Genomic DNA, 52,105 nt, shown 5'->3' with positions numbered 1-52,105 from the left:
CTGATTTACCCACGATCTTCCACGATAAGGATATGAAAAAAGTCACGGTTAACGTGGGCACGCTAAAAGCGGGTGACGCGAAAACGTATCAAGTCAGTCGGAAAACTGATGGCACGGTCACGACAACACCATTGCCAACGACAGGCAACTTACCAACAACAGGTGCTACTAACACAGCAACAAAAACTAGCACACCATTACCGTCAACTGGTGAAAAAATGACCCCAGTTTTGATGGTGCTTGGTCTGGGCGTATTAGCAGCAGTGCTTATTATCGCCATCAAACATCGTAAAGCCACTAAAAATGTACTGGCATTAGTCTTGCTTATCGTAGGACTGGGCAGCGCCACAACTGTCAATGCGGCAGAAGAGACCTATCATCATCGTGATGAAGTACGTAATCATGCGGTTGAGCTGGCTGGTACAACCCATGTGTTCCACTTAGCCGCCGAGGGTGATTTTGAGGGCGACAAAGGTGAGCCAGGTGTCTCTAACAACTTCACGATTACTTATTATATCAATGATAAAGAAGTCAAAGGTGAGAAGTATAAGCCAGATGGCTACATTGCAGGTGTCAAAACGACTTACTTACCAATTCCAACAGACGTGACTGAAATCTTCTCAGGCTGGTATGACAATAAGGATTGTACAGGTGATGTCATCACAAGTATCGCCAAAGATGACAAAGGTGACAAAACCTTTTATGGTAAAACAACGCCTAAAACATACACTGTGACATTTGAAAGTAATGGCGGTTCAGATGTACCATCAGCAACAGTGAATCATGGTGACACGGTTTCAAAACCATCTGATCCAGCAAAAGATGATGCCACACCAAACGTCACAGCTGCTGGGGATGCATCAGCACATGATTTTATTTTGAAAGGTTGGTATACAGATGAGGCATTGACAACGCCTTTCGATTTTGACACCCCAATTACAGCAGATATCACGCTCTATGCGAAATGGGGCTTACCGATTGTAGAGTTAGCAGGCCATGACGATGGGACGCTTGGCACACAATTTGATAGGGTCTGGCTTTCTAATAGCTGGTGGCGCATTCTAAAAGCAGATATGGATACAGATGCTACTAATGACAATCAAACACTCATCATCAAAGAACAAGCCCTAACTGACCAAGAAACTGGTGATGGCAGTATTGATGTACAGTTTGACACCACAGCAACAAATAGTACTAGTCCATATTTCCACGATGATTCGACCTCAACAGGTTATGGTGAAAGTCATCTCAAAGCCGTGATTGACAGCTACTATAACACGGCTATCTCGCCAATTAACAGCAATTACGTCCTCCCCGTTGATTTAGATTTACCGAATTGGTCACGTTATCAGAATGCTGGCCTTGGCCCAAATAGCGGTACCTCACTAGCTTACAATAACTGGTACTGGCAAGATTGGCAGCCTTACTGTACAGATAATCGTTTTCCAACTTCTTTGACACCTTTAACAACTCTAAAACAACAAGCCTTTGCTTTAAGCTTTGGCGATATCCAAAGTCTGGATAAAAGCACGTTTAGCGCCACAGGGGATTACAGTACTTTGTTAGACTTTACAGCTATTGATGCCAACTACCCTTACTTTTGGCTTCGGTCGGCCGGTGGCAACTGTTATGATGTGGGTGCGGTCTTTGATGGCAGCATAGACTTTGCTGGTGTGTACGTCAGCCAGCCGGTTCGTCCCGCTTTAGCCATCCAATTAGATTGACAATCTAGTAAGATTACCTAGGCTAGTCACAACAATGTACTAAAATTCAATTTAAAAGCAAGTGACCTCACCTGAGGTTGCTTGCTTTTTTGTACGAGTTATCACTAAAAATTAAAAAAGGGAATAGGCCATTTCAGTCCACAAAAAAACGCCAAATGAGGCGGTTTTAATAACTTTAATTGACAAGTTTACTCTCCAAAGTCATAAAGGAAAGTAGAGAGATAGCGTTCCCCATTGTCAGGGGCGACAGCTAGCACTTTTTTACCTTTGCCGAGTTTCTTGGCGACTTGTTTGGCTGCGTGAACAGCTGCACCGCCTGAAATGCCGAGCAAGAAGCCTTCTTGTCCGCCAATGACACGACCAGCAGCAATGGCATCGTCAGAGGTTACACGGATAATTTCATCGTAAGATTTGGTATCCAGTGTGCCAGGGATGAAACCTGGTGAGATGCCTTGAATTTTATGTGGTCCCGGTTTCTCACCAGAAAAGACCGCTGATTCATCAGCTTCTACGACATAGATCCCGATATTCGGATTAGCTTTTTTGAGGATATGTGACACACCTGATATAGTGCCGCCAGTGCCAGCACCTGCCACAAAGGCATCTAAACCATTTTCGCCAAAGGCGGCGATGATTTCAGGGCCGGTTGTTTCTTCGTGAATGCGTGGATTGGCTGGGTTTTCAAATTGTAAGGGTAAGAAGTAGCCGTTATCTTCAGCCAGTTCTTTGGCTTTGGCAATGGCAGCGCCCATGCCACCAGCAGCAGGGGTTAAGACGAGTTCTGCGCCGTAAGCTTGGATGAGGCGACGGCGTTCGATTGAGAAGGTTTCAGGGAGGACGATGATGACCTTGTAGCCAAGTGCTGCGCCAACGAAAGCGAGTCCAATCCCAGTGTTCCCAGAAGTTGGTTCTACGATGGTGCCGCCAGGTTTGAGGGAACCATCAGCCTCAGCGGCACGAATCATGTTCAAGGCGATACGGTCTTTGACAGATCCGCCAGGATTAAAGGCCTCTAACTTGAGATAAACATCAGCCGAGTCGTCGTCGACATGATGCAATTTGACGATGGGTGTATCGCCAATTAAATCTGTAATATTGTCGTAAATTTTTGACATGTCAGTGTCCTCCAAAATGTTAGGAAATAGTTTATAATACTATTATACAGCTTAAAAAAATTTTCGGCTTATCAAAAAACGAAAACGGGTATAAAAAAATTTTATGAAGATTAAACATATCACGCCTATGGGCTATTGTTACGGTGTTATCGACGCTATGGTTATTGCCAAGAATGTTGCGAAAAGTCCAGATTTACCGCGCCCTATTTATATTTTAGGCATGATTGTGCACAACCACCATGTGACGGAAAGTTTCGAAAAAATCGGGGTGCAGACGATAGACGGTGAAAACCGCCTAGCGATTTTAGAGACTATTGACCATGGGACGGTGATTTTTACAGCACATGGTATTTCTGACGCCGTGAGACAGCGAGCCGCTGAAAAAGGCTTAACGGTAGTCGATGCGAGTTGTCCTGATGTTTTGATTACGCATGAAATTGTCAAGAAACGCTTGGCAGATGGTTATGAGGTCATCTACATTGGCAAGAAAGGACATCCGGAACCAGAAGGCGTATTAGGGATTGATCCAGACCGTATTCATCTCTTGTCTAATTTACAAGATTTAGAAGCGCTCGAGCTAACGGGTAAAGTTTTCATGACTAATCAGACGACAATGAGCATGTGGGATGTGTCGGATATCATGGCAGCGGTGCATGAGAAATTTCCGCAAGTCGTGGCACATAGTGATATTTGTCAAGCAACATCTGAACGTCAAGAGGCTGTTGCTGAGCAGGCGGTCGGGTGTGATTTAACAATCGTCGTTGGTGACCCACGTTCGAATAATACAAATCGCCTAGCAGAAGTCTCTCGAAATCAAGCAGGTGTGCCTGCTCACCGTGTGGCAGATGTATCGGAGATTAAGCCAGAATGGCTAACACAGTTGCCAGAAGATGCGACAGTCGCGGTAACTGCTGGTGCCTCAACACCAACTGCCATTGTACGGGAGGTCATGGATTATTTGAAACAGTTTGATGGACAGAGCGCTGAAAGTCAGGTTTCTTATGAAGATATTATCCCACGTGGTGCCGTTCGTGATTTGACAAAAAAACGGGAAAATCGCTTGCAAAAATTGCGGGAACAGGCATTTAAGGGTGAAGATTGATACAGGGGATAGACATGTCGTGTAGCACATAGCACATGGGAAATATAAGTAATAGAAGAGACAGGGCTATTGTATCCCTGCCTCTTATTTCATTAACAAGTGTGATTTTACCGATTTCGTATTATTTTGAAAAAATAAAGCTATCATTCAAAGATAGAGAATGCATCGTCTAGAAAACTATTGGGACAGAAGTCGTTAATTTAAAAGTTTATTATTTTCAGAAAATTCAGTTGACAAATTCTGTGAAATATTTTACAATAGCTACTAATACCGAAAAATAAACAGTGTTTAGATGCCGTTTTGTTTTAGAGGTAAGTACAAAGGAGAAGTTATGAGTGAAATTACAAATTATAAGTATTATGTTGGTGGCCAATTTGTCCAGTCTACTTCCGGTAATTTGATTGAGATTATCTGTCCATATGACCAAAGTGTTATTGGTCGTGTTCAAGCTATTTCAAAAGAAGAGGCTGATGTAGCTATCGCTGCCACAAAAGCAGCGCAAAAAGTTTGGGCAGATACTGATTTATTTAAACGGGCAGACCTTTTAAATAAATGGGCGGATCAACTAGAAATAGATGCAGAAGAGATTGCTCAGATGATTATGCGGGAAGTCGGTAAAACCTGGAATGATGCGGTGAAAGAAGTGACAAGAACGGCCGAATTCATCCGTTATACCGTACAAGAATTCATTCATACTAATGATGCTGCGATGTCAGGTGCCAACTACCCAGGAGGCTCTAAAAATAAATTCGCCATCATCAAAAGGATTCCTCTTGGGACGGTGCTTGCGATTTCTCCTTTTAACTATCCGGTTAATTTATCCGTTGCGAAACTCGCACCCGCATTAATCGCCGGTAACGCCGTTGTCTTTAAACCAGCGACACAAGGTGCAATTTCTGCAGTGAAACTCATTGAGTCTTTCGACAAAGTTGGTTTTCCAGCGGATATTTTGCAGTTAATCACTGGTAAGGGCTCAGACATTGGCGATTACGTTAGCGAACATGATGGGATTGACATGATTTCATTTACTGGTGGTGCGACGACTGGGCGTCATTTGTCGAGCTTTTCAACCATGAAACCGATGGTTCTTGAGTTGGGTGGTAAGGATCCAGCTATCGTCTGTGAGGATGCGGATATTGATAAGACCGTATCTGAAATCATGAGTGGCGCTTTTAGCTACTCAGGTCAGAGATGTACAGCGATTAAGCGCGTTTTGGTCCATGCTACTGTGGCTGATGAACTTTCTGAAAAATTGAAAGTGGAAGTAGAAAAACTCTCAGTCGGCATGCCGATAGATAACCCTGTTATTGTACCATTGATTAACGAAGGGGCGGCTGATTACGTCCAAGGTCTCATTACAGATACCATTGCTGCAGGTGCTGAGTTACTTGTTGGCAATAAGCGTGAAGATAATTTGATTTATCCGACCCTCTTTGATCATGTGACGACAGATATGCGTTTGGCTTGGGAAGAACCTTTCGGTCCAGTGTTGCCGATTATTCGTGTGGCATCAGACGACGAAGCCATTGAGATTGCCAATGCCTCTGAATATGGCTTGCAGGCATCAGTCTTTACACAAAACTTTTCACGTGCTGTTGCCATTGCTGAAAAAATTGAGGCGGGTTCTGTCCAAATTAACGGCCGGACAGAACGTGGCCCTGACCATTTTCCATTCTTAGGTGTTAAAAATTCAGGCATGGGCGTGCATGGCATTTCTCGAACGATTGAATCAATGACGCGTGAGAAATTACTGATTATTAATGTTTAAAATAAAAACGCTGCTTTCAGCGTTTTTTTTCTAGGGGTCAAACGGACTTTGTATCGGAAAAAAAGGATGACTTTTGCTATAATAAGGAAAGCATAACGCAGGTACGGCATGCGGTCTAAATCTTTGACCATTTTTGACCAATGCGCTATAATAGAATTCATAATAAAGAAAATAAAGGAGTTAATCACATGGCACTCATTCCTACAGTCATTGAACAATCAAGCCGCGGTGAACGCGCGTATGATATCTACTCACGTCTTTTGAAAGACAGAATCATTATGTTGACAGGTGAAGTAGAAGACAATATGGCTAATGCAGTCATTGCGCAACTTTTATTCCTAGATGCACAAGATTCAACTAAAGACATTTATCTCTATATCAATTCACCTGGTGGGTCAGTCTCTGCAGGTCTTGCGATTGTAGATACGATGAATTTCATCAAATCAGATGTTCAGACAATTGTCATGGGCGTTGCTGCGTCTATGGGAACAATTATCGCATCTTCAGGGGCTAAAGGTAAACGGTTCATGTTGCCGAATGCTGAATACTTGATTCACCAACCAATGGGTGGTACTGGTGGCGGTACGCAACAAACAGATATGCAAATCGTTGCTGACCACTTGTCAAGAACTCGTAAAACATTGGAAAGAATTTTGGCTGAAAATTCTGGTCAAACGATTAGTAAAATCCATAAAGATGCTGAACGTGATCGTTGGATGTCAGCAGAAGAAACTTTAGAATACGGTTTTATTGATGAAATCATGAATCGTAATGATTTAAAATAAGAGATATGAAGAGATGCTGGGATAAAAGGCCTCAGTCATTAAAAGAGAAAAGTAACCTTGCTTGGTTACTTTTCTCTTTTTGTGTATTATTCGCTGAAAAAACACGAGTTTATCACGACAACAACTTATTTTTACCGATGATGTATTGTTTTCAATGAATCATCAGGTTGTTTGACAAGTTTTGTCTCAAACTCTTTTGATGGTTGGTCAGAATCACCAATTTTTGATATAATGAAACTAATGTTGATAATTGATGAAAAAATAATAGAATTAGATGAGCTGGCGGATAGGGTGTCAGATGCCTTCATAAAATTGACTGTAGTGGCTGATTTTAAGGCTCGAAAGCTAGCCTTTGAATCAGATGCTGCGCTACAACAAAAATTACAGACCTTAGAAGAAAACAGAGCTTACATCACCTACCGACCAGAAATTCGCGCTTTGCAGCAGGAAATCTTGATGACTGATACCATTTACCAGTATAAAATAGCAGAAAATGATGTGCAGATGTCGCTTTCTGATTTAGCTAAGGCGATTTCGGGTGTGATTTCTGATGCAATTGTTGTTGACGAAAATCTTCCCTTAAAGAAAGGAGGTCACCATGGCCATCACCACTGAGTTTGAAAAGACGGCGATTCCTCCGCTTGATATTGTAGGTAGGACTGCCATTTATGTTTTTTACAGTAGTTATAAATATGTGCGTCAGCTAAGTCGATTTGGAGATTTGAGTTATAGCAGTAAAAAAGCTCGTTACGCACTTTTGTATATCGATACGGCAATGCTTGACGAGGTTGTACCTAAATTGATGGATTTGCATTTTGTAAAAGCTGTTAAGGTTTCTGAATTTGATCAGTTGAATCGAGATTTTTCAAGTGCTTTTCAAGAAACGATAAAAGAAGTTAAAAATGAAGAGATAAAAAAAGCAGTTGAACTTTAAAGTTCAACTGCTTTTTGATCTAAATAATCAAAAATTTGACTTTGCGGGCGTTGCTCGATTTTGATGGCATCGTCTTTAAAGTAAATGAAAGTTGTCGGTAGCGTGCTTAGTTTTTCTGAATGGAAATTACGTTGATTACGTACTAGGCTTGCCCTAGCGTAGGGAAAATGTTTGACAAAATCGGAGATGCTGAAGTCGATTTGATGTAGGATTTTGAAAAGCACTTGATTATTATAATCAAGTGGGGTTTTGCCAACCATTTCAGCTTGAAGTGCGAGAAGGAAACGACGTCCTGTATGTCGCCCAGCAAAACTGACAGTCAGAAAATCTAAAGTAGCCTTATAAACTCGGTCAAGGACGGCATTATAAGTCGTGACATCTTTAGTTAATTGGTAGGTGTCACGAATTTTTCTTATCGTTTTTGGTGTAACAACGGGGTTTAGGAACCAGTCGTGTAGCTCTGTTTCAAAATAGCTGAAATCGTCATTAAATAGTGTAAAGTAGTGTTGGATTTCACTTGTCATGATCATACCTGAATTTCTTAATAGTCTGTCATCTGAAAAAGTATAAAATTCCAATAAAATGTTTAAGCTAGTTATACTCGTTTAACTGAAAAAAGTCGAAAGTGTATTACTTTTTTGGTTAAACGAGTATATCAATAAGGCAGATGAACCATGTCACTGCCCTAAGATATAGCGTGTCAAAGAGAAGGGAATAGAAAAAAAGTTTTTCGATGTATATACTACTATTATTTTACCAGAATATCGGCTAATACTAAAGTAATTTGATATGGAAATAAGTGAGAAAACGATCGCAACGCTTCTGTTAAAGGGGTTAGGGAAGGAAAGGTGTTATTTTGATGTTATTTATAAATTTAAGACATTTTACCGATAGATTCTAAAAATCTGACCACTTTGCTACGGGCGTAACGATATTCAATCTGATTGTCTTTTAAAAAATGATTGAAGTTTTTTTCGCCACTTAGTGCATCGGCGACTTCTAATTCCAATTCGTAATCCAATCTACCTGAATATTCATTTTTGTCTAGTGCCATGAGACCAATATTGGTCTTATATTCGCGTCGCGTTGTTGTGAGCGAGCCTAGAACATGAATATCAGAGAGATTAATCTCGTAGCTTTTTAAAATCTCAAGGATGCTTTGGATATTGACACAGTTCTGAGGGAGTGTTTTGGTCGCTAAAATCGCCATAGCCTCTTCTGAGGTCAAAGCGATATTATGCTCTAAATTACCAACTTTTTGTGGGATTTTGAGCGTCATTTCAGCTGCATTATCAAAAGTGCGAATGCGTAAGGATAATTTATTGCCTCGTAATCCAAGCTCAGGTGTATCAAAGTAATGATTGGTTTGGCGGACGGGGGCAATGTGGCTAAACCGTTTACCTAGCTGATCAAACTCGGATAAGCTGAGTAATGTTTTATATTCAATTTCAAGATTAGTTTGCATGGCACTCCTCTTTTTTATGGTTTAGGGTTGAATTGGGTATTATCTAAAAAAACCGATAAATAGTAGTTTAGAGCTATTTTAAAATTTGTTAGCTTTTTTGTCAACTACCATTATAGCTTGTATCAGGTAAACTGACGCATTGCGCGAACTGTAGGGTGTATCGGGCTCCTTTCAAATTCAAGCTTAAGCCTTAATTGTCTTAGTTAATTCGTTAGATTGTCTGCGCTTGAAAGGGTACTCCGGCGTTGGCGCTTGTATTTATTTTATGGTAAAATAAGTAAGAAATATTGAATTTATTGTACTAAAAAAGGAGAGATAGCAAGTTTTACCACTAGGATATGGGGGAATTTAGAGCTAGTCATTTGTGATTGAAGGACACAGACAGCGTCTGTATCTATCTAGCTGTTTCACAAGTCATGTCATGAGTTCAGAATAGCTTGATAAGAAATGTCAGCAATCAAGTCATATCTAGTAAAAATGCGCTATCCAGACCACATTATGACAGAAAAATTTAACTGGGAAGCCTTTCTTGATCCGTATATTCAAGCGGTCGGAGAACTTAAAATTAAACTACGTGGCGCGCGTAAACAATATCAAAAGCAAAATCGTCATTCGCCGATTGAATTTGTGACGGGTCGTGTCAAACCTGCTGAATCTATCAAGAACAAGGCACGTTTGCGCGGATTTAAACCTGAGAATATTGCAGAAATGCAAGATATTGCAGGTGTGCGCGTGATGGTGCAATTTGTAGAAGATGTAGAAGAAGTATTAAATTTGTTGCGCCAGCGTAAAGATTTTAAAATTGTTCAAGAACGTGATTATATCAATAATCAAAAGGAATCGGGCTATCGCAGTTATCATGTGATTATTGAGTATCCAGTTGAAATGGTTGACGGTCGAAAACATATATTGGCAGAAATTCAGATTAGGACCTTGGCTATGAATTTTTGGGCGACAATTGAACATTCGCTTAATTATAAATATCAAGGTGCTTTTCCTGATGAACTTCGGAAACGTTTAGCTGTCTCAGCTAAAATTGCTTATGCTTTAGACGAAGAAATGAGTACCATTCGAGAAGAAATTCAAGAAGCTCAGCTTTTGTTTAATCCATCACGGCGTAAAGTTGATGATGGTGTAGAAAATCGGGATGATTTTGATGAAGAACACAACTGGTAAAAAGATTTGGATTGTTAAGAATGCTTATAAAAAAACCCAGGCCATTGCATCAGCATTGGAAGCTTTATGCCTAGAAGCCGGGTTTATTTTTGATGAAGAAAATCCAGAGATTATTATCTCTGTCGGTGGCGATGGCACGCTACTTGCAGCACTTCATTATTATGAATCAAAATTAGAAACAGTCCGATTTATTGGTGTTCACACCGGCCACCTAGGCTTTTATGCAGACTTTCAAGAGCATGAATTGGAACAGGTCGTTGCAGCAATTCAAAATGAAAAACCAGAAGAAGCCTTCAAATACCAACTCTTGAAGGTACAAATTCATTTTACTGATGGTCGTCTCAAGACGCATTTAGCCTTGAACGAATCAGTTATTAAGCGAGCTTCCAAGACCTTGGTCGCGGATGTCAAGATTTCAGATTTTCTTTTTGAAAAATTCCGCGGTGACGGTTTGTCTGTCTCAACGCCGACAGGTTCAACAGCTTATAACAAGTCAATTGGTGGCGCGGTCATGCATCCTCGGGTTCACGCCTTTCAAGTGACGGAGGTTGCCTCTCTGAATAATCTGGTCTACCGCACACTGGGGGCACCGATGATTATTGCTGAAAAAGATACAGTCACGATTGAGCTTGAAAATGCTGATGATTATTTATTAACGGTGGATCAGCTAGAATATTTTTATGATCAAATCGCTTCTGTGACATATAGTCTGGACGGCGGCGAGATTTCCTTTGTCAATGGGAGGCATACTGGTTTCTGGCACCGTGTCAAAAATTCCTTCATTGGTGAAGTCAAATGAGATTCGATTTCACAGTCAATGCGATGCAAGACGGTATCTTATTAAAAACTTTGCTCAAACAACACGGTATTTCTAAAAATTTATTAGCTAAAATCAAGTTTGACGGTGGTGATTTATGGGTCAATGGTGTCAAACAAAACGCTATTTATAGCGTATCTGAGGGCGAAGTCATAAGTATCCATATTCCTGCTGAAACAGCCACAGTGACCTTGAAACAGCAAGAAATGCCCTTGACTATTGTCTATGAAGATGACCATTTTCTTGTACTTGATAAGCCCGCAGGGGTTGCTAGTGTCACTGGGGTGAATTATCCAGATAGTACGATGAGTAATTATGTTGCCGGCTATTTAAAAGCACAAGATTATGAAAACCAAAAAGTACACGTGGTTACAAGACTAGATAAAGATACATCGGGTCTCATGCTTTTTGCTAAACACGGTTATGCTCACAGTTTGCTAGATAAGATGTTACAGAAAAAAAGCGTGACGAAGCGCTATTTTGCTTTAGTCCATACATCGGAGAAACTTGAACAATCTGCTGAAATTCAACTGCCAATTGGTCGTAAAGAGGGGTCAATTATTGAGCGTGCAGTAGTAGATGTCGAACATCCAACTGCTAAATTCGCACATACATCTTACGAGATTGTTCGCTCACAGCCACATTTTACTCTAGTAGATATTCAACTACATACAGGTCGGACGCACCAAATTCGGGTTCATTTCGCGCATTTGGGTGCGCCTTTATTGGGAGACGATTTATATGGGGGCAAGCGTGATAAGATGTCACGTCAAGCTTTGCATTGTCACTTTCTTAGTTTTAAACATCCATTTACAGATGAAATGATTGTGTTAGAATCATCATTACCGCGGGATATGCGGTTACTTTTAGAATAGACTTAAAAGAATGTTAATCACCAAAAGGACTTCTCGTCATTGTAAGCGAGAGTTTTTTTGTCTATGTGAATCCATTTTTATGGTGTCGACAGTTTTAGATAATCACTTCACTTAGATTATCATTTAGAGAATCCTTTTTCACAAAAAATGATGTTTGATATTTTTGATTGCGGTAGTGTTGTTAGGAGGTCTCAAACTAATTTCTTTTAGGAAGTGGCAGTGAGATGATGCTTGTGGATCAGTAGTTAAATTAAGTTTTTTTGAAAATAGCCCTTATTTTTAAACTTGATAAAACAAGGGTTAGTAAAGAGGTGAGAATGCGAATACTGTCATGATATTTCAAGGGATGACAAATGCTCTGAACGGTAGCCAAACATATTCTATTTCAGTAAAAAATGAATTTTCTCATGTAAATATCTAGCCAAGCAGAATGGAAAGTGATACAATAAAAAGGTATCTAGGTAGTCAGATAAGACACAAAGGTCTATGTATTAGACCTAATACCTAAAATGCATGAGTTGCCCATTTTTTCAGAGTATAGTTAACTATACTTTGTTTCAAATACAATCATTGTTAGATGAGGCTCCTATACTGGAAATATGCTACAGCCGCGAAATGTCGAGAGACGCCAAGCAGGTTAAACAGATGTGATCGGGAAGGTCAATGTCAATGTAGCTAGAATTTTTCTTACGCCGTATAGTGCTAAAGTTCAACGATAGGCCAATGTACAAAGTAATTAAAACTGTACATCAACTTATGGTTGATGTACAGTTTTAATTTGTTTAATTGGTAATACAACTAACAAATAGGAAAGACTTTGAGCGGACCAAAGTTCGTGATTGACCTCGTTTGGTAAGAGCGCTAGCGTGGGTCGAGTTTCAAGATATCACAAGAAGTGAAATCGTAGAAAGGGGTCCTTAATATAAATGAATAATGAAGATTTGATGACACAAGATGTTTTCGAAAATTTACAAGAACTCCTAGAGCATAATGAAATTAGGGAGTTCCGAGAAGCTTTTCTGGATCACCATATTTATGATCAGACGCAATTTTATCTGGATTTTGCAGATGACGAGCGTATAGAGCTTTATAGTATTTTGTCACCTCAGGAATTGTCAGAGATTTTTGAGAATATTGATTTTGATGAAGTTGATATTAAACCTTATCTCAAGGAAATTTCACCTGAATATTTATCAGCGATGTTTGATGACATGTCGTCAGATAATGCAGCAGATATCTTAACCAATCTGACTAAACGAGAACGCAGAGCTATCTTTTCACAGATGACCCCAGAAAATGTGACTGAGATTCGTAACCTCATGCATTATGATGAGGAAACTGCCGGTTCATTGATGACAACGGAGTTCGTTGCTGTTGTGGCCAATCAAACTGTTAGCTCTGCCATGACGGTTATCAAAGCAACAGCTGAAGATGCGGAAACGATTTATTATGTCTATGTGTTGGATAATGGCAAACAACTCCTGGGGGTGATTTCTTTACGGAGTCTCTTGATTTCTCATGATGACACATTGATTTCAGATATTGTCAATGAACATATTATTAAAGTTGATGTTGAAGAGCCACAAGAACGAGTCGCTCGCTATTTTAGGGATTATGACCTGCTTGCATTACCAGTTGTTAGCCATGATAATATCATGTTGGGAATTGTTACTGTCGATGACATCATCGACGTTATTGATGATGAAGCGCAAAGTGACTACTCAGGTTTGGCAGGTGTTAATACAGATAATGTCAATCAAAATCCAGTTCAGTCTGCCGCAAAACGCTTACCTTGGCTTGTCGCACTCTTATTTTTGGGAATGGGAACGGCAAGTCTGATTGACCACTTTGATGGCTTGGTGAGCAAGGCCTCTGTTCTGGCAATTTTTATCAGTTTGATTACCGGAACAGCCGGGAATGCTGGGACGCAGTCCCTCGCAGTCTCTGTTCGTAGAATATCACTCAATGATGAGGGTAATCGGTCCTTCTTTAGTTTGATTTTGGCAGAAATTGCGACGGGGTTAGTGACTGGAGCAGTGACCGGTCTGACAGTTTTTCTCGTGGTCAGTCTATGGAAAGGCAATATGATTCTTGGCCTCGCGGTTGGTGTTGCCATGTTCTGTGCGATTACCGTTGCAAATTTAGCAGGCTCTTTGATTCCCGTTGCTATGGATCGGTTAGGGTTCGACCCTGCTGTTGCTTCGGGACCTTTTATTTCAACCATGTCAGATTTAACCAGTGTTTTTATCTATTTTTCTATCGCTGGGATTTTTATTCATTTCTTTTGAATGAGTAAGTGAAATTAAAAATGACAGGTTAGCGGATAGCTAACCTGTCATTTTAATTTTGAAACGTCGGGGATCTTATTTTTTAGAAATGATTTCGACAACGAATTCAAGTGGGCCAGATGTTTCAGCTGATGGTGCTTGGTTACCGTAAGCCATATCTGCTGGGATTGTCAATTTGTAGATACCGCCCACTTTTTTACCAGACAAGCCTTTTGTCCAACCAGGAATAACACCTGTTAATGGAAACTCGATCGGCGCAAGTGGTGCATCTGCAGATTTTTTAGTTGAGTCAAAGATGACACCCTTAGCGTTCCAACCAGTGTAGTTAGCTTTAATCGTGTCAGTTTCAGCAACCACATCGCCGTTTCCAGCTTTAAGTTCTTCAACTTTCAATTCTTTTACTTTCGTAGCATCAAATTTCTTAGCTTTGGCGAGTTTAGTGAAGACTTGCATACCGTTTGTTGCTTGAGCAGCAGGTTTATCTGCCGTTGAGCTTTTACTAGGTTTGTTTGCGACAAAGACCAGTCCCACAGTGATAGCTGTAAAAGCTATCACTAGGAGGACAAGCCATAAAGAATTATTTTTAGTTTTCATACTCATTATTTTACCATATTTCCTCTGTTTTTTCTAAAGAAAAGCTATTTTAGGATAAATAAGAAAATCTGTCACAATTTTCAGAAATCATGATATAATTGAATATATTACAAAATGGAGAGAATATGTCCTATATCACAGAAATTTTACCACAATTATTGGATGGGCTGAAATTAACGGTTCTAGTCTTTATTTTAACGCTTATCCTATCAATTCCCCTAGGCATGGTCTTGGCTTTCCTACTTAGGATTCCAATCGTCAAATGGTTTGTTAACCTTTACGTTTGGATCATGCGCGGCACACCGCTCTTGGTACAACTCATTATCATCTTCTACGCCCTCCCCATGGTTGGCCCAACTTTGCCACGCTTTCCAGCAGCTCTACTTGCCTTTACTTTGAATTACGCCGCTTATTTTGCTGAGATATTCCGAGGGGGTATTAAGGCTGTTCCCAATGGTCAATTAGAGGCAGCAAAAGTGTTGAAACTGAGCAAGTGGCAGACGATTCGATACATTCAAATGCCACAAGTGGTGAAAATTGTTTTACCGTCAGTCTTTAATGAAATCATCACCCTTGTCAAAGACTCATCTTTGATTTATGTTGTCGGACTTGGTGACTTATTGCGGGCAGGTAAAATTGCCATGAGTCGAGATGTATCACTTGTACCGATTATGATGGCAGCTTTGATTTATTTGATTTTTATTGGTATTTTGACCATTCTATCGAAGAAAATCGAACAACGTTTTGATTACTATAAATAGGAGGTCAGATGCTAGAATTAAAAAATATTACTAAAAAATTTGGTGATAAAGTGATTTTTGATGGTTTTGATTTGACTATCACAAGTGGTGAAGTTGTCGCCATTGCTGGCCCCTCAGGTGGCGGTAAGACAACCTTGCTGAGAATGCTTGCAGGTCTTGAAACGATAGATGCCGGACAAGTGATTTTTGACGGTGAGGTAGTTGAGTTAGACGCACTGATTACTCGCAATCTATTAGGCTTTGTTTTCCAAGATTTCCAGCTTTTTCCGCATATGACGGTATTAGAGAATCTTATTCTCTCACCTATGAAAACCATGCAAGTCTCAAAAGAGGTAGCAATTGCTAAAGCTGAGGAACTTTTGAGTAATTTAGAGGTTATTGAGCAAAAAAATGCCTATCCTTTTAGCTTATCGGGTGGACAAAAACAACGGGTCGCACTGGCTCGTGCCATGATGATTGATCCTAAAATTATTGGTTATGATGAACCAACCTCAGCGCTTGACCCCGCCTTGCGAGATCAAGTCGCCAATCTTATTTTGGAAAATAAAAAATTGGGCATGACGCAAATCGTCGTGACTCATGATATGGACTTTGCCGAGAAAATCGCGGATACTATCATCAAGGTTAATGCTAAATTAGATTGATTTTAGTTAAATAATATTAGGAGAAATGACGTAAATGAAATTGAAAAAATTTTTAGGGATGATGGCTGTTTTAACAGCTTGTGTCACATTAGCAGCTTGTGGTCAAAAGACTGAAAAAGACAGTTGGCCTGAGATTCAGAAGAAAAAAGAAGTCGTGATTGGCTTTGATAATACCTTTGTTCCGATGGGATTTAAAGATGAGAACGGGAAAAATATTGGTTTTGATATTGATCTCGCCAATGCTGTCTTTAAAAAATATGATGTCAAAGTGAAGATGCAGCCGATTGATTGGGATATGAAAGAAACTGAGCTAAAAAATAGGTCAATTGATCTTATTTGGAATGGTTATTCCGTGACGCAAGAACGGGAGAAAAAAGTGCTGTTTACCAATCCCTATATGAAAAATGAACAAGTACTCGTGACTAAAAAATCAAGTAAAATTGAGGATGTTGCAGGTATGAAAAACAAGGCTCTAGGTGCTCAGCAAGGGTCTTCAGGCTATGATGCCTTTACCAAACAGCCCAAGATTCTTATGGATATCGTCAAAGACAATGATGCGACGTTATACGATGATTTTAACTCAGCTTTACTAGACTTAAAGGCTGACCGCATTGACGGCTTGTTGATTGATAATGTTTACGCCAATTATTATCTGACTAAAAATGGTGAGATTAAGGACTACAATATCCTGACAACTGGGTATGATTCTGAAAATTTTGCAGTTGGTGCACGCAAATCAGACAAAACATTGGTTGACAATATTAACAAAGCATTTAAAGAACTGCATACTGCGGGTGAATTCCAGAAAATCTCTGAAAAATGGTTCTCTGAGGATGTTTATCCAGGAAAATAAAAATAATGAAAGCAAACTCCTCTCAATTAACGTATAAAGTTAATAAGAGGAGTTTTTTTATTGTTGCGTTTATCATGAGAAATTGTTAAACTTTAGGTAATCATAGTCATGTTATCGCTGTGTCAAAAGCTATAAGTGAGTTACAAATCAAAAAAAGAAAATCAAAAAAGGAACGAATTATGAAGAAAATATTAGTGCTGTTGACGATGTTAGTCATGATTTTTGGTGTGACAGTTGCTCATGCTGAGGCAAACTATGTCAAAGATGATGCGAAAGTTTTAAACCAGTCACAAGTTCAAAATTTAAATGAGATGTTGCGTGAGCTTGCGAACAGCCAGACTAAATCGGGTGAAATGGCTCACCTGGAATATGCGATCATGACGGTTAAATCACTTAATGGGGATGATGTTGAAGATTATGCGCGCGATGTTTTCAATAAAAAACAAATAGGTGATAGTCAGCATAACTTAGGGGTCTTGTTTCTCATTTCGATTAAAGACCATGAGTATCGCATTCAATTAGGTGATGGCTGGGAAAAGACTAAGTATGTCAATGAAAACAACATTAAAAAGTGGGTTTATACGGACAATGTGACAAGGATGCTACGCGCAGAGAATTATGGTGGGGCAATTGAGACGATAACAGAGAATATGATAGCGCTTGTGGGTCAAGATGTTGTGTTACCGCAGTCACAAGCGGCATTTGCTAAGTCATTAGGTGTTCGAATTGCCAAGTCAGAGGCAGCGCATGCTAAGCGCTTAGCAAATTTGAAAACGTTTGGCCTAGGAACAGTTATCGTTTTATTAGGGGGTGGCATCAGTTTTTTTAGTGTAAACAGTTGGCGAAAATTTGCCAAAAAACGCTATCTCAACAAAAATCGTGCCTTAGTCCTATCAATTTTAGAGCTGGAACTTGGCTTTTACGCTGAAAAAGAACGCTTATCTATTTCAGATGAAAGTTTAGCAGATGCCTTTAATGAAACAAAATTACCACCAACGATTGAAAATGTTCAGATGTTCCTTGACAATTTTAAATGGCATAACGCTTTAGTCAAGCAAGGTGATGCACAATACAAGGAAGATCGTCAACCTCGGGAACAAGAGGAGATGGCGCTTAGAATTACGAAAAAGAAACCTAGCAGACGCTATCATGATTTTAATGACATGAATGATAACTTCAGACACGATAGATTCTGGCGCGGATATTACTATGGCACATTGCTCTACCCAGTAGCTGCACCTCAAACGGCTTTTGCTGATCATGATAGCTCTGATTCAAATTCTGGTAATGACACTTGGACTGGATTTGGTGGTGGAGGTGGGTTTTCATCAGGTGGTGGTGCTTCTGGCAGTTGGTAAGGCAATCGAAATAAGTTGGAAATTATCTAACAATTCAAAAATTTTCTGCTTTTTTCTTGACAAGTGTCATATAAAACGATAGAATATAATAAAAATAAGAAAGGTTCTACGGTTGATCGAATGAAAACGTCAAACACAAACTTGCGATTGTTGGTGAAGGGCACACGCTAAGAGATGACTCTTACTGTTGTGTCCTGTTTGGCGTTCATTCATCAAGTAGGACAGGTTCAGCGTCTTGCTTAATAAGTGAGACGCTTTTCTTTTATCAACTATTATTAGACAATTTAAGGAGAATATCATGCGTAAAATAGAGTTTTTAGACACTAGCCTTCGGGATGGGGAACAAACACCAGGCGTCAACTTTTCAATCAAAGAAAAAGTCGCCATTGCCAAGCAACTTGAAAAATGGGGCATCTCAGCTATTGAAGCGGGTTTTCCTGCAGCTAGTCCTGATTCATTTGAAGCAGTTAAGCAAATTGCGGAGACGCTCACGAAAACGTCAGTTACGGGTCTTGCACGGGCTGTCAAATCAGATATTGATGCAGCTTATGATGCCCTGAAAAATGCCAAATATCCACAGATCCATGTCTTTATTGCGACAAGTCCGGTACATATGAAGTACAAGCTTAAAAAGACACCAGATGAAGTTATTGCCTCAATCACGGAACATGTAACTTATGCTAAAAGTCTCGTTGATATTGTTGAGTTTTCACCAGAAGATGCGACGCGGACTGAGAAAGGTTTCCTCCTCAAAGCAGTTCAGACGGCGGTGGATGCGGGGGCAACCTACATCAATATCCCAGACACAGTCGGCTATACAACGCCGACAGAATACTATGAGACCTTCAAATTCTTGATTGAAAATGTCACATCTGACCGAGACATCATTTTCAGCCCTCATTGTCACGATGACCTTGGAATGGCGACTGCAAATACTTTGGCGGCAATTAAAGGTGGTGCGGGACGTGTCGAGGGGACGATCAATGGAATCGGCGAGCGAGCGGGTAATGTGGCACTAGAAGAAGTTGCGGTGGCGCTTAAAATTCGTGAAGAATACTACCAAGCGACGTCGGATATCGTACTTAATGAAACCTTCGCAACATCTGAGCTTGTTTCACGCTTCTCAGGGATTCCGGTTCCTAAAAATAAGGCTGTTATTGGTGGTAACGCCTTTGCGCATGAGTCTGGGATTCATCAAGATGGTGTGCTTAAAAATCCTGAAACCTATGAAATCATCACACCAGAACTAGTTGGGGTTCAGAAAAACTCTCTGCCACTGGGTAAACTGTCGGGTCGTCATGCTTTTGTGACAAAACTTCAGGATCTTGGCTTCGACGAGGTGATAGAAGATGACATGAAAGAGCTTTTCTCTAAATTTAAGGTTCTGGCTGACAAGAAACATGAAATTACAGATACTGATATTCGTGCATTAGTCGCTGGAACGACAGTTGAAAATCCTGAAGGCTTTCAATTTGATAATCTTGCGATTACGTCTAATGAAGATGGTACGCAAACAGTTACGATTAGCTTAAAAAATGAAGGCGAGGAAATTATCGAAACGATTGCTAATGGTAGTGGCTCGGTAGAGGCAACCTTCAATGCCATTGACCAATTCTTCAATCAGTCTGTTAAACTCGATAGTTATAACATTATCGCAGTAACTGAAGGAATTGATGCTCAGGCAGAAGTACACGTTACGGTTGAAAACAATGATACGGGTACAATCTTTAATGCCAATGGTCTTGACTTTGACGTACTACGGGCGAGTGCGATTGCGTATGCTAATGCCAATACCTTGGTTCAACGTGAAAATGCTGGCATCATTACCAAGAAAATTTCTGAAAAAGCAAATCCAGAAGACTAATTGAGGCAAATCAAACCAAGTTAGCTGACATAGAATGGCAAACGGTCGTAACAAGTATTTTCAAATTTAGAAAGATTAAATTAAAACATGACGAAAAAAATTGTAACTTTAGCAGGTGATGGCATTGGCCCAGAAATCATGGCAGCGGGGCTTGAAGTTTTAGCAGCTGTTGCATCGAAAATTAATTTTGATTATACAGTAGAGGCGCATCCCTTTGGTGGTGCTGCTATTGACGAAACTGGTCATCCACTGCCAGAAAAAACTCTGACAGCTGCTAAAGAGGCAGATGCCATTCTTTTAGCAGCTATTGGTGGACCGCAATATAACGATGCAACCGTTCGACCAGAACAAGGTTTGCTAGCCTTGCGAAAAGCGCTAGGGTTGTTTGCCAATATCCGGCCTGTACAAATTTTCGATGCGCTCAAACACTTGTCACCTCTTAAACCTGAAATCATTGAAGGGGTTGACTTTGTGGTTGTCCGTGAATTGACTGGCGGCATCTACTTTGGCGAACATACTTTGAATGACCGTAGTGCGCGTGACATTAACGACTACACATACGAAGAAATTGAGCGTATTATCAAGATTGCCTTTGAGATTGCGCGTGGTCGTGGTAAAAAAGTGACATCTGTCGATAAGCAAAACGTGCTTGCGACCTCGAAACTCTGGCGTATCGTCGCTGAAGATGTCGCAAAAGCGTATCCAGATGTGATGCTTGAACATGCGCTAGTTGATAGCCTTGCGATGAAAATGATTACCAATCCTAGCGATTTTGATGTCATCGTCACAGAAAACCTCTTTGGCGATATTTTGTCAGATGAATCAAGCGTTCTCCCAGGTACCTTAGGTGTTATGCCTTCAGCCTCTCATGCGGCTAATGGTCCTAGTCTTTATGAACCGATCCACGGCTCAGCGCCTGATATAGCGGGGTTAGGCATTGCTAATCCCATCTCGATGATTTTATCAGTGGCTATGATGTTACGTGAAAGTTTTAAAGCAACAGCTGGGGCTCAGTACATTGAAAATGCTGTCAATAAAACATTATTAGAGGGTGTTTTAACAAAAGATTTGGGCGGCACAGCGAGTTTATCAGAAATGACAGCAGCGATTATTGATAATCTATGATGAAAGAGATATGGCTTGGACTATTAATCCTTTGGAATCTGGTGGTTTTCGGGCTCTATGCTGAAGACAAACGCCGTGCCAAGCGTGGTCTCTGGCGAATTAGCGAAAAAGCCTTGTTACTCTCAGCTTTCATGTTTGGGGGTATCGGAGCTATTATTTCAGCACATATTTGCCACCATAAAACGAGAAAATGGTATTTCCAAGTCGTTTGGTGGATAGGCGTTATACTAGATGTTTTAATCATCGTGTTCATATTAAAAAGTAAATGATATTACATTAGTTAGATAGAAAGAAGTAGTTTATGGGACAAACAATATTTGATAAACTGTGGGATCGCCACGTGATTACAGGTGAGGTTGGCGAGCCGCAACTCCTTTATGTGGATTTCCACATGATTCATGAAGTAACGAGTCCGCAAGCCTTTCAAGGCTTACGTGAAGCCGGACGCAAAGTACGCCGGCCGGATTTGACCTTCGGGACAACTGATCATAATGTACCGACGGTTGATATTTTTAATATCTCAGACTTGATTTCGAAAAATCAAATTGATACGTTAGCGCGTAATGTCGAAGAATTCGGGATTGATGCTGCGACGCATGGATCAGAACGTCAAGGGATTGTCCACATGGTGGGACCTGAGACTGGGAATTCACAGCCTGGTAAGGTTATTGTTTGTGGTGACTCTCACACAGCGACAAACGGGGCATTTGGCGCCATTGCTTTTGGGATTGGCACAAGTGAAGTTGAACATGTTTTTGCGACACAAACACTTTGGCAAGTGAAACCAAAACAGATGAAAGTTAACTTTGTTGGCAAACCTGCTAACGGGGTCTATTCTAAGGACTTTATCTTAGCATTGATTGCCAAGCATGGGGTTGATGCTGGCGTTGGTTATGCTGTTGAATTTACAGGTGAGGCGATTGCAGCACTTGAAATGGAAGAACGCATGACGATTTGTAATATGGCTATTGAATTTGGTTCAAAAATGGGTTTGATGAATCCTGACCAAAAAACATATGATTATGTGGCTGGTCGTGAATTTGCGCCGAAAGATATGGTGGCAGCAATCGCAGACTGGCAAACTTTACCGTCTGATGCCGATGCTGTCTATGATAAGGTTATCACAATTGATGTCTCAAAACTTGCACCTATGGTGACTTGGGGAACTAACCCGGAAATGGGGATTGAATTTACAGAAACGTTCCCAGAAATCAAAGATTTCAATGATGAACGTGCTTATCAATATATGGATTTAACGCCTGGTGGTAAGCCAAGTGATATTGATTTAGGTTATGTTTTTATTGGCTCTTGTACCAACGCCCGTCTCAGCGATTTACAACTGGCAGCTGAGATTGTCAAAGGTCATAAAATTTCTGACAAGCTGACAGCTATTGTCGTACCAGGTAGCCGGCCTGTTAAAAAAGCAGCGGAAGCACTTGGTTTGGATAAAATCTTTATCGATGCAGGTTTTGAATGGCGTGAGCCAGGTTGCTCAATGTGTCTGGGTATGAATCCTGACCATGTGCCAGAAGGCGTTCATTGTGCGTCAACGTCAAACCGTAATTTTGAGGGACGTCAAGGTCATGGCGCACGGACACACCTTTGTAGTCCAGTTATGGCAGCACTTGCGGCAATCAATGGTAAATTTGTAGATGCACGGGAGGTGCTTGCCTAATGGAAAAATTTACAGTTTATAAAGGTACAACCGTGCCACTGATGAATGATAATATAGATACCGACCAAATCATTCCCAAACAGTTTTTGAAAGCAACGGATAAAACAGGTTTTGGTAAAAATATGTTTTTTGAATGGCGTTATCTAAATGATGGTGAGGCAGAAAACCCTGACTTTATCCTCAATCATCCAGAGTATCGTCAGGCAACGATTTTGATTTCAGGAGATAACTTTGGCTCTGGGTCATCTCGTGAGCATGCGGCTTGGGCGATTAAGGATTATGGTTTTCGCGCAGTCATTGCCGGTTCGTTTTCCGATATTCACTATAATAATGAGCTAAAAAATGGGATTCTCCCTATCGTGCAGCCTCTAGAAACGCGTGAAATTCTAGCAGCTTTATCGCCAGATGAAGCGATTGAGATTGACTTGCCTAATCAAGTCATCAAAACATCAAAAGGTGATTTTACTTTTGACATTGATGCAGAATGGAAACGTAAGCTTGTCAATGGCCTTGATGATATCGGTATTACATTACAATATGAAGAACTGATTACAGCTTATGAAAAGCAACGACCAGCCTATTGGCAATAAAATGACCAACAGAACTCTTTATCTTTTGATAGAGAGTTTTTGCTATTTTTGATAGTTTTCTAATAAAAAACATAGAAATATAAACTTAAAATGTAAAATACATCCGACAAAACCGTACTGCTATTGTAATCAGGGACATTAATTTTTTTAATTAAAATATAAAAAGTAATAGAAAAGTGGCGGAAAAGTGATATAATAGACCTATACCAGAAATGTAAGCGCTTGCTTATTTCTGTTTGAGAAATTAGGTAAGTGGACAGGTCATTAATTAATAATCATGAAGGGAGTAACAGTAGTGATTGAAAGAAAGATTGTTCAAGCTGATTTTGTCGAAACCACAAGTCAAAAAGAAGAATTTGAGCTAGCTTTATCCCGTTTAAGACAGCAACGAGGCGCACAGATGCCCTTGTTACAAGAAACGCAGCGTATCTATGGCTATCTACCCAAAGAAGTACTAGAACGGATGGCGAAAAGTTTGGATGTGCCATTAGAAGAGCTTTACAGCACTGCAACATTCTATTCGCAATTTTCTTTTATACCAAAAGGAGAGTATACGATTAGTATTTGCATGGGAACAGCGTGTTATGTTAAAGGCGCTGGTGATATTTTGGATGATTTAGCCATGCGATTAGAGATTAAGTCTGGTGAAACGACAGAAGACAAAAAATTTACTTTGGAGTCTTGTCGCTGCATTGGCGCCTGTGGTTTGGCGCCTGTACTAAAAGTTAATGAAGAAGTTTACGGCCGATTAAACAAGAAGAAAAGTGAAAAGGTACTTGCGACCTATCAAAAAGAAGCATCAAGTGTTTAAAGCACAGATTGATGTCAAGTTTCAAGATTTCATGGAGTGGAATCGCAGAAAGGAGTGAGTTGGTTTGATCAAAAATTGGAAGCAATTAACTGATTTACGAAATGTCAATCGGCAATCTGTCGCTATGCGGATGGAAGAAGTTGGAGAACATCTGTTTGATTTTGAAATCATGGTCTGTGCAGGAACGGGATGTCTTTCATCAAAAAGTAATGATTTTGTCGCAGCGGTAAAAGAAGAATTAGCTAAAAATGACATGACGGACAAAGTTAATATTGTTCGGACGGGGTGTTTTGGTCTTTGTGCGCAAGGACCGATTGTTATCGTCTATCCAGATGGTGTTTTTTATCATCAAGTTAAATCAAAAGATGCCAAGAAAATTGTGAGTCAACATTTGATAAAGGGTGAATATGTTGAAAAGCTCTTATATCATGATCATAAAACAAAAGAAGTTGTCAATAAGCTAATGGATACACCGTTTTATCATAAACAAAAACGGATTGCGCTTGATAACTGTGGTCGAATTGATCCAGAAAAAATCTCAGATTATATCGCCTTTGATGGCTACCAAGCCTTGGCAAAAGTTGTCAATGATTACACGGCAGATGATATCATCAAAATACTAGAAATTTCGGGATTGCGTGGCCGTGGTGGTGGTGGTTTTCCGACTTTTCGAAAATGGGCATTTGCTAAGGCTAGTGTTTCAAATCAGAAATATGTCATTTGTAACGCCGATGAGGGTGATCCAGGCGCTTTTATGGATCGTTCTGTTTTAGAGGGTAATCCGCATGCTGTGCTTGAAGCAATGGCGATTGCAGGCTTTACGATTGGCGCCAATCAAGGCTATATTTATGTGCGTGCCGAATATCCAACGGCAGTTGAGCGTTTAGAGATTGCCATTGAGCAAGCTCGGGCTCTCGGTCTACTTGGTCGAAATATATTTGGTTCAGGCTTTGATTTCGATATTGACTTGCGTTTAGGTGCAGGCGCCTTTGTTTGTGGTGAAGAAACAGCTCTTCTTGAAAGTATTGAGGGGCGTCGAGGGGAACCACGACCGAAACCACCGTTTCCAGCAGTAAAAGGCTTATTTGGCCAACCGACGATTGTCAATAATGTCGAAACTTACGCTAATATTCCCAAAATCATCCTTGAGGGGCCAGAATGGTTTGCAAGTATGGGCACTGAAAAATCAAAAGGTACCAAAGTCTTTGCGCTTGGTGGCAAAATTGAAAATACAGGCTTGGTTGAAATTCCATTAGGCACGACACTCAGAGAAATCGTTGAAGATATTGGTGGTGGGATTCCAGATGGTAAGCAATTTAAGGCAGCGCAAACAGGTGGTCCATCTGGTGGTTGTATACCGATGCAACATTACGATATTCCAATTGACTATGATAATTTGATTGAAATTGGCTCAATGATGGGCTCTGGTGGTTTAATTGTCATGGATGAGGGGAACTGTATGGTTGACATTGCCAAGTTTTTCCTTGAATTTACAGTTGAGGAAAGCTGTGGCAAATGTGTACCTTGTCGTATCGGTACGAAACGGCTACTTGAAATTCTTGACAAGATTACCATGGGTAGCGCGACGCTGGAAGATTTGGATAAAATGGAAGAGCTTTGTGACCATATCAAAGGTAATTCCTTGTGTGGTCTAGGACAAACGGCACCAAATCCAGTCTTGTCAACTCTACGTTATTTCCGTGATGAATATGTCGCACACGTTGTAGATAAACGGTGTCCAGCAGGCGTTTGTAAGCATCTCATTCGCTATGAGATTCAACCTGATAAATGTACAGGTTGTACAGCTTGCGCTAGAAATTGTCCGGTAGCGGCGATCAATGGCGAGGTCAAAAAAGTGCATGAAATTGATCAAAAAATCTGTATAAAATGTGGCGTATGTTATGACACTTGTCGCTTTGATGCGATTAACATTGTCTAAAAGGAGGTGTGTCAGTGAAAGAAGTAACGATTAAAATCAATGGCAAAACTTACACGGCGCCAGAGGGAACAACGATTCTTGAGGCTGCGCGCCTGAATAATATTGACATCCCTACACTCTGTTTTTTAAAGGAAATCAACGAAATCGGAGCTTGTCGCATCTGTCTAACAGAAGTTGAAGGGATGAATAACCTCGTGACTTCATGTGTCTATCCGATTACTGAGGGCATGTCAATAAAGACGAACTCTGATCGTGTTTTCAAATCAAGAAAAACAAATCTTGAACTCATCCTATCGACACATGAGCGTAAGTGCTTGTCGTGTATTCGAAATGGTAACTGTGAACTTCAAAAACTCTGTAAAGCGTTCAACGTTGATGATGAAGACTATTACAACGGTGAAAACTGCGAATATGAATTTGATGATAGTTCAGTTCATATGTATCGCAATAACAACAAATGTATTTTGTGCAGGCGTTGTGTCGCTGTTTGTAAAAAAATACAATCGGTTGGCGTCATTGGTGCCAATGATCGTGGGTTCAACACCCACATAGGTAGTGCTTATGAGCAAGATCTCGGCGATGTTGATTGTATCTCTTGCGGACAGTGTATCGTTGTCTGCCCGACGGGTGCTATTGCTGAAAAAGACCAGACCCAAGAAGTTTGGGAGGCACTGCAAGATCCAACGAAACACGTCGTCGTTCAAACGGCACCAAGTGTGCGCGTGACGCTAGGTGAGGCATTCCAACTACCTGTTGGTACCAATGTCGAAGGTAAAATGGTTGCAGCCCTGCGCCGTATTGGCTTTGACAGAGTTTTTGATACCAACGTTGCGGCTGATTTCACCATTATGGAAGAAGCAACAGAATTTTTGCAGCGTGTCGAAAATAATGGCCCGTTCCCGATGTTTACCTCATGCTCCCCAGGCTGGGTAAAATATTGTGAGGCATATCATCCAGAGCTTATTCCTAATCTATCAAGCTGTAAATCACCACAGCAAATGTTTGGCGCGCTCATTAAAACCTGGTATGCGCAAAAAAATAATATCGATCCCGAAGATATTTTCGTTGTCGGCATTATGCCCTGTACTGCGAAGAAATTCGAAGTCACACGTGAAAATCAAGCAGCAGCAGGTTATACCGATGTGGATATCGCCTTGACAACCCGAGAGTTGGCACGGATGATTGAAAAAGTCGGCATTCGATTTAATGAACTGCCAGATGAAACATTTGACCAGCCACTCGGCGATGCGACAGGTGCAGGTTATATATTTGGCGCCACAGGTGGCGTCATGGAGGCAGCCTTGCGGACAGCTAGTGAAACTTTAGCAGGTCATGCACTTGAAGCCGTTGATTTTGTAGAAGTTCGTGGCACAAAAGGCATCAAAGAGGCGACTTATGAGATGAGCGGACAAACCGTTAAAGTTGCTGTAGCATCCGGTATTAATAACGCAAAACGTTTGATTGAACAAATTGAAAAGGGGGAAGCTTTCTATCATTTTGTTGAAATCATGGCCTGTCCTGGTGGCTGTGTCAATGGTGGCGGTCAGCCCGTACAGCCTGGTTCTGTTCGCAACTTTGTGGATTTGCAATCCAAGCGCGCACAAGCACTCTATGTTGAGGACAAGGGGAAGGGGTTGCGACGTTCACACGAAAATCCTGTCCTACAAAAAATTTATCAAGAATTTCTTGAAAAACCAGGTAGTCATAAAGCACATCATATCTTGCATACGAGCTTTCAGAACCCCAATCTTAATCTTATAGAGGATTAAGGATAAGAAGTAGGCCATCTCGTCAGGCAAGCATCACTTAGAAAATAGGAGAAAATCATGTCAGATTTTGAAAAAACATTAGCGTTGATTAAAAATGGAGAATTGACAAAATTAGAATTGCAAGAACTCAGTACGGCAATTCAGTCCAGAATTTTAAGTAAACCATCTGTGCAAGCAGATATTAGTGTCTAATCATCCTAAATAGAAAGAGAGAAATGGTAGTTGTTATACTTGACTTGAAGTGAATTGAGTATAAGACCTATAAGCTATCAAATCATTATGAGTAAAAAAGCCTTAACGCTTACCCAAACAGCTGTTTTATTAGCTCTGATTGTCGTCATTGAGTATTTGATGGTAGGACCCCAGTATATCCTAATCAAAGGGTCAATTGTAAATTTAATTTTAGTAGTTGCGACCCTTTTAGTTGGGTTGCCAACGGGTATATTAATCAGTATTTTTACCCCACTGTTAGCAGTCGTAACAGGACATCTGGCAATGCCGGTTTTAGCCCCTGTTGTGGCAATTGGTAATCTTGTTTTTGTTATATTGTGGTGGTTAATTGTTCGCCATGTTAAGGTAAATCAATCCTTGATGAGCTATGTTACGGCAACGATTGTCTCATCACTTGCAAAATTTGCTTTTCTCTATTTAGCTGTTGGTTGGTATATTTTGCCCGTCATGCTAAAAGGGATTGTCGCTAAAAAACCACAAATCAAAGTTGCTTTACTCGCACAATTTGGTATGCCGCAACTCATCACCGCAGTAATCGGTGGTGTGATTGCCATGCTTATCTTGCCACGTTTAGCGAAAGCTATCCAAACGATAGCAAAAAATTAATGATTTAGTAAAAAAAGAAAGGTCGTAGAAAACATGACAGTTGTAAAAATTGTATTTTCAAGTGCAACAGGGAACATCGAAATGATTTCAGAAATTTTAGAGGAAGAATTTGTTGCACTAGGCGCTGATGTAGAAGTATTGGATGCCGATGATGATGTAGATGAGGATGTCTTTGAGGACGCAGATATCTGTGTTGTCGCAACGTATACGGATGGTGATGGTGAAATTCCATTTAACTTGCAAGAGTTTTATGAAGAACTGCCAGAGATTGATTTATCAGGTAAGGTATTTGGTGTTGTCGGTAGTGGTGACAGTGACCTGTATCCAGATGCGTTTTGTCAAGCGGCGATTGATTTTGAAACGGCTTTTGCTGAAACAGGTGCGACAAAAGGGGCTGATACTGTGAAAATAGAGAATGCCGCTGAAGATGAAGATATTGTAACTTTAAAAGCTTTTGCTGCTGCCCTGCTTGAAGGTTAAAAATAAGATGATTCGCAAGCATTAAGCCAGTATAAAAGAGGTGAAAAATAAATGAAGAAAACCAAAACAATGGATGGGAACGCTGCTGCGGCATATATTTCTTATGCGTTTACAGAAGTTGCTGCCATTTATCCGATTACACCAAGCTCGACCATGGCAGAATATGTGGATGAATGGGCTGAGCAGGGGCAAGAAAATATCTTTGGTGAGCCAGTTCGGGTCATTGAAATGCAAAGTGAGGGCGGTGCAGCTGGTACTGTGCATGGTTCATTAAAAACAGGTGTTTTGACGTCAACTTATACGGCGAGTCAAGGCTTGCTCTTGATGATTCCGAATATGTTCAAAATCGCAGGTGAGTTATTGCCAAGTGTCTTTCATGTGGCAGCGCGTGCTGTAACGACGAATGCGCTGAGTATCTTCGGTGATCATAGCGATGTGATGGCAGCACGTCAGACAGGTTTTTGTATGCTGGCGGAGGCGAGTGTTCAAGAAGTCATGGACTTATCTGCTGTCGCACATCTGGCAAGTATTGAGGGCAAACTGCCTTTCATGAATTTCTTTGATGGGTTTAGAACGAGCCATGAGTTGCAAAAAATCGAAGTCCTAGACTACGATGACTTGAAAGCCATGGTGGATTGGGATGCCTTGTCAGAATTTCGTGCGCAAGGAATGAATCCCAATCACCCGACTGTGTCAGGGACGGCGCAAAATCCAGACATCTATTTCCAACAACGGGAAACGGTCAATCAATTTTATGACCGCATGCCTGCGATTGTTCAAAAATATATGCAACAAATTAATGCCTTGCGTGGGACATCTTATGACTTGACTGACTACTATGGTGACCCAGAAGCGACAGAAGTTATCATTTCGATGGGGTCAGTTTCGCCGACTATCCAGCAAACAGTCGATTATTTGAACCAACAAGGTCGCAAGGTTGGACATATTAATATTCATTTGTATCGCCCGTTTCCTGCGGAAAACTTGCTTGACAAATTACCAAAAACAGTGAAAACGGTGGCTGTTTTGGATCGGACAAAAGAACCAGGTTCAGACGGTGAGCCACTCTTACTAGATGTGCAAAGCGTCCTCTATCGACATGAGAATCGTCCGACAGTTATCGGTGGTCGTTATGGTATTGCGTCAAAAAACATTACGCCAGACCAGATTGTAGCTGTTTATGACCATATGCTTTTGCCAGCTGACCAGTTAAAATTACGTTTTACAGTCGGCATTGTGGACGATGTGACGAACTTGTCACTGCCAATGGGAGAAGTGCTGGACTTGACACCGGATAGCACTTTCCAAGCCAAGTTCTGGGGGCTGGGTTCAGACGGTACCGTTGGTGCCAATAAACAAGCGATTAAAATCATTGGTAACAACACCGACTATTATGCCCAAGCGTATTTTGCCTATGATTCTAAGAAATCAGGTGGCTTGACGATTTCGCATATCCGTTTCGGTCAAGAACCGATTTTATCGACTTATAATGTCGATCGCAGCGACTTTATCGGCTGCCACAATAGTGCCTATCTGCATAAATATGACTTGATTAAAGGCCTGAAAGACGGCGGAACTTTTCTCTTAAATACCGTTTGGGATGAAGAAAAAGTCAAACAACATTTGCCAATTCGACTGAAACGTTATTTGAGCGAACACAATATCAAGTTCTATACCATCAATGCCGCAGGAATTGCCCAAAGGCTGGGCTTGCATGGTCGGATTAACACCATCATGTCAGCAGCTTTCTTTGAACTGTCAAACATTATGGATAGAGAGACTTTCTTGCCCTTGATGCGCGATGAAATCAAGGCAGCCTATGGCAAGAAATCCATGAAAATTGTTGAGATTAATTGGCAAGCCATTGATGCCACTTTTGATGCCTTGACACAAGTCCAAGTACCCGCTGAATGGGCAACGCTTGATCTGCCAGAAGAAAAATGCGAGACATCTGACAAACCAAGCTATATCACCAATATCTTGGAGCCAATCAACCGTCAAGAAGGTAATGATTTGTCAGTTGGCGATTTGATTGATAACGGCATGCTGGGTGGCTTTATGCCAATGGGGACAGCTGCTTATGAAAAACGTGGCGTCGCCCTAGAAGTACCTGAATGGTCAGTTGACAAATGTACCATGTGTAATGAGTGTGCCTTTATTTGTCCGCATGCTGCCATTCGTCCTTTCTTGGCTGATGAGGTTGAACTGAAAGGTGCACCAGAAGGCTTTATCACACGAGAAATGCGTGGTGCAGATGGCTTGCAATATCGGATTCAGGTGTCACTTGAGGACTGTACAGGTTGTGGGCTCTGTGTTGAAGTGTGTCCTGCCAAAGAAAAAGCCTTGGCATTACAGCCTTACGATACGCAAAAGGAACAGGCAATCAACTGGGCATTTGCCATGACCTTGAGTCACAAAGTGAACCCTGTCAAGAAATTCTCAGTGAAAGGCTCTCAGTTTGAAAAACCATTGCTCGAGTTCTCAGGGGCTTGTAGTGGATGTGGTGAGACGCCTTATGTCAAACTTTTGACCCAGCTTTATGGGGATCGGATGATGATTGCGAATACGACGGGTTGCTCGTCTATTTGGGGTGCCTCTTCACCAGCGACACCATATACGACAAATGATGCAGGGCAAGGTCCGGCATGGAGTAACTCGCTCTTTGAGGATAATGCTGAATATGGTTTAGGGATGCATGTTGCCAATCAAACTAAGCGAGATCGCTTAGCCAAAAAAGTGACTGCTGCGCTTGCGGCAGAGGTGGGGGCTGATGATACCAAAGCCTTGCTTGCTGATTGGTTAGCGAATAAAGACGAGGGTGACGGTAGTCGTCAGCGTGCAACGAAACTCGCTGCAGCTTTGCGTGATGAAACGGATGAGCGTTTGCAAGCCATTCTGGCTGATGAAGATATGCTTGTGAAACCAAGTCAATGGATCATAGGTGGTGATGGCTGGGCTTATGATATTGGTTATGCAGGGATTGACCATATCCTGGCGACGAATGAAGATGTGAACATCCTAGTCATGGATAATGAACTTTATGCTAATACTGGCGGTCAAATGTCTAAAGCCACACCAACTTCAGCGATTGCTAAATTTGCAGCTGGTGGTAAAAAGACTAAGAAAAAAGATTTGGGTATGATGGCGATTGCTTACAATGATGTCTATGTGGCACAGATTGCCATTGAGGCAAATCCGATGCAAGCCATTAAAGCTATTTCGGAGGCAGAAAGCTATCCTGGACCTTCTGTCATCATTGGTTATACACCATGTATCAACCATGGCTTACGTGGTGGTATGAGTCAAACTATTAAGGAATCAAAAGAGGCAGTCGAGTCTGGCTACTGGCAGCTCTATCGCTACGATCCACGCCTAGCAGCTAAAGGCAAGGATCCGATGCGAATTGACTACAAAAAAGCCGACTTTAGCAAAATGTCAGATTTCCTTGAACAGCAAACACGTTTCTCTGCTTTGCGTAGCGTTAAGAAAGACGAGCAAGAAGTTCAAGATATGCTGCATCAGACAGTCGATGCGATGATGGCGCGTAGTGAAAATTACAACCGTCTAGCAGCTTATAAAAAGAATAAAGTTTAATGTTGGTTAACTATCTGGTTATTGATAATCGAAAATCGCCTAAATTGGCGATTTTTTTATGGTATAATAGAAGAACGACTACTAGAAAAACGAGAAAAATATGCAATTCACAGATTTTAATTTTAAACCATTTATTAACGACACTTTAGAAAGCATTCACTTTAAAACGGCGACACCCGTCCAAGAAAAGCTGATTCCGATTGCCCTTGACGGGCGTGATATTGTTGGTGAATCTAAAACAGGTTCTGGTAAAACACATACCTTTTTACTGCCGATTTTCCAAAAATTAGATACAACGATTAACGGTGTACAAGCAGTGATTACAGCCCCCTCACGTGAGCTTGCAACGCAGATTTACAATGCGGCACAAGCCTTTACAAAGTTTGATGAAAACATCCGTATCTCAAACTTTGTGGGTGGCACAGATAAAAAACGTCAGATTGAAAAATTATCTGGCAACCAGCCTCATATCGTCATTGGGACGCCAGGTCGTATTTTAGACTTGATTAATGCGCAAGCCTTGAAAACTTATACGGCGAACATTTTCGTTATTGATGAAGCAGACATGACTTTGGACATGGGATTTTTAAACGAAGTGGACCAAATCGCAGGTACTTTTGACAAAAAGGTGCAGATGCTGGTGTTCTCAGCAACCATTCCGCAAAAGCTCCAACCTTTCCTCAAGAAATATCTCAACAATCCTGTTATGGAAAAAATCGCAACTAAAACGGTCATTAGCGATACGATTGACAACTGGTTGATTTCGACCAAGGGACGTGGTAATAATAGCGCGATTCTTGAAGTATTACAAACGCTTAATCCATATTTGGCGATGATTTTTGCCAATACCAAGGATAGAGCCGATGAAATTCATAGCTTTTTAGCTAATAATGGCTTTAAAGTTGCGAAGATTCATGGCGGCGTGCCACCGCGTGAGCGGAAGCGAATCATGAAAGCTGTGCAAAATCTGGACTACCAATACGTGGTGGCGACAGATTTGGCGGCGCGTGGGATTGATATTGAGGGTGTCAGTCATATTATCAATGATGGCATTCCGCGTGATTTGGAATTTTTCGTCCATCGTGTGGGGCGGACTGGCAGAAATGGGATGACTGGGACAGCGATTACGCTTTACCAACCGTCTGATGATGCTGCGATTCATGAGCTTGAAAAAACAGGTATCAAATTCACACCAAAAGTGATCAAAAATGGTGAAATCGTGGAGTCTTATGACCGTGATCGTCGTGAAAAACGTGAGAAAACGAAAGAAGCGCTAGATATTACCATGATCGGGCTTGTCAAGAAGAAAAAGAAACACATCAAGCCAGCCTACAAGAAAAAAATCGGCTGGGAAATTGACAAGCAGAAGAAAGCTAAGAAACGGATTGAGGGTCGTGCGCAAGGTCGCGCGGAACGGAAATCTAAACGTCAATCTTTTTAAGCAAGGACTAAAGATGTCTGACCTATTAAAATGGGTCAGGCTTTTTTTGTTGAAAATTATACCAATTTAGCAGGACAGTTTAGCATATCATTTTGTCGTTCTTGGAAAAGAGGTTATACTATAAATATAAGATAATAACATGTAAATGTGACATAAAAATTTAATTTAACGAATTGTTTTGTATATTACCGAAAATAGTGTATAATAAACTTATGGGTTATTTTTAATTAAATGATAAAAATAAGTCATTTTTATATCATAAAAAAAGAAGATTAAATTATAAAAAACACTTGACAAGAGAGGAGGACAGGCATATGATGAGCAGAGCAGAGCAGAGCAGAGCAGAGCAGAGCAGAGCAGAGCAGAGCAGAGCAGAGCAGAGCAGAGCAGAGCAGAGCAGAGCAGAGCAGAGCAGAGCAGAGCAGAGCAGAGCAGAGCAGAGCAGAGCAGAGCAGAGCAGAGCAGAGCAGAGCAGAGCAGAGCAGAGCAGAGCAGAGCAGAGCAGAGCAGAGCAGAGCAGAGCAGAGCAGAGCAGAGCAGAGCAGAGCAGAGCAGAGCAGAGCAGAGCAGAGCAGAGCAGAGCAGAGCAGAGCAGAGCAGAGCAGAGCAGAGCAGAGCAGAGCAGAGCAGAGCAGAGCAGAGCAGAGCAGGCTAGTTTTGTTGCGCTTTTTAATAGATTAAATGAACTGAACTTGATATCGAGGGTCGGGCTTTTTGGCTTACCTTGAGATAAGGTTCAGTTCTTTGTGTTTTGCGAACGTTTTCAAAAAGCGTCTATCCATTAGAATATGAGGAGTATCTTATGAGACTTAACGCCTATAACAGTCTACGCCCGCCGTAGACTTACCGCTCTTATCACCCCCCCATAATGATATTACATATTAACTAACTGAGTTTCGGCTCCTTGGGGTTAGGAAAATAGATGATTTGTCCGCACGACTTTCAGTCGCTTACGGCAAATCCCTAATTTTCTACACCCCAAAGCAGTCGCCTCAACATCTTAAAGGAGGAAACAATTATGACACACGCACAAGAAAAACACAACAAACGTAAAGTCGTCTTGATTATCGCTACGATTTTGGTCGCGATAGGTATCATCACAGGCGGTATCTCGGCATTCTTCAGTGATTTCGTGACAGGGAACAGCACGATTACAGCTGGGACACTTGACTTGGTTCAGGGAACTGACACTATCACGCAAAACGGGACTGACATCACAAACATCGGTAATAACAATAAAATCGTTGAGAACTTCAACCCTGGCGATGTCGTAACGGTTAGCGTTCCTGTTACCAATAGCGGGAGTAAATCTGCCTATCTTCGTGGCAAATTTGAGCTGACAGGGACAGCCTTTACCAATGCTAGCGCAGCCGCAGATTTTACTAAAGATTTCAGCGTTTTTAAAGGTACTTTAACGCAAGCAGAAGCAGAAACACAAAATGGCACAACGACTGACCTAGCACAGGATGCCACAAATGTGACTTGGGATGGCACGGCTAAAAGCCTGACATGGGTTGATCCAACGTCAGAGATTATCAATGGTAACAGCGCCAAGGCTGATTTTGAAACAGAAACGGGTGGGGCAGACAAGCGCACCTTGACTTACACCATTTACTTCAAAAAGAGCGGAAAAAATGAGTGGCAAGACAAGACCGTTGCCCTTAGCTACGCAGCGCAAGCAATCCAATATCGCAACAACACGACTGCGGACTGGACAGACTTGACAACAACTGAGGTAACCAATCCTTAAACTTTTATAAAGGGCAAGTCGCCCTTTGTTCTGGAAATTTGTGTGGACATCAAGCAGGTTCAAGCCCTGCAATTTCCATATGACTGACATGATATAGAGGAGGGAAACTTATGGCTTATAAACATAGACGTATTTTAACCGCACTTGCCGCAGCACTCATTTTATTTTCTGCGAAACCGGCACTGGCGGAAGATTACCAGATTAACATCAAGGACGATGCGGCGACGCGCACGCAGGAGCTGATTTTTGAGGAACATGGTGTTGGCTCGGGAGATAGCGAAACCTACACCATCCACGTTGACAATCAGACCTCAAGCACACACGCCATCCGTCTGAAAAATATCGACATCCTTGAGGACAGTATCCTACTAGACAAGCTCGCCTTTGCTTTTAATCAAAGTGAGGACAACCTCCTCTTTCGAAAAGCAGATATGACAGCGATTTTAAACAAGGAACTCTATCAGATTGCGCCAAACAAGAGCGGTTCATTTGAGCTGACGATGACTGTCGATGATAACTTGACAAATGCCTATCAGGGCAAGTCTTGTACGCTAGGGTTCAACTTTGACATTATCAATCTGAATCACAAAGACCCTGCGCCGTCAGCCAGCACACCCCAAACCGGTGGCAATCTGCCAACGACCAATACAGCAGGTCAAACCACTGGGCGGTTACCAAACACAGGCGAAGTAATCATGTTTACTAGTGCCGGCGTGCTTGTTCTCCTAGGTTTCTTCCTATTACTAGGTAAACGTCAAAAAGACAAATCTGAGGAGGGTCGTCAATCATGAGATTTTTTAAAAAACAAACCACCCCAAAATCAGAAAATCCTTGGCAAAAAGCCACCCGCATTGTTCTCAATGTCTTGTTGGTCTTAGCGCTAGGGCTTGCGATACTCGCCGCGGTCTATGCCAAATCTTTCAAGCAGGCGGACACTTTCGTCTTTGGCTACAAGCCATTCGTGGTCGCATCCGATAGTATGGCGCCCAAGTACCGCAAGTACAGTCTGGTTTTGGTGAAGAAAGACGCTTTCAAAACGGTCAAGGTGGGCGAATTGATTGCCTTTAAGGCACAAGCCTTGGGCGGGCAACCCGCCTTTCACCGAGTGCGTCAAATCACGGACGCGGGTATCTTGACCAAGGGCGATGCCAATAAACAGGCGGATACACAGTTGATTAACGCGGATAGCTACTTAGGTAGCGAAGTCTGGCATACCAATCTGACGGCTTACCTCGTGCCAGTTTTGAAAACGCCAAAAGGTATTTTCTTTCTCGTAGTCTCACCGCTGGTCTTGGTAATATTGCTCATCATGGCAATTAAGATTTTGGAAGCTAATGTCAGAAAGAAAGACACAGTAAAATCGCAGAAAGGAGGTAGTTATGAAATTCAAACATAAATTAAAAAGCGTATGGACGACCATCAGCCGACCGCAGGTCAAACTCAGTTTAACGGCTGGACTCATTATCTTAGCAGGTGCGCTATTAGCACCTCAGTCTATCACGTCCTATATGAGTGACATCACTAGAAGTCAGACGGACATGACCCTGAATATTCCCAAGGTCATGCAAATTCAGAACTTGAAACTTGACACGCACACAGGTGTCAAGACCGACCCGACCGTGACCGACCCAGCGACGGGCGATGTCATGCATGCGGGAAATGAATTAGTCACTTTCGATCATATGGTGCTGAGTGACATTGTCACGCTGAGCTTTGACCTTACCAATACAGGTAATGAAGCGCTGACTGTCTCTGATGGTGTGATTAAACTCGCTTGGGATAAGGATACATTACCAGAAAAGGGCTATGTCTATCTCTATCCTGCGACGACATCTGACGATACCATTCGCAGCGACATCAACTCAGGTGGCGCCAGCGCCCTGACGAAAAACCTGTCTGAGGATACCGTGTTGCTCAATGACAACACGACCCGAACAGGGCTTGAACTTCCAATTTCTGGGTCAACCCTCACAGCACAGGACGCCAAAAATTATCAGTTTAAGGTCGTCTATGCACGACGCAACAGTACGCAAGAACACGCTGATTTTCTCCAGTTTAATGGTGAAAACCTCAAGCTAGACCTCTACTTTGAGGGTGAAACGCCTCGCTATCGTATTCTGCGGGACGAGGCATCAGCTATCATGACGGCTGAGACTATGCCTATGATGATGGCGACCTCGGGGACTGCCGCAACTGCGAAATTCTGGGGACAACCCGCGACCATGTCGGTCACGAAACAACAAGTCCAAAACATCCAGTTTGTCGACCGAGATGTTAAAACCAATCCCCTAGCGACAGGCGACACTTATAATAGTGAGCAGGTCGTCTATGCTTGGGACGTCTCAGCAGCGCAGGACAAGACAGTGCAAGCGTGGCTTGTCTACACAGCAGACACACCGACCCAACCGATAGTAGATGGTAATGGAGATCCAACGGGTGATACGGAGGTTATCACAGATGGCAGAGCGAGATACAAGCTCTACGTCGGCGGGCAAAATGGCGTGCTGGGCAATGCAGGTGGCACCAATAATGCTTACTTCTCAGATTTCAGAAACGCTAAAACGATAGACGTTGACAAGTTTGAAGTCTGCGAATCAAGAAGTCTCTACCGTTACTTTTTCGGCACGACTGCCCTGACAAGTCTGACAGGACAGGAAAATTGGCATACCCGCAATGCGACCACCATGAGCGAAATGTTCCGAAATTCTACCATCCCGACCCTCAATGCCAGTGGCTGGGACGTGTCGAATGTCGCCAGTATGGCAAGTATGTTTTATGAGGCTTACAAGCTGACGACGCTCAATGCGCCCAACTGGACGCCAGGAGTCTTGACCGCTGGTTGTAATATGTCCTATATGTTCTACGATGCTGATGCGATAACAAGCGCAGGGTTGCAGGATATTAACACATGGGACACGAGTAAGGTCACAAACATGGGCTATATGTTCCAATATGCGGGGACCACCACACCTGGTTTGAGCGCTCCGCTTGACGTGAGTGGCTGGGACGTGTCAAATGTCGCAAACATGGATCATATGTTCCAATACTCTGGCATTAGCTCAGTCAATGCTCGTGGTTGGCATACAGGCAAAGTCACGAATATGAGTTATATGTTTGATGGCGCAACGCGTCTCGTTGACATTGATACGACAGGCTGGCACACAGTTGCGCTTACTAGCACCTATAAGATGTTTGCAGGTACTCAATCCCTCAACACCGTCACTGGTATTAACACATGGGACGTGTCTAATGTGACGAGTATGCAAGAAATGTTCGCACGTGGTGGTCCATATGGTAATCTTAATTCGGGTGTTAAGAGCCTAGATATTAGCACATGGGATGTGTCGAAAGTTACCAACATGACGAGTATGTTTGCCTATGCGGACAAACTGTTAACCCTGACAACGACATCTGACTTCGAACCGGGTGCCTCAACAGGTGGTGCTAATTTGAGCTACATGTTCCACTATACAAGTTCCCTTGATACGATTAATGGCATTACGGATTGGAACACCAGCAAGGTAACCAATATGAGCTACATGTTCCAATTCTCAGGCATTAAAAGCTCTGATGGTTCGTCAATTCTCGACTTGCACACAGACGGCACCTCTTGGGACGTATCGAAAGTCACCAACATGAGCAACATGTTTGACGGCGCAACACGTCTCGTTGACATTGACACCACAGACTGGGACACAGTTGCGCTTACTAGCACCTATAAGATGTTTGCAGGTACTCAATCCCTCAACACCGTCACTGGTATTAACACATGGGACGTGTCTAATGTGACGAGTATGCAAGAAATGTTCGCACGTGGTGGTCCATATGGTAATCTTAATTCGGGTGTTAAGAGCCTAGATATTAGCACATGGAATGTGTCTAAAGTCACGAACATGACAAGTATGTTTGCCTATGCGGACAAACTGTTAACCTTGACAACGACAGCTGACTTCGAACCGGGTGTCTCTACTAGTGGTGCTAATTTGAGCTACATGTTCCACTATACAAGTTCCCTTGATACGATTAATGGTATTACAGATTGGAACACCAGCAAGGTTACCAATATGAGCTACATGTTCCAATTCTCAGGCATTAAAAGCTCTGATGGTTTGGCAATTCTCGACTTGCACACAGACGGTACCTCTTGGGACGTGTCAAAAGTGACCAACATGAGCAACATGTTTGATGGCGCAACGCGTCTCGTTGACATTGACACGACAGACTGGGACACAGTTGCGCTTACTAGCACCTATAAGATGTTCGCAGGTACTCAGTCCCTCAACACCGTCACCGGTATCAGCACATGGGATGTGTCTAATGTGACAAGTATGCAAGAAATGTTCGCACGTGGCGGTTATTACACTAATATTAATTCAGGTGTTAAGACACTGGATATTAGTACATGGGATGTGTCAAAGGTAACAAACATGGTAGAGATGTTTGGTTATGCGAATCAATTGACATACCTATTGACAGATCCTAGCTTTGAACCCGGTGTGTCAAATACTGGCACCAATATGAGTCGAATGTTTGTGGGCACTAGCAACCTTGATAACGTTGAGGGCCTCACCTATTGGAATACAAGCAATGTCACCAATATGTCTCAAATGTTCATGGACTCAGGTATTAAAAGGTCTGGTGGCGGTTGGACGCTCCTTTACTTGCCAACCAATGGCAACGCTTGGAATGTGTCTAATGTCACGAACATGGCAGGTATGTTTAGCGGTGCCAACCGCCTGACTGGACTTGATACGACAGGCTGGGACACTAGTAAGGTCACATCACTGAACAGCATGTTCTACAACGCAACTGCCTTGCAAAACATCGCAGGTATTGCCAACTGGAACACCTCAGCCGTGACGAATATGGGCGCTACTTTCCGAAATGCCAGCAAGCTGACTAGTCTCGATTTGAGTGGTTGGGACACCGCTGCTGTGACGGATATGACCTATCTGTTCAACGGCACGTCTAACTTGCTCACAAGCATTGACATGCGAAACGCAACTTTCGCGCAATCTATCGGAGTCTATGGTAGTATGTTTACCAACAATAACCTCGGCTTGACTATGACAGTCAAAGATGCGGATGCGCAGGCATTGATCAATAGTCTCAATCCTCATCCTAATGCGGTGGTGATTGCGACACCTTAGGTATGACGGTAAAAAATAAGAATAGGCTAGGACTTGTCTTAATGGCAGTCCTAGCTTATTTTTTGATGATTTTAAAGACAATTTGTATACAAAAAATAGGCAGTTTGACCATCTTGTATTGAAAACGTTTTCGGTATAATGAACTTATCAAAAAAAAGAGGTAAACATAATGACAACCCTTAAATTGGAACACGTAGACAAAGTATATCCTAATGCCAAAATCAAGGCAGTAGAAGATTTTAACCTTGATGTGAAAGATAAAGAATTTATCGTTTTTGTTGGACCATCTGGCTGTGGTAAATCAACAACTCTGCGGATGATTGCAGGTCTTGAGGACATCACAAATGGAGAGTTCACGATTGATGGTGTGCGCATGAATGATGTCGCGCCTAAAGACCGTGACATCGCCATGGTTTTCCAAAACTATGCCCTTTATCCGCACATGACGGTCTTTGACAATATGGCATTTGGCTTGAAATTGCGCAAATACAAAAAAGATGAAATCAAAAAACGTGTAGAAGAAGCGGCTGCTATTCTTGGCTTGACCGAACTCTTGGATCGTAAACCAGCTGACATGTCCGGCGGTCAACGCCAACGTGTGGCGATGGGACGTGCCATTGTCCGTGATGCCAAGGTCTTCCTCATGGATGAACCTTTGTCAAACTTGGATGCCAAACTCCGGGTGTCCATGCGTGCTGAAATTGCGAAAATTCACCGTCGGATTGGCGCAACAACAATTTACGTAACCCATGACCAAACAGAAGCGATGACACTAGCGGATCGTATCGTTATCATGAGTGCGTCTAAAAGTGCTGATGGCACAACTGGTCGTATTGAGCAAATTGGTGCGCCGAAAGAACTCTATAACGAACCTGCTAACAAATTCGTCGCCGGCTTTATCGGTAGCCCTGCTATGAACTTCTTTGAAGTCACGGTTGATGGTAGCTGCATGACAAATGGTGCTGGGCTTGATATTGCGATTCCAGAAGGTCAACAAAAAGTCCTTAAAAATGCTGGCTATGACAAGAAAAAAGTCTGGTTTGGTATTCGTCCAGAAGATATCTCCGCAGATGGTCTTGTTCAAGAAGTCTTCCCAAATCAAAATGTTAAAGCTGAAGTTGTTGTTTCTGAATTGCTTGGCGCTGAAACAATGCTCTATTCTAAAATTGGCGACACTGAATTTGTCTCAAAAGTAGATGCACGTGACTTCCGTCAACCTGGTGATGAAGTTGATTTGACATTCAATGTCAATAAAGGACACTTCTTCGACTTTGACACTGAGCAACGTATTGTCGGCTAAAATGACTCTCCTCGAAAAAACGCTAATGGCGTTTTTTTGTTCTATTTTATCTTTCTCTCAAGATGTAAAGGTAAGTTGATCTATATTTGGCACTAGAACACATTTTTTTGATAAAATAGTCTTATGAAAAAATTTGTATTCAGTTTATTTTGTATCCTATCCGTTATTATCTTATCTTCCTGCCACAAAGCTGTTAAATCTGAACAGCATGGCACAGCAACATTAATCGTCAAATACGATGAGGCAACAGTTAAGACTTATCAAGATATACCAATTCAGGCTGATGAAACAGTATTAGAGTTACTGCAATCAAGGACAAGAGTAACCCTAAAATCAGGTATCATCACTGAAATTGATGGCATTACTCAAATTGAGTCATCCAATCTTTATTGGCTCTTTAAAGTCAATGATAAACTAGCTGATAAGGGAGTCGCAGAAACCAAAGTGAAGGCGGGCAGTAAAATTGAATTTTATCTGGGAGAATTTAAATAAAGGACTAACATAATGTGATATAATAAAAGATATTACTATACTCATTTAACGATATAAAGCAGACACTTTATATCGTTAAGCAAGTATATTTTCAGAAAGTAGAGTCTTATGAGTTTTAATTTTATCGATAAATTCCTGCCTTATTTTAATGATGGCTTAATTGTTACCCTGATGATTTCGGCTTTTGTTGTCGTAATCGGTACCGTACTTGGGACACTGATTGCCCTAGCAAAGTTATCAAAGATACGTATTTTACGTTGGTTGGCTAATGTTTACATCGAAGTTTTTCGAGGGACACCGATGTTGGTGCAGATTATGATAGGTTTCCAAGTACTTGGGAAAATGCCACTGCCGGAGTTTCAATTGGGTATTTTAACGGAAGATTTATCACGTTTGGTGCCAGGGATTATCGTGTTGTCAATGAACTCAGGGGCTTATGTTGCTGAAATCGTTCGTAGTGGGATTAATGCGGTACCTAAAGGACAGACAGAGGCTGCTTATTCACTCGGTATTCGGCCTCATCAGACGATGATGAAAGTCATTCTACCACAAGCCGTTCGTAATATCTTACCTGCTTTAGGAAATGAATTTGTGACCATTATCAAAGATAGCTCGCTTTTGGCAACGATTGGTGTTATGGAACTCTTCAATGGTGCGCAAACAACAAGTTCAACAACTTATCAAAGTTTGTCACCTTGGTTATTAGTTGCGGGTTATTATTTTGTGGTAACCTTTATCACAAGTCGACTCATCAATCTACTTGAGAAAAAACTTGGGAAAGGATATGCAAAATGAGCACATATAATTTGATTGAAATTAAAGATCTGCATAAATATTTCGGTAAAAATGAAGTGTTGAAAGGCTTGGATATTCAGATTAAACGCGGTGAAGTTGTGGTCATGATTGGTCCTTCTGGGTCTGGTAAATCGACTTTTCTTCGAACGATGAATTTACTTGAAACGCCGACTAAAGGTGATGTTTACTTTGAAGGCACTAATATTGCGGACAAGTCAGTTGATGTCTTTAAGCATCGCGAAAAAATGGGCATGGTTTTCCAGCAGTTTAACCTTTTTCCAAATATGACCGTGCTTGATAATCTAACTTTGGCACCCATGACGACTGGCAAACTATCAAAAGAAGAGGCAGTTGAAGTTGCCATTGAGTTATTAGCTAAGGTTGGGCTGTCTGAGAAAGCTGATGCTTATCCTCAAAGTTTATCAGGGGGACAACAACAACGGGTAGCGATTGCTCGGGCATTAGCGATGAACCCTGACGTCATGCTTTTCGATGAGCCTACATCTGCTCTCGATCCTGAAATGGTCGGGGATGTCTTAAATGTCATGCAAGATTTGGCAAAAGACGGGATGACGATGGTTATCGTGACGCATGAGATGGGATTTGCTAAAGAAGTTGCGGATCGTGTGATCTTCATGGCGGATGGTAAAATTGTTGAGAGCGGTACGCCAAACGAGTTGTTTGATCATCCTAAGGAGCCGCGAACTCAGGAATTTTTGGCACAGGTTTTATAAGATTGATAGAACATCGCAATCACTCAAAAGCGCTATTTTTAGCGCTTTTATGATATAATAGATGTTCAGGGAATCCAAAGGAGATGACTTCCCTGAAACGAAACGTGAGGTTAGTACGATGGAATATAAACAAATTAATGATAAAACGATAAAAATTTCCTTGACTTTTGAAGATTTAAAGGCACACGATATTAAAATGAGTGATTTTTTAGTCAATCAAGGCATGGTTGAAAAGTTATTCTATGAGTTGGTTAGCGAATTAGAAATTGAAGATAAATTTGCTAATACGGGCATGATGACGTTTCAAGTTCGCCCGCATCCACAAGGTGTGGATTTGCTAGTGACAGAAGAAGTCAACATAGATAACATGAAATTTCCTGAGGGATCAGAAGGCTTACAAGAAATGATGGACGAGGCCATGGAGCAGATGGGGGATATGGCAAATCTCATGGATAGCTTATCGTCAAGTAAACCAAATTTTGATGTGATGGATGATCACGCTGACTTCGTCTACTTCATCCTTAAATTCAACAAAATATCAGATGCGGTGAAACTGAGCCAAGCTGTGATTGATGATGTGGAGGAGTCCGAACTTTTCCAATTTCAAGATAATTTCTACCTGACGATTCTTGACAACCAAAAACGTAAAGGCTTTAAAGAAGTGAGCCTGTTACGTGCTAGAATGTTAGAGTATGGTGAGCCGTCTGATTTTTCACGTGAGGCTTTGCTAGAACATGCTAAGACGATTTTCCGTGAGGAAGCACTTGAAAGTCTGCAACAAATTTAATTGATAAGAAACAACGAAGTAAAGACGACTTTGTTGTTTTTTTCAATATATGGAAAAGCGATTAAATGGAGGCATCGCGAGACAGATTGACTGTTATAAAAATAAAAGAATATGGTATAATACTAGTATATGCATAACTTATCTGAATTTCCTTTTACGGTTAAATATATTATTATTTTATTAGTAACGGCTATCATTGCCTTGATTCTGACGCCTATTATGGTGGTGGTATCTCGAAAAATTGGTGCAGTTGATCATCCAAACGCCCGTCGTATTAATGTCAAGCCAATGCCATCTGCTGGAGGTGTTGCTATTTTTGTTGCTTTTTCAGCAATCGTGTTGCTTGTCTTGCCACGTTTTGTGTCATTACCAAATTATCCAGGCATTACAGATTCTTATCTCAGCTATGTCTGGCCTTTTGTTTTAGGTGGTGGTATTGTGGCTGCGACAGGACTGATCGATGATATTGTAGAACTTGGTGCAAAAAGTAAATTATTAGGTCAAATTGCGGGTGCTTGTATTATCTGGTTTTTCACGACGAGTCATTTTGATAATTTCAAGATACCTTTTGGCGGACCACTCCTAGTCTTTCCAGATTGGTTGTCTTTTTTAGCCACTATTTTCTGGATTTTAGCGATTACCAACGCTGTTAATTTGATTGATGGGCTAGATGGTTTAGCAAGTGGTGTATCAATTATTAGTCTGACAACTATGGGATTGGTGGCGTATTTCTTCTTGGGGACGACGAATGTCTATCTTCCGATTACAATTTTCGTTTTGGTTTTTGCTATCGTTGGTTTTTTTCCCTATAATTTTCCACCTGCCATTATTTATCTTGGAGACACGGGTGCCTTATTCTTGGGATTCATGATTTCAGTCTTGTCCTTGCAAGGTTTGAAAAATGCGACAGCTGTGGCTGTCGTCACACCAATGCTGATTCTAGGGGTACCATTGACCGATACGGTCGTAGCGATGATTCGCCGTAAACTCAATGGTGGTAGTATGGTTGAGGCCGATCGGATGCACTTGCATCATCGTCTATTGAGTTTGGGTCTAACCCAGCATGCGGCTGTTTTAGTCATCTATGGGATTGCAGGGATATTTTCATTTATCGCATTGATTCTTAATGTGTCATCACGTTGGGGCGGTACCTTTTTGCTTGTCTTTAGTCTGATCGGGTTAGAAGTGCTGATTGAGCTGATTGGTGTGTTGGGCGAGAATCGGACACCTCTTTTAAATGTCGTTAAATTTATTGGCAATAGTGAGTATCGCCAAGAGGTTAAAAAACGGCGGAAAATGTAAAAGTTTATAGACAGAATAATGTTATTTTGTCTTTTATTTTGATAAAATAGTGGTTAGAACAATAATTGGAGGAACCTATGTCTACATTAGAAATTAAAGATTTATATGTCCGTGTTGAGGAAAAAGAAATCCTTAAAGGTGTGAACCTGACAATCAATACAAACGAGATTCATGCCATCATGGGACCAAATGGTACCGGAAAATCAACACTTTCTGCTGCGATTATGGGTAACCCTAATTTTGAAGTCACCCAAGGCGAAATTTTGCTTGACGGTATTAATGTGTTAGAACTTGAAGTAGACGAACGCGCGCGTTTAGGTCTTTTCTTGGCCATGCAATATCCAAGTGAAATTGCTGGGATCACAAATGCTGAATTTATGCGTGCTGCAATGAATGCTGGCCGTGAAGAAGATGACAAAATTGGCGTCATGGACTTCTTGAAAAAATTGGACAGCAAAATGGACTTGCTTAATATGGACGAAGCCATGGCTGAGCGTTACCTCAATGAAGGCTTTTCAGGTGGTGAGAAAAAACGTAACGAAATTCTACAATTGCTCATGCTTGAACCTAAATTTGCTATCCTAGATGAAATCGACTCAGGTCTTGATATTGATGCCCTAAAAGTCGTTTCTAAAGGTGTGAATGCTATCCGTGGTGAAAACTTCGGTGCCTTGATCATCACTCACTACCAACGTCTCTTGAACTACATCACACCAGATGTGGTGCACGTGATGATGGAAGGCCGCGTTGTCATGACAGGTGGCCCTGAATTAGCAGCACGCTTGGAAACTGAAGGTTACCATGGCATCGCTAAAGACCTTGGTATCGAGTACAAAGAAGAAGCTTAAGAAGGAGCATAATATGGCGAAAGAAAATATTATTGCTTTTTCACAGGCACATGCGGAACCAGAATGGTTGCAAGTGCGCCGTCAAACGGCATTTGATAAAATCAGTGAATTGAAACTCCCTTTAATTCAGCGTGTCAAGCTTGACCGTTGGAACTTTGGTAACAATGATATCACTGAATCTCTTGACAGTTCAAATGTGCCAGATTTTACAAACTTAGGTGAAAATCCTAAATTGATTCAAGTCGGCACGACAACTGTTTTCCAACAGTTATCACCAGATTTGGCTAATAAAGGTGTGATTTTCACAGACTTTTATTCAGCTTTGGAAGAAATTCCAGAAATCGTCGAACAGTATTTTGGAACAGCTTTGCCTTTTGATGAAGACAAATTAACAGCTTACCATACCGCTTACTTTAACTCAGCGGCAGTTTTATATGTGCCAGATAACGTTGAAGTGAATGTACCAGTCGAAGGACTCTTTTATCAAGATTCTGACGAAGCGGTACCTTTCAATAAGCACGTTTTGATTATCGTTGGGAAACATGCCAAGTTGTCATACTTGGAACGTTTTGAGAGCCTTGGCAAAGATAATGTTAAAAACACAGCCAACATTGCGGTTGAAGTAATCGCACTTGAAGGCGCACAAGTTAAGTTTTCAGCGATTGACCGTTTAGGTAGCAATTTGACAACTTTCATCAGTCGTCGTGGTCGCTTAAATAAAAATGCACAAATCGACTGGAACCTTGGTGTGATGAACGAAGGTAATGTCGTTGCTGATTTTGACAGCGACTTGGTCGGTGAAGGCAGTCACGCAGAACTTAAAGCGGTGGCGATTTCTTCAGGTAAACAAATTCAAGGTATTGATACACGTGTTACCAACTATGCGCCACATTCGATTGGGCATATTTTGCAACACGGTGTCATCTTAGAAGCCGGAACCTTGACGTTCAACGGCATTGGTCACATCATCCGTGGTGCTAAAGGTGCAGATGCGCAACAAGAATCACGTGTCTTGATGTTGTCTGATAAGGCACGTTCGGATGCTAATCCAATTCTTTTGATCGATGAAAATGATGTGACTGCGGGTCACGCGGCGTCAATCGGTCAAGTTGACCCAGAAGATATGTACTACCTTATGAGTCGCGGTCTGGATCAAGATACTGCTGAACGTTTGGTCGTTCGTGGCTTTTTGGGCGCTGTTATCGGTGAAATTCCGGTTAAGGCAGTTCGTCAAGAAATGATTGATGTGATCGAAAGTAAACTAGATAAACGTTAAGTTTTTTTGCATAAGTGAGTATCAACAGTTTAATGTAGGAGTGAGACTAGATGACCATAGAAATCGAAAAAATCCGGAGTGATTTTCAAATTCTGGATCAAATCGTCAACGATGAGCCTTTGGTTTATCTGGATAGTGCGGCAACAACACAGAAACCTCAGCAAGTCTTAGATGTCATTCGTGCTTATTATGAGCATGACAATGCCAATGTTCACCGTGGTGTGCATACTTTGGCAGAGCGTGCAACAGCTGATTATGAAGCGAGTCGCGATAAAGTACGTGCTTTCATCAACGCTAGTTCTCGTAAAGAAGTACTGTTCACGCGTGGGACAACGACTGCCTTAAACTGTGTGGCAAAATTTGCGGAGCAGATTTTACAGCCTGAAGATGAAATTGTTATCTCAATCATGGAGCACCATTCTAATATGATTCCTTGGCAACAAGCGGCAGCTAAAACAGGTGCAATCCTGAAATTCGTTTACCTTAAAGATGGTGAACTGGATATGGCTGACTTGCGGGCTAAGGTCACAAATCGGACGAAATTTGTCAGTATTACCCATGTCTCAAATGTCTTAGGTGTGATTAATCCTGTCAAAGAGATTGCCCAAATTGCCCATGAACATGGTGCAATAATGGTTGTAGATGGTGCCCAATCGACACCACATATGTCCGTAGACGTGCAAGACTTAGATTGTGATTTCTTTGCATTTTCTGGTCATAAAATGGCCGGACCTACGGGTATCGGTGTTTTATATGGTAAAGAAGCCTTGCTTAATCAGATGAATCCGATTGAGTTTGGTGGTGAAATGATTGACTTTGTCTACGAACAGAGCGCAACCTGGAAAGAATTACCCTGGAAATTTGAAGCGGGAACGCCAAATATCGCAGGCTCTATCGGACTTGGTGCCGCAGTTGACTATCTGACTGAGATAGGCATTGACAATATCCATCAACATGAGCAAGATTTGCTGAACTATGTCATGCCAAAATTGCGTGAGATAGAAGGCTTAACCATTTACGGTCCAGAAGATAATCACCGCCGTGGCGGTGTGATTGCCTTTAATTTGGACGGTCTTCATCCTCATGATGTGGCTACTGCGCTTGACATGGAAGGTGTTGCTGTCCGTGCAGGACATCACTGTGCACAGCCGTTGATTGATTATCTAGACTTGCCTGCAACAGCTCGCGCTAGTTTTTATATCTATAACACTTTTGCTGACTGTGATAAGTTAGTCGAAGCGATCAAGTTAACCAAGGCGTTCTTTGGCGTTTAATATCGTATACTTAAACAGTTGTGCCAAACGACTTCGCTAACTTATGACCAAAGGAGTAACCATGGCCCTTTCTAAATTAGATAACCTCTACCGTCAGGTGATTCTTGATCATTCAAGTCACCCACATCACCACGGTCAATTACAGGACGGTGAAACGGTAGATTTGAATAACCCAACCTGTGGCGACGTGATTAAACTTTCGTTGAAACTGGATGGTGGTACCATCACTGATATCGCCTTTGATGGTTCAGGTTGTAGTATTTCAACAGCTTCAGCCTCAATGATGACGGATACAGTGATTGGCAAAAAATCAGAAGAAGCTCTCGAGTTAGCAGATATTTTCTCTGAAATGGTTCAAGGTAAAACAGATGATCGTCAAGAAAAATTGGGCGATGGCGCCTTGTTATCTGGTGTTGCCAAGTTTCCACAACGTATTAAATGTGCAACTTTAGCTTGGAATGCTTTGAAAAAAGCCTTGGAAAATAGTAATGGCAGCTCTGAGGTTGCCAATTTATCAGGACACTGTGAAATTTAAATGACTCAAAATAAAGAAGCTTTAACGTTTGATATTAAACGTAAAATTCCCAATACCTTGGCACGCAGTGGCACGATTTCAACGCCACATGGAGACATCCAAACGCCAGCTTATATTGGTGCTGCAACAGCCGCAACTATGAAAACTTTGACAAATGCTGAGATTGATGCCCTTGGGGCCCAGTCAATTTTGGCAAACACCTATCACTTAATGTTACGACCAGGTGCTGATTTGCTAGAAAAGGCGGGTGGTATTCACAAATTTATGAACTACCACAAACCTATGTATACCGATTCAGGTGGTTTTCAAGTTTATTCACTCGGCATGGCCTTTAAAAAAGGTTTGGATGCGACTAGTCATACGACTAGGGGATCATCTGAGAATGCCGTCATGAGTGCTGACCAGTTAACCAAGGTTGAGAAGGAAGGCGTCTGGTTCAAGAGTCATCTCAATGGTGATAAGATTTACATGACACCGGAATATTCGATGGAGTTACAACATCAGATTGCAGCGGATATCCATATGGCTTTTGATGAATTAACCTCTCCTTTGGCAGGTCGTGAGCAGATTAAATCAGCACTCGACACAACGCATGCCTGGGCAGAACGTTCATTGCGTCGTCATGCAGAGCTGAATACCCTTCATGCAGAAAAAGGTGAACTGCAACAAGCTCTCTTTGGTGTCGTACAAGGTGCACGTGAAGAAGATTATCGCCGCGAAAGTGCTAGTTTCCTAGGAAATCTCACTCTTGAAAATGGTGAGCAGTTTGACGGTTTCGGGATTGGTGGGACTTTTCAGCCAGAGGAATTGCCAGATGTGTTAACTTGGATTAATGAAACCCTTCCAGAAGAGAAACCAAGACATTTATTGGGGATGGGCGCACAGCCTGCTGATTTATTCCTCGGTGTTGAATCTGGGTGTGACACGTTCGACTGTGTTGCACCAACTCGTCAAGCCAGAAATGGGGCCATCTTTACGTATGATGGTCGCATCAATATTAAAAACAAAAAATTTGAAGATGATTTCACACCACTTGATCGAGATTGTGATTGCTATACTTGTGAGAACCATACCAAAGCTTATCTTCGTCATTTGTTCAAGGCAAATGAAGTGACAGGCATGGTTCTGGCAAGTATTCACAATGAACGCTTTGTGGTGAGGACAGTAGAAGAGATTCGTCAGAAATTAAACGACTCTGAACCTGCCTTCTGGGCTTATAAACGTGACTTTTTAGTTCGTTATTATGGTGAGGAACGCGCTCGGGATTTCCTTTATACCAGTCCAACAGAATGGCAATAAATAGACGTTTACCTCTATACTCATTTAACTATCTATAGCATACACTTTCTGATGGCAACTAATGTTGCCTCTATTGGTTAATTGAAAGGATTGCTTTCAACTATGTTTGCGCTTCAGCGCATTATGTACCGTGCTATATACAGTAGATTTGATTTTTGAAAAAAATCTTAGTCGCTGGA

Annotated in this window: 47 protein-coding genes and 1 riboswitch; of the genes, 43 read left to right on the top strand and 4 right to left on the bottom strand. The window is 41.7% G+C overall.

All coding sequences use genetic code 11. The features are described 5' to 3' along the window. Positions 1 to 1,724: InlB B-repeat-containing protein (locus RR45_RS06735; RefSeq protein ID WP_143465083.1), on the top strand; the 1,724-nt coding region annotated here is incomplete at its 5' end. Positions 1,725 to 1,912: 188 nt separating this feature from the next. On the opposite strand, the gene cysK is transcribed toward RR45_RS06735, so the two are convergent. Continuing rightward, positions 1,913 to 2,839, bottom strand: coding sequence for a cysteine synthase A (gene cysK, locus RR45_RS06730; protein ID WP_031366063.1), 927 nt, complete (start codon positions 2,837 to 2,839; stop codon positions 1,913 to 1,915). 103 nt (positions 2,840 to 2,942) lie between these two features. Here cysK and RR45_RS06725 point away from each other — a divergent pair, with 103 nt between their 5' ends. The 5 genes from RR45_RS06725 (at position 2,943) to RR45_RS06700 (ending at position 7,428) form a co-directional block, all read left to right on the top strand. Beyond that, complete coding sequence (locus tag RR45_RS06725) at positions 2,943 to 3,941, top strand: 4-hydroxy-3-methylbut-2-enyl diphosphate reductase (RefSeq protein ID WP_031366062.1); 999 nt, start codon at positions 2,943 to 2,945, stop codon at positions 3,939 to 3,941. Between the two features lie 331 nt (positions 3,942 to 4,272). Next, positions 4,273 to 5,709, top strand: coding sequence for an NADP-dependent glyceraldehyde-3-phosphate dehydrogenase (locus tag RR45_RS06720; protein WP_031366061.1), 1,437 nt, complete (start codon positions 4,273 to 4,275; stop codon positions 5,707 to 5,709). Positions 5,710 to 5,897: 188 nt separating this feature from the next. After that, positions 5,898 to 6,494: an ATP-dependent Clp protease proteolytic subunit gene (locus RR45_RS06710; protein ID WP_031366059.1), complete on the top strand. Its 597-nt coding sequence runs from the start codon at positions 5,898 to 5,900 to the stop codon at positions 6,492 to 6,494. A gap of 240 nt (positions 6,495 to 6,734) precedes the next feature. After that, complete coding sequence (locus RR45_RS06705; RefSeq protein WP_031366058.1) at positions 6,735 to 7,109, top strand: hypothetical protein; 375 nt, start codon at positions 6,735 to 6,737, stop codon at positions 7,107 to 7,109. Then, the gene (locus tag RR45_RS06700) at positions 7,093 to 7,428 is read left to right on the top strand and encodes a DUF2129 domain-containing protein (RefSeq protein ID WP_031366057.1); all 336 of its coding nucleotides are present in this window, start codon (positions 7,093 to 7,095) and stop codon (positions 7,426 to 7,428) included. The genes RR45_RS06705 and RR45_RS06700 overlap by 17 nt, the downstream gene beginning before the upstream one ends. Here RR45_RS06700 and RR45_RS06695 read toward each other — a convergent pair. Both RR45_RS06695 and RR45_RS06690 read right to left on the bottom strand, forming a co-directional pair. Continuing rightward, positions 7,425 to 7,952, bottom strand: coding sequence for a DsbA family protein (locus RR45_RS06695; protein WP_167362587.1), 528 nt, complete (start codon positions 7,950 to 7,952; stop codon positions 7,425 to 7,427). The two genes, RR45_RS06700 and RR45_RS06695, sit on opposite strands and share 4 nt — an antisense overlap. 350 nt (positions 7,953 to 8,302) lie before the next feature. Beyond that, a complete protein-coding gene (locus RR45_RS06690) occupies positions 8,303 to 8,893 on the bottom strand; it encodes a CYTH domain-containing protein (RefSeq protein WP_031366055.1) in 591 nt (196 codons plus the stop codon). 498 nt (positions 8,894 to 9,391) lie between these two features. Between RR45_RS06690 and yjbM the strand changes: the two genes are divergently transcribed. From yjbM to mgtE, 4 genes are all read left to right on the top strand, one after another. Further along, entirely contained in the window at positions 9,392 to 10,069 is a 678-nt protein-coding gene (gene yjbM, locus RR45_RS06685) for a GTP diphosphokinase (RefSeq protein ID WP_031366054.1), read from the top strand. Further along, entirely contained in the window at positions 10,050 to 10,868 is an 819-nt protein-coding gene (locus RR45_RS06680) for an NAD kinase (RefSeq protein WP_072353601.1), read from the top strand. The genes yjbM and RR45_RS06680 overlap by 20 nt, the downstream gene beginning before the upstream one ends. Continuing rightward, a complete protein-coding gene (locus tag RR45_RS06675) occupies positions 10,865 to 11,761 on the top strand; it encodes an RluA family pseudouridine synthase (RefSeq protein WP_031366052.1) in 897 nt (298 codons plus the stop codon). Before RR45_RS06680 ends, RR45_RS06675 begins: the two co-directional genes overlap by 4 nt. 562 nt (positions 11,762 to 12,323) lie before the next feature. Beyond that, positions 12,324 to 12,489: riboswitch (M-box (ykoK) riboswitch) on the top strand. A gap of 198 nt (positions 12,490 to 12,687) precedes the next feature. Beyond that, positions 12,688 to 14,049 (top strand): magnesium transporter, encoded by a 1,362-nt coding sequence (gene mgtE / locus RR45_RS06670; RefSeq protein ID WP_031366051.1) that lies wholly within the window; start codon positions 12,688 to 12,690, stop codon positions 14,047 to 14,049. A 75-nt stretch (positions 14,050 to 14,124) separates the two neighbouring features. Here the strand turns inward: mgtE and RR45_RS06665 are convergent, their stop codons facing one another. Then, complete coding sequence (locus RR45_RS06665) at positions 14,125 to 14,643, bottom strand: FKBP-type peptidyl-prolyl cis-trans isomerase (protein ID WP_167362588.1); 519 nt, start codon at positions 14,641 to 14,643, stop codon at positions 14,125 to 14,127. 125 nt (positions 14,644 to 14,768) lie between these two features. On the opposite strand from RR45_RS06665, the gene RR45_RS06660 reads away from it, so the two are divergent. The 33 genes from RR45_RS06660 (at position 14,769) to tgt (ending at position 51,926) form a co-directional block, all read left to right on the top strand. Next, positions 14,769 to 15,404 carry an amino acid ABC transporter permease gene (locus RR45_RS06660; RefSeq protein ID WP_031366049.1) on the top strand — a complete coding sequence of 212 codons (636 nt, stop codon included), beginning with the start codon at positions 14,769 to 14,771 and terminating at the stop codon, positions 15,402 to 15,404. Between the two features lie 8 nt (positions 15,405 to 15,412). Next, a complete protein-coding gene (locus tag RR45_RS06655; RefSeq protein WP_031366048.1) occupies positions 15,413 to 16,048 on the top strand; it encodes an amino acid ABC transporter ATP-binding protein in 636 nt (211 codons plus the stop codon). Between the two features lie 34 nt (positions 16,049 to 16,082). Further along, the gene (locus RR45_RS06650) at positions 16,083 to 16,901 is read left to right on the top strand and encodes an amino acid ABC transporter substrate-binding protein (protein WP_031366047.1); all 819 of its coding nucleotides are present in this window, start codon (positions 16,083 to 16,085) and stop codon (positions 16,899 to 16,901) included. 179 nt (positions 16,902 to 17,080) lie between these two features. Further along, positions 17,081 to 18,259, top strand: coding sequence for a TPM domain-containing protein (locus RR45_RS06645; protein ID WP_031366046.1), 1,179 nt, complete (start codon positions 17,081 to 17,083; stop codon positions 18,257 to 18,259). 298 nt (positions 18,260 to 18,557) lie between these two features. Then, a complete protein-coding gene (locus RR45_RS06640) occupies positions 18,558 to 20,123 on the top strand; it encodes a 2-isopropylmalate synthase (protein WP_031366045.1) in 1,566 nt (521 codons plus the stop codon). Between the two features lie 87 nt (positions 20,124 to 20,210). After that, positions 20,211 to 21,248, top strand: coding sequence for a 3-isopropylmalate dehydrogenase (gene leuB, locus RR45_RS06635; protein WP_031366044.1), 1,038 nt, complete (start codon positions 20,211 to 20,213; stop codon positions 21,246 to 21,248). Beyond that, positions 21,248 to 21,517, top strand: coding sequence for a DUF1294 domain-containing protein (locus RR45_RS06630; RefSeq protein WP_031366043.1), 270 nt, complete (start codon positions 21,248 to 21,250; stop codon positions 21,515 to 21,517). Before leuB ends, RR45_RS06630 begins: the two co-directional genes overlap by 1 nt. A gap of 32 nt (positions 21,518 to 21,549) precedes the next feature. Beyond that, a complete protein-coding gene (gene leuC, locus RR45_RS06625) occupies positions 21,550 to 22,923 on the top strand; it encodes a 3-isopropylmalate dehydratase large subunit (protein ID WP_031366042.1) in 1,374 nt (457 codons plus the stop codon). Next, a complete protein-coding gene (gene leuD / locus RR45_RS06620) occupies positions 22,923 to 23,513 on the top strand; it encodes a 3-isopropylmalate dehydratase small subunit (protein WP_031366041.1) in 591 nt (196 codons plus the stop codon). The genes leuC and leuD overlap by 1 nt, the downstream gene beginning before the upstream one ends. 295 nt (positions 23,514 to 23,808) lie before the next feature. Continuing rightward, on the top strand, positions 23,809 to 24,324 hold the full coding sequence (locus RR45_RS06615; protein WP_244148297.1) for an NADH-quinone oxidoreductase subunit NuoE family protein: 516 nt from the start codon (positions 23,809 to 23,811) through the stop codon (positions 24,322 to 24,324). A gap of 64 nt (positions 24,325 to 24,388) precedes the next feature. After that, complete coding sequence (locus RR45_RS06610; protein ID WP_279625296.1) at positions 24,389 to 26,263, top strand: NADH-quinone oxidoreductase subunit NuoF; 1,875 nt, start codon at positions 24,389 to 24,391, stop codon at positions 26,261 to 26,263. Between the two features lie 14 nt (positions 26,264 to 26,277). Next, complete coding sequence (locus tag RR45_RS06605) at positions 26,278 to 28,032, top strand: NADH-dependent [FeFe] hydrogenase, group A6 (protein ID WP_031366038.1); 1,755 nt, start codon at positions 26,278 to 26,280, stop codon at positions 28,030 to 28,032. Positions 28,033 to 28,089: 57 nt separating this feature from the next. After that, positions 28,090 to 28,224 (top strand): hypothetical protein, encoded by a 135-nt coding sequence (locus tag RR45_RS11530; RefSeq protein ID WP_279625297.1) that lies wholly within the window; start codon positions 28,090 to 28,092, stop codon positions 28,222 to 28,224. An 87-nt stretch (positions 28,225 to 28,311) separates the two neighbouring features. Further along, positions 28,312 to 28,869, top strand: a complete 558-nt coding sequence (locus RR45_RS06600) for an ECF transporter S component (protein WP_031366037.1) — start codon at positions 28,312 to 28,314, stop codon at positions 28,867 to 28,869. Between the two features lie 33 nt (positions 28,870 to 28,902). Next, positions 28,903 to 29,349 carry a flavodoxin gene (locus RR45_RS06595; protein ID WP_031366036.1) on the top strand — a complete coding sequence of 149 codons (447 nt, stop codon included), beginning with the start codon at positions 28,903 to 28,905 and terminating at the stop codon, positions 29,347 to 29,349. 51 nt (positions 29,350 to 29,400) lie between these two features. Then, positions 29,401 to 32,943 (top strand): pyruvate:ferredoxin (flavodoxin) oxidoreductase, encoded by a 3,543-nt coding sequence (gene nifJ / locus RR45_RS06590; RefSeq protein ID WP_031366035.1) that lies wholly within the window; start codon positions 29,401 to 29,403, stop codon positions 32,941 to 32,943. Positions 32,944 to 33,043: 100 nt separating this feature from the next. Beyond that, the gene (locus RR45_RS06585) at positions 33,044 to 34,384 is read left to right on the top strand and encodes a DEAD/DEAH box helicase (protein WP_031366034.1); all 1,341 of its coding nucleotides are present in this window, start codon (positions 33,044 to 33,046) and stop codon (positions 34,382 to 34,384) included. 314 nt (positions 34,385 to 34,698) lie between these two features. Continuing rightward, positions 34,699 to 35,112, top strand: coding sequence for a hypothetical protein (locus tag RR45_RS11215; RefSeq protein WP_179295331.1), 414 nt, complete (start codon positions 34,699 to 34,701; stop codon positions 35,110 to 35,112). A gap of 290 nt (positions 35,113 to 35,402) precedes the next feature. Further along, on the top strand, positions 35,403 to 36,134 hold the full coding sequence (locus tag RR45_RS06575; protein WP_031366033.1) for a TasA family protein: 732 nt from the start codon (positions 35,403 to 35,405) through the stop codon (positions 36,132 to 36,134). Positions 36,135 to 36,244: 110 nt separating this feature from the next. After that, positions 36,245 to 36,925, top strand: coding sequence for an LPXTG cell wall anchor domain-containing protein (locus RR45_RS06570; RefSeq protein WP_031366032.1), 681 nt, complete (start codon positions 36,245 to 36,247; stop codon positions 36,923 to 36,925). Continuing rightward, complete coding sequence (locus RR45_RS06565) at positions 36,922 to 37,530, top strand: signal peptidase I (protein ID WP_031366031.1); 609 nt, start codon at positions 36,922 to 36,924, stop codon at positions 37,528 to 37,530. The genes RR45_RS06570 and RR45_RS06565 overlap by 4 nt, the downstream gene beginning before the upstream one ends. After that, positions 37,514 to 41,284, top strand: coding sequence for a BspA family leucine-rich repeat surface protein (locus RR45_RS06560; RefSeq protein WP_031366030.1), 3,771 nt, complete (start codon positions 37,514 to 37,516; stop codon positions 41,282 to 41,284). Before RR45_RS06565 ends, RR45_RS06560 begins: the two co-directional genes overlap by 17 nt. 169 nt (positions 41,285 to 41,453) lie before the next feature. Continuing rightward, the gene (locus RR45_RS06555; protein WP_031366029.1) at positions 41,454 to 42,584 is read left to right on the top strand and encodes an ABC transporter ATP-binding protein; all 1,131 of its coding nucleotides are present in this window, start codon (positions 41,454 to 41,456) and stop codon (positions 42,582 to 42,584) included. 123 nt (positions 42,585 to 42,707) lie between these two features. Beyond that, complete coding sequence (locus RR45_RS06550; protein WP_031366028.1) at positions 42,708 to 43,076, top strand: DUF4430 domain-containing protein; 369 nt, start codon at positions 42,708 to 42,710, stop codon at positions 43,074 to 43,076. 108 nt (positions 43,077 to 43,184) lie between these two features. Beyond that, the gene (locus RR45_RS06545) at positions 43,185 to 43,871 is read left to right on the top strand and encodes an amino acid ABC transporter permease (RefSeq protein WP_031366027.1); all 687 of its coding nucleotides are present in this window, start codon (positions 43,185 to 43,187) and stop codon (positions 43,869 to 43,871) included. Further along, positions 43,868 to 44,605 carry an amino acid ABC transporter ATP-binding protein gene (locus RR45_RS06540; protein WP_031366026.1) on the top strand — a complete coding sequence of 246 codons (738 nt, stop codon included), beginning with the start codon at positions 43,868 to 43,870 and terminating at the stop codon, positions 44,603 to 44,605. Before RR45_RS06545 ends, RR45_RS06540 begins: the two co-directional genes overlap by 4 nt. 61 nt (positions 44,606 to 44,666) lie before the next feature. After that, a complete protein-coding gene (locus RR45_RS06535; protein WP_084463459.1) occupies positions 44,667 to 45,392 on the top strand; it encodes an adaptor protein MecA in 726 nt (241 codons plus the stop codon). Positions 45,393 to 45,521: 129 nt separating this feature from the next. Beyond that, entirely contained in the window at positions 45,522 to 46,694 is a 1,173-nt protein-coding gene (locus RR45_RS06530; protein WP_031366024.1) for an MraY family glycosyltransferase, read from the top strand. 77 nt (positions 46,695 to 46,771) lie between these two features. Further along, positions 46,772 to 47,542, top strand: coding sequence for a Fe-S cluster assembly ATPase SufC (gene sufC, locus RR45_RS06525; RefSeq protein ID WP_003138658.1), 771 nt, complete (start codon positions 46,772 to 46,774; stop codon positions 47,540 to 47,542). 13 nt (positions 47,543 to 47,555) lie between these two features. After that, on the top strand, positions 47,556 to 48,818 hold the full coding sequence (gene sufD / locus RR45_RS06520; protein ID WP_031366023.1) for a Fe-S cluster assembly protein SufD: 1,263 nt from the start codon (positions 47,556 to 47,558) through the stop codon (positions 48,816 to 48,818). 50 nt (positions 48,819 to 48,868) lie between these two features. Continuing rightward, positions 48,869 to 50,092, top strand: a complete 1,224-nt coding sequence (locus RR45_RS06515) for a cysteine desulfurase (RefSeq protein WP_031366022.1) — start codon at positions 48,869 to 48,871, stop codon at positions 50,090 to 50,092. A 61-nt stretch (positions 50,093 to 50,153) separates the two neighbouring features. After that, positions 50,154 to 50,627: a Fe-S cluster assembly sulfur transfer protein SufU gene (sufU, locus tag RR45_RS06510; protein ID WP_031366021.1), complete on the top strand. Its 474-nt coding sequence runs from the start codon at positions 50,154 to 50,156 to the stop codon at positions 50,625 to 50,627. Beyond that, positions 50,628 to 51,926: a tRNA guanosine(34) transglycosylase Tgt gene (gene tgt / locus RR45_RS06505; protein WP_072353596.1), complete on the top strand. Its 1,299-nt coding sequence runs from the start codon at positions 50,628 to 50,630 to the stop codon at positions 51,924 to 51,926. Positions 51,927 to 52,105: the final 179 nt, after the last annotated feature.

It is taken from the genome of Pseudolactococcus chungangensis CAU 28 = DSM 22330, assembly GCF_002441885.1.
Classification (GTDB): Bacteria; Bacillota; Bacilli; order Lactobacillales; family Streptococcaceae; genus Pseudolactococcus; species Pseudolactococcus chungangensis.
The sequence above is the reverse complement of the archived record's forward strand: the minus strand, read 5'-3'. Positions and strand labels throughout refer to the sequence as shown.

What these genes read in the sequence shown, in the direction of transcription:
- cysK (WP_031366063.1), bottom strand. Translation starts at nt 2,839, where the DNA reads ATGTCAAAAATTTACGACAATATTACAGATTTAATTGGCGATACACCC.
- RR45_RS06725 (WP_031366062.1), top strand. Translation starts at nt 2,943, where the DNA reads ATGAAGATTAAACATATCACGCCTATGGGCTATTGTTACGGTGTTATC.
- RR45_RS06720 (WP_031366061.1), top strand. Translation starts at nt 4,273, where the DNA reads ATGAGTGAAATTACAAATTATAAGTATTATGTTGGTGGCCAATTTGTC.
- RR45_RS06710 (WP_031366059.1), top strand. Translation starts at nt 5,898, where the DNA reads ATGGCACTCATTCCTACAGTCATTGAACAATCAAGCCGCGGTGAACGC.
- RR45_RS06705 (WP_031366058.1), top strand. Translation starts at nt 6,735, where the DNA reads ATGTTGATAATTGATGAAAAAATAATAGAATTAGATGAGCTGGCGGAT.
- RR45_RS06700 (WP_031366057.1), top strand. Translation starts at nt 7,093, where the DNA reads ATGGCCATCACCACTGAGTTTGAAAAGACGGCGATTCCTCCGCTTGAT.
- RR45_RS06695 (WP_167362587.1), bottom strand. Translation starts at nt 7,952, where the DNA reads ATGACAAGTGAAATCCAACACTACTTTACACTATTTAATGACGATTTC.
- RR45_RS06690 (WP_031366055.1), bottom strand. Translation starts at nt 8,893, where the DNA reads ATGCAAACTAATCTTGAAATTGAATATAAAACATTACTCAGCTTATCC.
- yjbM (WP_031366054.1), top strand. Translation starts at nt 9,392, where the DNA reads ATGACAGAAAAATTTAACTGGGAAGCCTTTCTTGATCCGTATATTCAA.
- RR45_RS06680 (WP_072353601.1), top strand. Translation starts at nt 10,050, where the DNA reads ATGAAGAACACAACTGGTAAAAAGATTTGGATTGTTAAGAATGCTTAT.
- RR45_RS06675 (WP_031366052.1), top strand. Translation starts at nt 10,865, where the DNA reads ATGAGATTCGATTTCACAGTCAATGCGATGCAAGACGGTATCTTATTA.
- mgtE (WP_031366051.1), top strand. Translation starts at nt 12,688, where the DNA reads ATGAATAATGAAGATTTGATGACACAAGATGTTTTCGAAAATTTACAA.
- RR45_RS06665 (WP_167362588.1), bottom strand. Translation starts at nt 14,643, where the DNA reads ATGAAAACTAAAAATAATTCTTTATGGCTTGTCCTCCTAGTGATAGCT.
- RR45_RS06660 (WP_031366049.1), top strand. Translation starts at nt 14,769, where the DNA reads ATGTCCTATATCACAGAAATTTTACCACAATTATTGGATGGGCTGAAA.
- RR45_RS06655 (WP_031366048.1), top strand. Translation starts at nt 15,413, where the DNA reads ATGCTAGAATTAAAAAATATTACTAAAAAATTTGGTGATAAAGTGATT.
- RR45_RS06650 (WP_031366047.1), top strand. Translation starts at nt 16,083, where the DNA reads ATGAAATTGAAAAAATTTTTAGGGATGATGGCTGTTTTAACAGCTTGT.
- RR45_RS06645 (WP_031366046.1), top strand. Translation starts at nt 17,081, where the DNA reads ATGAAGAAAATATTAGTGCTGTTGACGATGTTAGTCATGATTTTTGGT.
- RR45_RS06640 (WP_031366045.1), top strand. Translation starts at nt 18,558, where the DNA reads ATGCGTAAAATAGAGTTTTTAGACACTAGCCTTCGGGATGGGGAACAA.
- leuB (WP_031366044.1), top strand. Translation starts at nt 20,211, where the DNA reads ATGACGAAAAAAATTGTAACTTTAGCAGGTGATGGCATTGGCCCAGAA.
- RR45_RS06630 (WP_031366043.1), top strand. Translation starts at nt 21,248, where the DNA reads ATGAAAGAGATATGGCTTGGACTATTAATCCTTTGGAATCTGGTGGTT.
- leuC (WP_031366042.1), top strand. Translation starts at nt 21,550, where the DNA reads ATGGGACAAACAATATTTGATAAACTGTGGGATCGCCACGTGATTACA.
- leuD (WP_031366041.1), top strand. Translation starts at nt 22,923, where the DNA reads ATGGAAAAATTTACAGTTTATAAAGGTACAACCGTGCCACTGATGAAT.
- RR45_RS11530 (WP_279625297.1), top strand. Translation starts at nt 28,090, where the DNA reads ATGTCAGATTTTGAAAAAACATTAGCGTTGATTAAAAATGGAGAATTG.
- RR45_RS06600 (WP_031366037.1), top strand. Translation starts at nt 28,312, where the DNA reads ATGAGTAAAAAAGCCTTAACGCTTACCCAAACAGCTGTTTTATTAGCT.
- RR45_RS06595 (WP_031366036.1), top strand. Translation starts at nt 28,903, where the DNA reads ATGACAGTTGTAAAAATTGTATTTTCAAGTGCAACAGGGAACATCGAA.
- nifJ (WP_031366035.1), top strand. Translation starts at nt 29,401, where the DNA reads ATGAAGAAAACCAAAACAATGGATGGGAACGCTGCTGCGGCATATATT.
- RR45_RS06585 (WP_031366034.1), top strand. Translation starts at nt 33,044, where the DNA reads ATGCAATTCACAGATTTTAATTTTAAACCATTTATTAACGACACTTTA.
- RR45_RS11215 (WP_179295331.1), top strand. Translation starts at nt 34,699, where the DNA reads ATGATGAGCAGAGCAGAGCAGAGCAGAGCAGAGCAGAGCAGAGCAGAG.
- RR45_RS06575 (WP_031366033.1), top strand. Translation starts at nt 35,403, where the DNA reads ATGACACACGCACAAGAAAAACACAACAAACGTAAAGTCGTCTTGATT.
- RR45_RS06570 (WP_031366032.1), top strand. Translation starts at nt 36,245, where the DNA reads ATGGCTTATAAACATAGACGTATTTTAACCGCACTTGCCGCAGCACTC.
- RR45_RS06565 (WP_031366031.1), top strand. Translation starts at nt 36,922, where the DNA reads ATGAGATTTTTTAAAAAACAAACCACCCCAAAATCAGAAAATCCTTGG.
- RR45_RS06560 (WP_031366030.1), top strand. Translation starts at nt 37,514, where the DNA reads ATGAAATTCAAACATAAATTAAAAAGCGTATGGACGACCATCAGCCGA.
- RR45_RS06555 (WP_031366029.1), top strand. Translation starts at nt 41,454, where the DNA reads ATGACAACCCTTAAATTGGAACACGTAGACAAAGTATATCCTAATGCC.
- RR45_RS06550 (WP_031366028.1), top strand. Translation starts at nt 42,708, where the DNA reads ATGAAAAAATTTGTATTCAGTTTATTTTGTATCCTATCCGTTATTATC.
- RR45_RS06545 (WP_031366027.1), top strand. Translation starts at nt 43,185, where the DNA reads ATGAGTTTTAATTTTATCGATAAATTCCTGCCTTATTTTAATGATGGC.
- RR45_RS06540 (WP_031366026.1), top strand. Translation starts at nt 43,868, where the DNA reads ATGAGCACATATAATTTGATTGAAATTAAAGATCTGCATAAATATTTC.
- RR45_RS06535 (WP_084463459.1), top strand. Translation starts at nt 44,667, where the DNA reads ATGTTCAGGGAATCCAAAGGAGATGACTTCCCTGAAACGAAACGTGAG.
- RR45_RS06530 (WP_031366024.1), top strand. Translation starts at nt 45,522, where the DNA reads ATGCATAACTTATCTGAATTTCCTTTTACGGTTAAATATATTATTATT.
- sufC (WP_003138658.1), top strand. Translation starts at nt 46,772, where the DNA reads ATGTCTACATTAGAAATTAAAGATTTATATGTCCGTGTTGAGGAAAAA.
- sufD (WP_031366023.1), top strand. Translation starts at nt 47,556, where the DNA reads ATGGCGAAAGAAAATATTATTGCTTTTTCACAGGCACATGCGGAACCA.
- RR45_RS06515 (WP_031366022.1), top strand. Translation starts at nt 48,869, where the DNA reads ATGACCATAGAAATCGAAAAAATCCGGAGTGATTTTCAAATTCTGGAT.
- sufU (WP_031366021.1), top strand. Translation starts at nt 50,154, where the DNA reads ATGGCCCTTTCTAAATTAGATAACCTCTACCGTCAGGTGATTCTTGAT.
- tgt (WP_072353596.1), top strand. Translation starts at nt 50,628, where the DNA reads ATGACTCAAAATAAAGAAGCTTTAACGTTTGATATTAAACGTAAAATT.